Annotated in this window: 46 protein-coding genes (2 of these 46 only partly in view); 27 read left to right on the top strand and 19 right to left on the bottom strand. The window is 71.0% G+C overall.

The annotated features are described in order from the left end of the window. The 9 genes from AB0J02_RS14465 to lgt all read left to right on the top strand — a co-directional run. On the top strand, positions 1-481 hold the final stretch of the coding sequence (locus AB0J02_RS14465) for an anthranilate synthase component I (protein WP_363193969.1). The gene continues 1,016 nt to the left of window position 1, outside the view; the window shows 481 of its 1,497 coding nt (coding positions 1,017-1,497); the start codon falls outside the window, past its left edge; it ends in the stop codon at positions 479-481. Positions 482-530: 49 nt separating this feature from the next. Next, positions 531-1,181, top strand: coding sequence for a TIGR02234 family membrane protein (locus AB0J02_RS14470; protein ID WP_363193970.1), 651 nt, complete (start codon positions 531-533; stop codon positions 1,179-1,181). Positions 1,182-1,307: 126 nt separating this feature from the next. Continuing rightward, on the top strand, positions 1,308-1,559 hold the full coding sequence (locus tag AB0J02_RS14475) for an HGxxPAAW family protein (protein WP_363193971.1): 252 nt from the start codon (positions 1,308-1,310) through the stop codon (positions 1,557-1,559). A 106-nt stretch (positions 1,560-1,665) separates the two neighbouring features. Further along, on the top strand, positions 1,666-2,103 hold the full coding sequence (locus tag AB0J02_RS14480) for a DUF2752 domain-containing protein (RefSeq protein WP_363193972.1): 438 nt from the start codon (positions 1,666-1,668) through the stop codon (positions 2,101-2,103). Positions 2,104-2,233: 130 nt separating this feature from the next. Beyond that, a complete protein-coding gene (gene trpC, locus AB0J02_RS14485) occupies positions 2,234-3,043 on the top strand; it encodes an indole-3-glycerol phosphate synthase TrpC (RefSeq protein ID WP_363193973.1) in 810 nt (269 codons plus the stop codon). A 261-nt stretch (positions 3,044-3,304) separates the two neighbouring features. Then, entirely contained in the window at positions 3,305-4,594 is a 1,290-nt protein-coding gene (gene trpB, locus AB0J02_RS14490; protein WP_363193974.1) for a tryptophan synthase subunit beta, read from the top strand. Further along, positions 4,591-5,406 (top strand): tryptophan synthase subunit alpha, encoded by an 816-nt coding sequence (gene trpA, locus AB0J02_RS14495; RefSeq protein WP_363193975.1) that lies wholly within the window; start codon positions 4,591-4,593, stop codon positions 5,404-5,406. The genes trpB and trpA overlap by 4 nt, the downstream gene beginning before the upstream one ends. A 71-nt stretch (positions 5,407-5,477) precedes the next feature. Beyond that, positions 5,478-6,251 (top strand): thioredoxin domain-containing protein, encoded by a 774-nt coding sequence (locus AB0J02_RS14500; RefSeq protein WP_363193976.1) that lies wholly within the window; start codon positions 5,478-5,480, stop codon positions 6,249-6,251. Positions 6,252-6,358: 107 nt separating this feature from the next. Beyond that, entirely contained in the window at positions 6,359-7,342 is a 984-nt protein-coding gene (lgt, locus tag AB0J02_RS14505; protein WP_363193977.1) for a prolipoprotein diacylglyceryl transferase, read from the top strand. A 70-nt stretch (positions 7,343-7,412) separates the two neighbouring features. Here the strand turns inward: lgt and AB0J02_RS14510 are convergent, their stop codons facing one another. From AB0J02_RS14510 to AB0J02_RS14555, 10 genes are all read right to left on the bottom strand, one after another. Next, on the bottom strand, positions 7,413-8,252 hold the full coding sequence (locus tag AB0J02_RS14510) for a CoA ester lyase (RefSeq protein WP_363194246.1): 840 nt from the start codon (positions 8,250-8,252) through the stop codon (positions 7,413-7,415). 5 nt (positions 8,253-8,257) lie between these two features. Further along, entirely contained in the window at positions 8,258-9,469 is a 1,212-nt protein-coding gene (locus tag AB0J02_RS14515) for a CoA transferase (protein WP_363193978.1), read from the bottom strand. Beyond that, entirely contained in the window at positions 9,466-10,812 is a 1,347-nt protein-coding gene (locus AB0J02_RS14520) for an ADP-ribosylglycohydrolase family protein (protein ID WP_363193979.1), read from the bottom strand. The genes AB0J02_RS14515 and AB0J02_RS14520 overlap by 4 nt, the downstream gene beginning before the upstream one ends. A gap of 8 nt (positions 10,813-10,820) precedes the next feature. Further along, positions 10,821-11,987, bottom strand: coding sequence for an ADP-ribosylglycohydrolase family protein (locus AB0J02_RS14525; protein ID WP_363193980.1), 1,167 nt, complete (start codon positions 11,985-11,987; stop codon positions 10,821-10,823). Further along, a complete protein-coding gene (locus AB0J02_RS14530) occupies positions 11,984-13,195 on the bottom strand; it encodes an ADP-ribosylglycohydrolase family protein (RefSeq protein WP_363193981.1) in 1,212 nt (403 codons plus the stop codon). The genes AB0J02_RS14525 and AB0J02_RS14530 overlap by 4 nt, the downstream gene beginning before the upstream one ends. Before the next feature lie 337 nt (positions 13,196-13,532). Further along, positions 13,533-14,633 (bottom strand): ADP-ribosylglycohydrolase family protein, encoded by a 1,101-nt coding sequence (locus AB0J02_RS14535; protein ID WP_363193982.1) that lies wholly within the window; start codon positions 14,631-14,633, stop codon positions 13,533-13,535. 36 nt (positions 14,634-14,669) lie between these two features. Beyond that, entirely contained in the window at positions 14,670-15,980 is a 1,311-nt protein-coding gene (locus tag AB0J02_RS14540; RefSeq protein ID WP_363193983.1) for a sugar ABC transporter substrate-binding protein, read from the bottom strand. Further along, positions 15,980-16,828: a carbohydrate ABC transporter permease gene (locus AB0J02_RS14545; RefSeq protein ID WP_363193984.1), complete on the bottom strand. Its 849-nt coding sequence runs from the start codon at positions 16,826-16,828 to the stop codon at positions 15,980-15,982. Before AB0J02_RS14545 ends, AB0J02_RS14540 begins: the two co-directional genes overlap by 1 nt. Next, entirely contained in the window at positions 16,825-17,793 is a 969-nt protein-coding gene (locus AB0J02_RS14550; protein WP_363193985.1) for a sugar ABC transporter permease, read from the bottom strand. The genes AB0J02_RS14545 and AB0J02_RS14550 overlap by 4 nt, the downstream gene beginning before the upstream one ends. A gap of 19 nt (positions 17,794-17,812) precedes the next feature. Beyond that, a complete protein-coding gene (locus AB0J02_RS14555) occupies positions 17,813-18,850 on the bottom strand; it encodes a LacI family DNA-binding transcriptional regulator (protein ID WP_363193986.1) in 1,038 nt (345 codons plus the stop codon). A gap of 269 nt (positions 18,851-19,119) precedes the next feature. Here AB0J02_RS14555 and AB0J02_RS14560 point away from each other — a divergent pair, with 269 nt between their 5' ends. From AB0J02_RS14560 to AB0J02_RS14570, 3 genes are all read left to right on the top strand, one after another. Next, positions 19,120-19,851, top strand: a complete 732-nt coding sequence (locus AB0J02_RS14560; RefSeq protein ID WP_363193987.1) for a VIT1/CCC1 transporter family protein — start codon at positions 19,120-19,122, stop codon at positions 19,849-19,851. Positions 19,852-20,234: 383 nt separating this feature from the next. Then, positions 20,235-24,863 (top strand): glutamate synthase large subunit, encoded by a 4,629-nt coding sequence (gltB, locus tag AB0J02_RS14565; RefSeq protein ID WP_363193988.1) that lies wholly within the window; start codon positions 20,235-20,237, stop codon positions 24,861-24,863. After that, a complete protein-coding gene (locus AB0J02_RS14570; protein ID WP_363193989.1) occupies positions 24,856-26,319 on the top strand; it encodes a glutamate synthase subunit beta in 1,464 nt (487 codons plus the stop codon). The genes gltB and AB0J02_RS14570 overlap by 8 nt, the downstream gene beginning before the upstream one ends. Positions 26,320-26,433: 114 nt before the next feature. Here AB0J02_RS14570 and AB0J02_RS14575 read toward each other — a convergent pair whose 3' ends face one another. The 3 genes from AB0J02_RS14575 to AB0J02_RS14585 all read right to left on the bottom strand — a co-directional run bounded on the left by AB0J02_RS14575 (position 26,434) and on the right by AB0J02_RS14585 (position 29,650). Continuing rightward, on the bottom strand, positions 26,434-27,147 hold the full coding sequence (locus tag AB0J02_RS14575) for a calcium-binding protein (protein WP_363193990.1): 714 nt from the start codon (positions 27,145-27,147) through the stop codon (positions 26,434-26,436). Beyond that, a complete protein-coding gene (gene wecB / locus AB0J02_RS14580) occupies positions 27,144-28,307 on the bottom strand; it encodes a UDP-N-acetylglucosamine 2-epimerase (non-hydrolyzing) (RefSeq protein ID WP_363193991.1) in 1,164 nt (387 codons plus the stop codon). The genes AB0J02_RS14575 and wecB overlap by 4 nt, the downstream gene beginning before the upstream one ends. Positions 28,308-28,405: 98 nt before the next feature. Further along, complete coding sequence (locus AB0J02_RS14585; RefSeq protein ID WP_363193992.1) at positions 28,406-29,650, bottom strand: glycosyltransferase family 2 protein; 1,245 nt, start codon at positions 29,648-29,650, stop codon at positions 28,406-28,408. 447 nt (positions 29,651-30,097) lie between these two features. Between AB0J02_RS14585 and AB0J02_RS14590 the strand changes: the two genes are divergently transcribed. After that, the gene (locus tag AB0J02_RS14590) at positions 30,098-31,930 is read left to right on the top strand and encodes a polysaccharide deacetylase family protein (protein ID WP_363193993.1); all 1,833 of its coding nucleotides are present in this window, start codon (positions 30,098-30,100) and stop codon (positions 31,928-31,930) included. After that, positions 31,927-32,994 carry a hypothetical protein gene (locus tag AB0J02_RS14595; RefSeq protein ID WP_363193994.1) on the top strand — a complete coding sequence of 356 codons (1,068 nt, stop codon included), beginning with the start codon at positions 31,927-31,929 and terminating at the stop codon, positions 32,992-32,994. Before AB0J02_RS14590 ends, AB0J02_RS14595 begins: the two co-directional genes overlap by 4 nt. A gap of 58 nt (positions 32,995-33,052) precedes the next feature. On the opposite strand, the gene AB0J02_RS14600 is transcribed toward AB0J02_RS14595, so the two are convergent. Continuing rightward, the gene (locus tag AB0J02_RS14600; RefSeq protein WP_363193995.1) at positions 33,053-33,964 is read right to left on the bottom strand and encodes a chitosanase; all 912 of its coding nucleotides are present in this window, start codon (positions 33,962-33,964) and stop codon (positions 33,053-33,055) included. A 73-nt stretch (positions 33,965-34,037) separates the two neighbouring features. After that, positions 34,038-34,949 (bottom strand): rhomboid family intramembrane serine protease, encoded by a 912-nt coding sequence (locus tag AB0J02_RS14605; RefSeq protein WP_363193996.1) that lies wholly within the window; start codon positions 34,947-34,949, stop codon positions 34,038-34,040. 98 nt (positions 34,950-35,047) lie between these two features. Between AB0J02_RS14605 and AB0J02_RS14610 the strand changes: the two genes are divergently transcribed. From AB0J02_RS14610 to AB0J02_RS14635, 6 genes are all read left to right on the top strand, one after another. After that, positions 35,048-35,602 carry a HutD family protein gene (locus tag AB0J02_RS14610; protein WP_363193997.1) on the top strand — a complete coding sequence of 185 codons (555 nt, stop codon included), beginning with the start codon at positions 35,048-35,050 and terminating at the stop codon, positions 35,600-35,602. A 49-nt stretch (positions 35,603-35,651) separates the two neighbouring features. Further along, on the top strand, positions 35,652-36,257 hold the full coding sequence (locus tag AB0J02_RS14615) for a TetR/AcrR family transcriptional regulator (RefSeq protein WP_363193998.1): 606 nt from the start codon (positions 35,652-35,654) through the stop codon (positions 36,255-36,257). Positions 36,258-36,401: 144 nt separating this feature from the next. After that, positions 36,402-36,605 carry a cold-shock protein gene (locus AB0J02_RS14620; protein ID WP_005318814.1) on the top strand — a complete coding sequence of 68 codons (204 nt, stop codon included), beginning with the start codon at positions 36,402-36,404 and terminating at the stop codon, positions 36,603-36,605. A gap of 199 nt (positions 36,606-36,804) precedes the next feature. Next, a complete protein-coding gene (locus AB0J02_RS14625; protein ID WP_363194247.1) occupies positions 36,805-38,316 on the top strand; it encodes a DEAD/DEAH box helicase in 1,512 nt (503 codons plus the stop codon). Between the two features lie 237 nt (positions 38,317-38,553). Further along, complete coding sequence (locus tag AB0J02_RS14630) at positions 38,554-39,294, top strand: SDR family oxidoreductase (protein WP_363193999.1); 741 nt, start codon at positions 38,554-38,556, stop codon at positions 39,292-39,294. Between the two features lies 1 nt (position 39,295). Next, on the top strand, positions 39,296-40,237 hold the full coding sequence (locus AB0J02_RS14635) for an SDR family oxidoreductase (RefSeq protein ID WP_363194000.1): 942 nt from the start codon (positions 39,296-39,298) through the stop codon (positions 40,235-40,237). Between the two features lie 68 nt (positions 40,238-40,305). On the opposite strand, the gene AB0J02_RS14640 is transcribed toward AB0J02_RS14635, so the two are convergent. Continuing rightward, positions 40,306-41,211, bottom strand: a complete 906-nt coding sequence (locus tag AB0J02_RS14640; protein WP_363194001.1) for a hypothetical protein — start codon at positions 41,209-41,211, stop codon at positions 40,306-40,308. Positions 41,212-41,489: 278 nt separating this feature from the next. Between AB0J02_RS14640 and AB0J02_RS14645 the strand changes: the two genes are divergently transcribed. Beyond that, positions 41,490-44,564 carry an endo-alpha-N-acetylgalactosaminidase family protein gene (locus tag AB0J02_RS14645; protein ID WP_363194248.1) on the top strand — a complete coding sequence of 1,025 codons (3,075 nt, stop codon included), beginning with the start codon at positions 41,490-41,492 and terminating at the stop codon, positions 44,562-44,564. A gap of 101 nt (positions 44,565-44,665) precedes the next feature. Here the strand turns inward: AB0J02_RS14645 and AB0J02_RS14650 are convergent, their stop codons facing one another. Further along, positions 44,666-46,408, bottom strand: coding sequence for a beta-galactosidase family protein (locus AB0J02_RS14650; protein ID WP_363194002.1), 1,743 nt, complete (start codon positions 46,406-46,408; stop codon positions 44,666-44,668). Between the two features lie 156 nt (positions 46,409-46,564). Between AB0J02_RS14650 and AB0J02_RS14655 the strand changes: the two genes are divergently transcribed. The 5 genes from AB0J02_RS14655 (at position 46,565) to AB0J02_RS14675 (ending at position 53,563) form a co-directional block, all read left to right on the top strand. Further along, positions 46,565-47,452, top strand: coding sequence for an AraC family transcriptional regulator (locus AB0J02_RS14655; protein WP_363194003.1), 888 nt, complete (start codon positions 46,565-46,567; stop codon positions 47,450-47,452). 6 nt (positions 47,453-47,458) lie between these two features. After that, entirely contained in the window at positions 47,459-47,803 is a 345-nt protein-coding gene (locus AB0J02_RS14660; RefSeq protein WP_363194004.1) for a chorismate mutase, read from the top strand. 115 nt (positions 47,804-47,918) lie between these two features. Continuing rightward, complete coding sequence (pepN, locus tag AB0J02_RS14665; protein WP_363194005.1) at positions 47,919-50,513, top strand: aminopeptidase N; 2,595 nt, start codon at positions 47,919-47,921, stop codon at positions 50,511-50,513. 213 nt (positions 50,514-50,726) lie between these two features. After that, entirely contained in the window at positions 50,727-52,127 is a 1,401-nt protein-coding gene (locus AB0J02_RS14670; RefSeq protein WP_363194006.1) for an aminotransferase class V-fold PLP-dependent enzyme, read from the top strand. Beyond that, positions 52,124-53,563, top strand: a complete 1,440-nt coding sequence (locus AB0J02_RS14675; protein WP_363194007.1) for a SidA/IucD/PvdA family monooxygenase — start codon at positions 52,124-52,126, stop codon at positions 53,561-53,563. The genes AB0J02_RS14670 and AB0J02_RS14675 overlap by 4 nt, the downstream gene beginning before the upstream one ends. A gap of 8 nt (positions 53,564-53,571) precedes the next feature. Here the strand turns inward: AB0J02_RS14675 and AB0J02_RS14680 are convergent, their stop codons facing one another. After that, a complete protein-coding gene (locus AB0J02_RS14680; RefSeq protein ID WP_363194008.1) occupies positions 53,572-55,389 on the bottom strand; it encodes a 5'-nucleotidase C-terminal domain-containing protein in 1,818 nt (605 codons plus the stop codon). Between the two features lie 367 nt (positions 55,390-55,756). On the opposite strand from AB0J02_RS14680, the gene pyk reads away from it, so the two are divergent. Beyond that, positions 55,757-57,193: a pyruvate kinase gene (pyk, locus tag AB0J02_RS14685; RefSeq protein ID WP_363194009.1), complete on the top strand. Its 1,437-nt coding sequence runs from the start codon at positions 55,757-55,759 to the stop codon at positions 57,191-57,193. Positions 57,194-57,281: 88 nt separating this feature from the next. Here the strand turns inward: pyk and AB0J02_RS14690 are convergent, their stop codons facing one another. Further along, on the bottom strand, positions 57,282-57,671 hold the final stretch of the coding sequence (locus tag AB0J02_RS14690; RefSeq protein ID WP_363194010.1) for an alkyl sulfatase dimerization domain-containing protein. Its footprint extends 1,548 nt past the window's final position; only the last 390 of its 1,938 coding nucleotides appear in the window; its start codon lies off the right edge, out of view; it ends in the stop codon at positions 57,282-57,284.

Below are 57,671 nucleotides of genomic sequence, written 5' to 3' on the forward strand. Positions count from 1 at the left end.
CGTCGACCTCGGGCGCAACGACCTCGGCCGGGTCTGCGAACCCGGCTCCGTCGAGGTCGTCGACTTCATGTCCGTCGAGAAGTACTCCCACGTCATGCACATCGTCTCGACCGTGACCGGCCAGGTCGCCGGCGGCCGCACCGCCTTCGACGTCCTCACCGCCTGCTTCCCCGCCGGCACCCTCTCCGGCGCCCCCAAGCCCCGCGCGATGCAGATCATCGACGAACTGGAGCCGTCCCGGCGCGGCCTGTACGGCGGCTGCGTCGGCTACCTCGACTTCGCGGGCGACTCCGACACCGCCATCGCCATCCGCACCGCGCTGCTGCGCGGCGGCACGGCATACGTCCAGGCCGGCGCGGGCGTCGTCGCCGATTCGGACCCGGTCGCCGAGGACACCGAGTGCCGCAACAAGGCCGCCGCGGTGCTGCGCGCCGTGCACACCGCGAACCGCCTGGGCACCGCGGGCACCGGTGTGAAGTGACCCACGCCTCCCGCCCCCGGGGCACACACACCTGTACGGACAGGCGATAGTGGAGTACGTGACTGCCGTACCGCACCCCCGAACCGAAGCCGCCGAGACCGCCGGGCCGAGCAAGAACGGCCGGCGCAGTCTCGGCGTCGCCCTGCTCTTCGGTGCCGCGGGCGCCGCGGTCGCGCTGCTCGCCTCTCGGCAGGAGTGGTGCTCGGGCGTCGCCGCCGTCGCGGGCGGCAAGCTGCCGCTGACCGCCAAGGGCAGCGACGTCACCGGCGTCCCCGCCGCCCTCGCCATCGTGGGGCTCGCCGCCCTCGTCGCCGTGTTCGCGGTGCGCCGGGCGGGCCGCGTCCTGGTCGCCGCGCTGCTCGCGCTCAGCGGCGCGGGCGCCGTCGCCGCCGCCATGCTCGGGGCCGACGACAGCTCCGCGCTCGACGAGAAGGCCGCCTCCGCATCCGGCGACGCGTCGTCCACCATCGACGCCCTCAGCCACACCGCCTGGCCCTACGTCGCGGCCGGCGGCGGCGCCCTCCTGCTGATCGCCGGGATCCTCGCCGTCGTCTACGGCGCGGCCTGGCCCTCCATGGGCGGCCGCTACGAGCGCGACGGCGCCCCCCGCCCCCGCAGGCAGAAGGCCGTCGACCCGGACCGCCCCGATGAACTGTGGAAGGCCCTCGACCGCGGCGAGGACCCGACAGGCACCGCCTGACCCCGGGTTCGTTCCGTACACGCGCGTGCGGGACAATGAACACGTACGACTCAACGCGGTACGCCCTCTCGCCCCGAGCGAGCAGCGGGCACGGCCGCACAGGCCATAAGCAACGAGGAGCAAGCCATGGCGGACAGCAGCCACGGACACACCCCGGCCGCCTGGACCGGTGTCATCATCGCCTTCATCGGGTTCATCGTCGCGGGCGCCTTCATGGTGATGGTGCAGCCGGTCGGCTTCTGGGTCGGCATGGCGCTGCTCGTGATCGCCCCGATCGTCGGCGGCGCGATGAGCGCGGCCGGCCTCGGCAAGCCGAAGCGCGCCGAGCTGAAGCTGCCCGCCAGGACGACCGGGCACACCGCGGGCTCGGAGGCCTGACACCTTCTCGGTACGTGACAGGGGCGGGGCGGCGAGAAATTCGCCGCCCCGCCCCTTCGCGCGCGCCGGAGGGGCGGAGGGCGGGAGACCGGGGGAGAATCCTCGGGTGACCGTCGACCCGACCCACACCGCCCATGCCGCCCGCCCCGGCCCGTTGCGCCGGATCGCCGTCCCGCTGGGGATCCTCGGCGGCGTCGCCGCGGCCTTCGCCTACGTCGGCGCGGTCGACCCGAACGAGGCGGGCCACTACCCCGCCTGCCCGCTCCTGCGGGCCACCGGCGTCTACTGCCCAGGCTGTGGCGGCCTGCGCAGCGCCCACGCGCTCGTGCACGGCGACCTGAGCGGCGCGCTGGGAGCCAACGCCCTGGCCGTGGCCGGTTACGCCGTGTTCGCGGTCGTATGGGTGGTGTGGGCGGCGCGGGCGGCCCGCGGGCGGCCGCTCGGTCTCGGTCTCGGGCGCGCGCACCTCTGGGCGCTCGGAGCGGTCGTGCTGGCGTTCACTGTTGTCCGGAACCTGCCCCTCGGTGGCTTCCTGCACCCTTGATCAACAACGTTTGTCCAGGTAGTGGGACCGCGGAGAACCGGATGCGGAGCCTTCGCCCTCCTCCGGATACCATCGCAGTGACCACTCGGTTGCTCAGGGAACCGAACCGCAAGAAGGGAAGTCCGCTCGCGTGAGTGTGCTCGACGAGATCATCGACGGAGTCCGTGCCGATCTGGCGGAACGGCAGGCGCGGGTCAGCCTCGACGAGCTCAAGGAGCGCGCGGCGAAGGCTCCCGCGGCCAAGGACGGGGTCGCCGCCCTGCGCGGCGACGGTGTCAAGGTCATCTGCGAGGTCAAGCGGTCCAGCCCCTCCAAGGGCGCGCTCGCCGCGATCGCCGACCCGGCGGCCCTCGCCGCCGACTACGAGGCGGGCGGCGCGGCCGTCATCTCCGTCCTCACCGAGCAGCGGCGCTTCGGCGGCTCCCTCGCCGACCTCGAAGCGGTCCGCGCCAAGGTGGACATCCCGGTCCTGCGCAAGGACTTCATCGTCACCTCGTACCAGCTGTGGGAGGCCCGCGCGTACGGCGCCGACCTCGCCCTGCTGATCGTGGCCGCCCTGGACCAGCCCGCCCTGGAGTCCCTCATCGAGCGCGCCGAGTCCATCGGTCTCACGCCGCTCGTCGAGGCGCACGACGAGGACGAGGTGGAGCGGGCCGTCGACGCGGGCGCCAAGATCATCGGCATCAACACCCGCAACCTCAAGGACCTCACGGTCGACCGCGGCACCTTCGAGCGCGTCGCCCCGGACATCCCGGACCACATCGTCAAGGTCGCCGAGTCCGGCGTGCGCGGCCCGCACGACCTGATCGCGTACGCCAACGCCGGCGCGGACGCCGTCCTCGTGGGCGAGTCCCTGGTGACCGGCCGCGACCCGCGCTCCGCCGTCTCCGACCTGGTCGCCGCCGGCGCGCACCCCGCGCTGCGGCACGGACGGGGCTGACCCGGACCATGCCCATCGCCGCGCGTCTCGCCCCCGGTTGCCGCCCGCGCGGCTGCCGGGCGCCCGCGCGGCGCGTGCACGGCCGGCGGGTCCGCTACGTCATCGGCGACGAGCCGGGCCAAGTGAACGGCATGCGATGGCCGGCGCCCCGTTAGGGGCGCGGGCAACGGTTCGAGCGACCACGTACGGTCTGCCGCCATGTAACTACCTGTGCCCCCACGGCGATGAGTTCCTCAACCGATCCCACCGTGAGGTTTCCGCATGCCCAGCGAGTACTTCATTCCCGACCCCGAGGGTCAGATCCCCAGCGCCGAGGGGTACTTCGGCGCGTTCGGCGGCAAGTTCATCCCGGAGGCGCTGGTCGCCGCCGTCGACGAGGTCGCCGTCGAATACGACAAGGCCAAGAACGACCCCGAGTTCGCCCGCGAGCTCGACGACCTCCTCGTGCACTACACGGGCCGCCCCAGCAGCCTCACCGAGGTGCCGCGGTTCGCCGAGCACGCCGGCGGCGCCCGCGTCTTCCTCAAGCGCGAGGACCTCAACCACACCGGCTCGCACAAGATCAACAACGTGCTCGGTCAAGCCCTGCTCACCAGGCGCATGGGCAAGACCCGCGTCATCGCCGAGACCGGCGCGGGCCAGCACGGCGTCGCGACGGCCACGGCCTGCGCGCTCTTCGGCCTCGAATGCACCATCTACATGGGCGAGATCGACACCGAGCGCCAGGCCCTGAACGTGGCCCGCATGCGCATGCTGGGCGCCGAGGTCATCGCCGTGAAGTCCGGCAGCCGCACCCTCAAGGACGCCATCAACGAGGCGTTCCGCGACTGGGTCGCCAACGTCGACCGCACGCACTACCTCTTCGGCACGGTCGCCGGCCCGCACCCGTTCCCGGCGATGGTCCGCGACTTCCACCGTGTCATCGGCGTCGAGGCCCGTCGCCAGATCCTGGAGCGCGCGGGCCGCCTGCCCGACGCGGCGATCGCCTGCGTCGGCGGCGGCTCCAACGCCATCGGCCTCTTCCACGCCTTCATCCCGGACGCGGACGTCCGCCTCATCGGCTGCGAGCCCGCGGGCCACGGCGTCGAGACGGGCGAGCACGCGGCGACCCTGACCGCGGGCGAGCCGGGCATCCTGCACGGCTCCCGCTCCTACGTCCTCCAGGACGACGAGGGCCAGATCACCGAGCCGTACTCGATCTCGGCCGGCCTGGACTACCCGGGCATCGGCCCCGAGCACGCCTACCTCAAGGACAGCGGCCGCGGCGAGTACCGCGCCGTGACCGACGACGCCGCCATGCAGGCCCTGCGCCTGCTGTCGCGCACCGAGGGCATCATCCCGGCCATCGAGTCCGCGCACGCCCTCGCCGGCGCGCTGGAGGTCGGCAAGGAGCTCGGCAAGGACGGGCTGATCATCATCAACCTGTCCGGACGCGGCGACAAGGACATGGACACCGCCGCCCGGTACTTCGGTCTGTACGACGAGGGTGCCGACGCCGAAGTCGCGGCCGACGCCGCCGACACCGCCGAGATCGAGGGGGACGCCAAGTGAGCGGGAACATCCAACTGCTGTCCGACACCCTGACGGCGGCGAAGGCCGAGGGCCGCTCCGCCCTCATCGCCTACCTGCCCGCCGGGTTCCCGACGGTCGACGGCGGCATCGAGGCCATCAAGGCCGCCTTCGACGGCGGCGCCGACGTGGTCGAGGTGGGCCTGCCGCACTCCGACCCGGTGCTCGACGGGCCGGTCATCCAGACCGCCGACGACATCGCGCTGCGCGGTGGCGTGAAGATCAAGGACGTCATGCGCACGGTGCGCGAGACCCACGAGGCCACCGGCAAGCCGGTCCTCGTCATGACGTACTGGAACCCCATCGACCGCTACGGCATCGAGCGGTTCACCGCCGAACTCGCCGAGGCGGGCGGCGCCGGCTGCATTCTGCCCGACCTGCCGGTGCAGGAGTCGGCGACCTGGCGCGAGCACGCGGAGAAGCACGGTCTCGGGACCGTCTTCGTCGTCGCGCCCAGCAGCAAGGACGAGCGCCTCGCCACCATCACGGCGGCCGGTTCGGGCTTCGTCTACGCGGCCTCGCTGATGGGCGTCACCGGCACCCGCGAGTCCGTCGGCAACCAGGCCCAGGACCTCGTGCGCCGCACCAAGGCCACCACGGACCTGCCGGTCTGTGTCGGCCTCGGCGTCTCCGACGCCCGGCAGGCCAAGGAGGTCGCCACCTTCGCCGACGGCGTCATCGTCGGCTCGGCGTTCGTGAAGCGGATGCTGGACGCCGACGACGAGACCGCCGGTCTCGCGGCGGTCCGGGAGCTCGCCGCCGAACTCGCCGCGGGCGTACGGGGCAACGCATAGCCACATCACCCATATGGGTGGAAGTGGGCCGGGGAGGCACGCTCGTGCCTCCCCGGTTCGTTGGCGCGGGTGTGAGCGAGAAGAACCGAGAGGGAAAGCGCGCGGCCCGGGACCGGCTGGCCGAGGAGCGCGAGAAGCAGAGAGCCGCGGAGAAGCGGCGCCGAACGTTGATCGTGGGCGCCGCCGTCGTCTGCGTGCTCGGCCTGGCCGCCGTGATCGGGGTGGTCGCCGCGAATTCCGGTGACGACAGCTCCGGCTCCACGTCCGGCTCCGCGGCCGCGCCGAAGGGAGCCGCGGGCAAGGACGATCTGGCGATCCCCGTCGGCAAGGACAGCGCCAAGTCGACGCTCACGGTGTGGGAGGACTTCCGCTGCCCCGCCTGCAAGTCCTTCGAGGACGGGTTCCGCTCGACGATCCATGAGCTGACCGACGCCGGACAGCTGAAGGCCGAGTACCACACCGTCACGCTGATCGACTCGAACATGGGCGGCAGCGGCTCCCTGCACGCGGGCAACGCGGCGGCGTGCGCGCAGGACGCGGGCAAGTTCACCGAGTACCACGACGTGTTGTACGAGAACCAGCCGAAGGAGACCGACGACACCTTCGCGGACAACGGCAAGCTGATCGACCTGGCCGGGAAGGTCGACGGGCTCGTCACCGACTCCTTCAAGTCCTGTGTGAACGACGGCAAGCACGACGGCTGGATCCAGAAGTCCTACAAGGCGTTCCAGGACGCGGGCCACAGCGGCACCCCGACGGTGCTGCTCAACGGCAAGAACATCATGAACGACCAGACCATGACCCCGGCGAAGCTCAAGCAGATGGTGCAGGACGCCGACAAGTAGGCACGGCGAGCAGGCCCCGCAGCACGCCGTGCGGCCGGCCTTGTTATGGAGACGTAGCCGGGCTGCCGGACGAGTCCGCGGCCCGGCACGGTAGCGTCGACCCTGCCATGGAACTTGCCTACATTCCCAGTCCGTCGCAGGGCGTGGTCCACCTCGGACCCATCCCGCTGCGCGGCTACGCGTTCTGCATCATCATCGGCGTCTTCGTGGCCGTCTGGCTCGGCAACAGGCGCTGGATCGCCCGCGGCGGGCAGGCCGGCACGGTCGCCGACATCGCGGTCTGGGCAGTGCCGTTCGGCCTGGTCGGCGGGCGCCTCTATCACGTGATCACGGACTACGAGCTGTACTTCAGCGAGGGCCGCGACTGGGTGGACGCCTTCAAGATCTGGGAGGGCGGCCTCGGCATCTGGGGCGCCATCGCGCTCGGCGCCGTCGGTGCCTGGATCGGCTGCCGCCGCCGGGGCATCCCGCTCCCGGCCTGGGCCGACGCCCTCGCGCCCGGCATCGCCTTCGCGCAGGCCATCGGCCGCTGGGGCAACTGGTTCAACCAGGAGCTGTACGGCCGGGCCACCGATGTGCCGTGGGCGCTGAAGATCACGTCGGACACGGACGGGCGGGTGCCCGGCACCTACCACCCGACGTTCCTGTACGAGTCCCTGTGGTGCGTCGGCGTCGCGCTGCTCGTCATCTGGGCGGACCGTAAGTTCAAGCTCGGGCACGGGCGGGCGTTCGCGCTGTACGTGGCGTCGTACTGCGTGGGCCGGTTCTGGATCGAGTACATGCGCGTGGACGACGCGCACCACATCCTCGGCCTGCGCCTGAACAACTGGACGGCGCTCTTCGTCTTCGTCCTCGCCGTCGTCTACCTGGTGATCTCGGCGAAGGTGCGGCCGGGTCGCGAGGAGATCGTCGAACCGCGTGCGGTTGCCTCCGGCGATGCCGATGACAGCTCGGAGGACACCTCGGGTGACAGCTCGGCCGACGGTTCCGGTGACGCGGATGCTGTGACGCTGGACAAGTCCGCCGATGCCGATGCCGATGCCGATGTTGAGGCCGAGGCCAAGGATGAGGCTGGGGCCAAGAAGACCTGAGGGTTGATGGCTGTACGTCGATGAGGGCGCCGGACCGGATGGTTCGGCGCCCTCCGGCGTGAGCGGGGCGTCAGTGAGCGACCCGGCGCGGGCGCTCGGCCAGCGCCAAGATGCGCTGGGCCCCCGCCACCACCGCCGCGTCGACGAAGCGGCCGTCCGGGAGAGCCAGGGCGCCGGCATCCGTGGCCGCCGCCCGGACGATGTCGTGGGCCGCGGCCACCTCCGCCTCCGTCGGGCGGAACGCCTCCTCGATCACCGGGAGCTGGCGCGGGTGGATCGCGGTGCGGCCGAAGAAGCCGAGCGCGCGGCCCTCGGCGCAGGAGCGGGCCAGGCCCTCCATGTCGCGGATGTCCGGGTGGACCGACTGGGGCGGCGGCGGCAGCTGGGCGGCGCGGGCCGCCACCACCGCGCGGCCGCGCACCCACGCCAGACCGCCCGCGTCCGTGACGCCGAGGTCGGCCCGGAGATCCGCCTCACCGAGCGCGATGCCGTGCACGGCGGGGTGGGACGCGATGTCATAGGCGTGCTCGACGCCCAGCGCGGACTCCAACAGGGCGTACAGCGGCGGTACTTCCGGCATGCGGCCGGCCCAGTCGGCGACCCGGGCCAGGTCCGCCTCGTCGTCCACCTTCGGCAAACGCAGCGCGTCCAGGCCGGGCAGCGGGGTGAGGCGGCGTACCTCCCGCTCGGCGAGCGGACCGTCGAGCGCGTTCACCCGGACGTGCACCGGCACCTTGTGCTTGTCGGCGAGCAGCTCCGCGGTCGCGTCGAGCGCGTACGCCTTGCGGCTGGGGGCGACCGCGTCCTCCAGGTCGACCAGGACCACGTCGGCGCCCGAGCCGAGCGCCTTCGCGACCACGTCGGGCCGGTCCCCGGGGACGTACAGCCAGGTCAGGTGCACGCTGTTCATGCCGCTCATACCGCACCAGCCTCCCGCAGTGCGGCGATGTCCGCCTCCGAGAGGCCGAGGCCGCCGAGGATCTCGTCCGTGTCCGCGCCGTGCGGGCGGCCCGCCCACTTGATGGCGCCCGGCGTCTCGGAGAGGCGGAAGAGGACGTTCTGCATCTTGACCGTGCCGAGGTCCGGGTCGGGCAGTTCGGTGATGGTGTTCAGGGCCTTGTACTGCTCGTCCCGCATGACGTCGCGGACGTCGTAGATCGGGGCGATCGCCGCCTGCGCCTCCTCGAAGGCCGCCACCACCTCGTCGCGGGTGTGGGCCGCGATCCAGCCGCCGACCGCCGCGTCGAGTTCGTCCGCGTGCCCGGCGCGGCCCGAGCCCGTCGCGAACCACTCCTCGTCGATGTACTCCGGCCGGCCGACCAGACGCATCACGCGCTCCGCGATCGACTGGGCGGACGTCGACACCGCGACCCACTTGTCGTCGCCCGTGCGGTACGTGTTGCGGGGCGCGTTGTTCGTGGAGCGGTTGCCGGTGCGCGGCTGGACGTAGCCGAGCTGGTCGTACCAGGTGGCCTGCGGGCCGAGGATCGCCAGCATCGGCTCGATGATCGCCATGTCGACGATCTGCCCGCGGCCCGTGACGTCCCGGCCGCGCAGCGCCGCCATCACGGCGTACGAGGTGGCGAGCGCGGCGATCGAGTCGGCGAGGCCGAAGGGGGGAAGAGTGGGTGGGCCGTCCGGCTGGCCCGTGATCGCCGCGAAACCGCTCATCGCTTCCGCGAGCGTGCCGAAACCGGGGCGGTGCGCGTACGGGCCGAACTGGCCGAAGCCGGTGACACGGGCCAGGACCAGGCGCGGGTTGGCGGCGCTCAGCTCGTCCCAGCCGAGGTGCCACTTCTCCAGGGTGCCGGGGCGGAAGTTCTCGATGACGACGTCCGACTCGGCGACCAGATCGAGGAGCACCTCGCGGCCGCCGGAGGAGGAGAGGTCGAGCGTGAGGTTCTTCTTGTTGCGGCCCAGGAGTTTCCACCACAGGCCGATGCCGTCCTTGGACGGGCCGTGGCCCCGGGACGGATCGGGCTTGCGGGGATGCTCGACCTTGACGACCTCCGCGCCGAAGTCGCCGAGCATCGTGGCGCAGAGCGGGCCCGCGAAGAGGGTGGCCAGGTCGAGGACCCGGAGGCCCTTCAACGGGCCTTCCGCTGTGGACTCGTGATGGTTCGTCATGCGCCTGCCTCCAGAGTGAGCCGGGCCAGTTCGTCGAAGCCGATGCCGTCGAAGCCGGCGACCGTCGTGGCGAGGCGGTTCTTCAGCGGCGCCGTCCACTTCGCGCCGAGCGCCTCGGGGTGGCCGGCGAGCAGACCCGCGATCGAACCCGCCGTCGCGCCGTTGGAGTCGGTGTCCCAGCCGCCGGACACCGCGCGGCAGATGGAGCCCGCGAAGTCGCCGTCGGCGTGGGTGAGCGCCGCGGCCAGCAGGGCCGCGTTGGGAAGGACGTGCACCCAGTGGTGGGTCGCGTACGTGCTGTGCAGCTCGTCCACGACGGTGTCGAAGTCCGCGTGAGTGCGGGCCAGCTCCATGCCGAGGCGGACGGCCTGCGCGTACCGCGAGCCCGGTGGTACGACCGTGAGGCCCGTCCGGAGCGCTTCGTGGATGTCCTGTGCGCCCGAGGCCGCCGCGATGACCGCCGCCGTGAACATCTCCCCGTACACGCCGTTGGCCGTGTGCGTCAGCACGGCGTCCCGGTGCGCCAGCTCGGCGGCGCGAGCCGGATCCCCCGGGTTGGTCCAGCCGAAGACGTCCGCGCGGATCTGCGCGCCGATCCACTCCCGGAACGGATTGCGGTGCGAGGCGGTCGCGGGTGGTTCGATGCCGTCGAGGAGGTTGCGGTACGCGATGCGCTCCGCCGTGAAGGTGCGGCCCGCGGGCAGCTCGTCGAGCCACAGCCTCGCCACGTCCTCCGTGGTGAAGCCGGTGCCGTGCCGCTGGAGCAACAGCAGTTGCAGGAGCGGGTAGTTGAGGTCGTCGTCCTCGGGCATGCCGTCGATGTTCTCGGCCAGTGAGGTCGGTGCGCTGCGACGGTTCCAGGGGTAGGCGGCGGCGATCTCCGGGTCCAGGCCGATCTCCGTGAACCAGGTGTGCAGCGGCCAGTTGCCGGTGGACTTCGCGACGGCGCGGATGCCGGTGAGGGGCAGCTTCTCGACCGGCTTGCCCAGCAGACAGCCGGCCGCCCGCCCCAGCCATGCCGCGTGCAGCGCGTCGTATGACGCCGCCGGGTGCGCGGTGGTCCCGGCGTGCGGCCGGCTTGCCTTGATCGCGGTGAGATCAGTGGGCTCGTCCGCCCCGCGAGGAGAGGGCATGGCCGCCAGTTCGTCCAGCAGGTGTGCCGCCAGGTCGCGGAGTGCGGGGTCCCCGGGGGAGGGCGACGCGCCCGCCCGCTCCGGTGCCAGGTGGCCGCCCGCCGACACCCAGCGCCGTTCGACGCCCGACGCGTCGCGGCCGTCCTGTGCCGCCTGGCGCAGTTCGTGTCCGAGCAGGTCCTCGGGCTGTACCCAGGTCAGGCGCAGCATCGCGGTCCTCACAGTCCCGCGATCGACGCGAACGCGGACTCGTGGGCGCGGCGCCGCTCCAGGTCCCGCGCGTGCACCTCGCGGGTGACGCGGGCCAGGGCGGCCGCCGGGGCGTGCAGGTCCAGCTTGCTGGCCCGCGCGATCTCGGCGCTCCACTCCTTGGGCACCGCGCCCTCCCCGTACAGCGCGCCCACGATCGCGCCGCTCATCGTGGCGATCGAGTCGCAGTCCCGGCCGTAGTTGACCGAACCCAGCACCGTGTGGCGGAAGTCGCCGGCGCCGACGAGCAACATGCCGAGCGCGACCGGGAGTTCCTCGATCGCGTGCAGGCGGGAGGGGCGGCGGGCGCCGAGCGAGGGCTTGCGGTACTCCGGGCCCACCGTGTCGAAGGGAGTGACCGCTTCGCGCAGGGGGGCCAGGGCCTCCTCGAAGTCGTCGTAGCGCGCCGCCGTCTCGCAGACCGCCTCGATCGCCGCCTTCGTGCCGTCCTTGGCCAGCGACAGAGCCGCGTCCACCACGGTCGTGGGCGTCGCGCCCGGCGCGTACGCCGCCGCCACCGCCGCCGCGAAGACCCCCGCCGCCTCACGGCCGTACGAACTCTGGTGCGCGCCCGCCACGTCCAGCGCCTCGTTGTACGCCTTCAGCGGGTTGCCCGCGTTGACCGCGCCCACCGGCGCCATGTACATCGCCGCACCGCAGTTGACGATGTTGCCCACGCCCGCCTCGCGCGGGTCGATGTGGCCGTAGTGGATACGCGCCACGATCCACTTCTCGGCCAGGAAGATGCGCTGGAGGGGCAGCGCCTCCGCCTCCAGCTCCGGGATCCAGCGGGGTGTGGTGATCAGGTCCGGGACCAGGTGGTCGGCCACCGCGTACGCGTCCAGGTGGTCGCGGACCTTCTCGTACACGCGGATCAGCGCATGCGTCATCAAGGTGTCGTCCGTGACGTGGCCGTCGCCCTTGTGGTACGGGGCGATCGGGCGGGCCGTCTTCCAGTCGTCCTTGTGGAACGGCTCCACGATGCCGCGCACCCGGCCGCCGTGCCGCTCCGCGATCGCCTCCGGCGTCCAGCCCTCTACCGGGCCGCCGAGCGCGTCGCCCACGGCGGCGCCGACGAGGGCGCCCGTGGTGCGGTCCTCCAGGGACGGGGACGGGTGGGTGGGGGCGGTGCTCATGCCGAAGTTCCTTCCGCAGAGGGTGAGGTGGGGGTGTGCGTATGCGCGTGGGTGTGCTGGTGCGTCTGCTTGTGCGTGGCTGCCAGGCGTGCGGCCAGCTCGGTCAGGTCGGTGCCCGCCAAGTGGGGAAGCGCGCAGCCCGCCAGCGTGCGGCAGGCCTCGCGCCAGGTCCCCGGGAGCGCGTCCGCGCCGCCGATCGCCCCCGTGAGCGCGCCGGCCAGGGCGGGGGCCGAATCCGCCACGCGGGACAGGCAGGCGGTGGTCGGGACCGCCTCGATGACCGCGCCCGCGGCCGCCGTCGCCACGGCGAGTGCCACCGGGACCGTCTCCGCCGCCGCGATGCCGTAGCTGTAGACGTGGTCGACGATCTCGTGTTCCAGCACCGGGACCAGGGCGAACGCGTTGCCCGGGAGACCCGGTCGCGCCGCTGCCGTGGTGCGGCCCAGCTCCACCGCGCGGTGCGCGTTGCGGTGGATCTCGGTACCTTCGGGAAGCTGGGCGAGCGCCGCGTCCACACAGGCGTCGACCGCGGCGCCGCCGAGGGCCGTCGCCACCGCCGCCGCCATCGCACGGGCGCCATGCACGCCGTCGCCGTCCTGCGTGTACCGGGCGTCGAACTCGGCCAGATCCGCGGCGCGTTCGGGGTCTCCCGGGTGGACGACCGCCAGGACCGCGGCGCGTACGCAGGCCGCGTCGTCGAAGTAGTGCGGGTTGTCGTGGCCGGTCGCCGGCGGGCGGAGCCCCGCGGCCAGGTTGCCCAGTCCCGCGCGTACGGAGATGCGGGCGCGGAGCGGGATCTCGGCCGACTCGATCTCGTCGGCCCGGGCCGCCGCCGCGGCGATCTCGTCGGCGAGGGTGTTCCAGGCGAGGGCGAGTGCCGAGCGGACGCGGTGGTCCGGGGGGAGGTCGCTCAGGCCGTCGGCGTAGGCGTCGAGGACGGCGAGCGCGGTGAACGCGGCCCACTCGGCGTCGTCCGACGGGCCGAGGCGCAGGGGTTCGGGCGGTTGGTTCAGGGCGATCGGGACGGGGAGGGTCGTGGTGGCGTTCTGCTCCGCGAACGTGTCGAGTTCGCGGGTGAGGCGGCGGGTCCAGTCGGGGAGGCGGGCCGCGCGGTGCCGTCCCGACGGCCAGCCTGCCGCGTCTCCCGCGGCGATGCCGAGCAGGAGGCCCTCGATCCGGGACGTCGTGTCCGCCGGGGCGGTCGTCATGGGGTGGTCCGGCCTTTCGGTGGTGCGGTTTGTGCCGCCGTGTCGTGTCGTGGGGCGGGGCCGTGGCGGGGTACCTCCTCGGCCGGATCGGTCTCGTCGTTTCTTGTACGCCGTAGGCGGGTCGTCCGGCGCGGAGGTCCCGCGGTGTCCTGCGGGGGCACCCCGCCGCCTCCCCTCCCGTCGCATTGCGACCGCGAGTGCGTGGGGCGTCCGGTTCGGGTGCAGCGCCATCGGCTGTCGCCCCGCCCGGCTTGGGCACTCTGCCGCCCAGGGCGGCAGAGTGGGCAAGTCGGCCCCCCAGCGCCGGAGCGCCGTGCGGGCCAGGTCGAGGGAGACGTCACGCCACCGCCCCCTCGTGGTCCGGTGGGGGTGGTGTCAGGCGGTCCGCCACGTCCAGGATGTGGCGGCCCGCCATGGACGGGAGGCAACTGCCGCGGACCGGGCCGATCGCCGATGACCAGGGCGCCGGGATCGAGGCCTCGCCGCGCAGCGCGCCCGCCAGCGCCCCGGCCACCGCCGCCGTCGTATCCGCGTCGCGGCCCATGTTCACAGCTGTCAGGACGGACTCGCGGAAGTCGCCGCGAGCCACGGCGAACGCCCCGAACGCCAGGCCCACCGCCTCGGGCGCCAGGTCCGTCCACGGGTAGCCGCCGATGACGACGGCCTTGCGCACCGCCCGTTCCATCGAGAGCTGCGTGCCGTCCGGGTCACGGCGGGCCCGGCGAGCCGCCTGCACCGCGCGGTGCAGGGAACGGGCCGTCCAGGAGTCGTCCGGGATCACCGAGAGCGCCGCCTGGACGACCGCGTCCGGGTTGTGGCTCACCATGGCCGCGGCCACACCCGCGGCGACCGCCCGGCCGCCGTGGATCCCCTCGCCGTCGTGCGACACAGTGCCGTCGATCGAGACCAGCCGCGCCGCTTCGGCCGGGCGGCCCGCCGCGTACACGCCGAAGGGCGCCGCCCGCATCGCGAGGCCGTCGCTCCACGCGTGCCGGTGCTGCGCCGAGATGGGCGCCGCCAGGCCCCTGCGCAGGTTCTCCAGGGTGCCGCGCTCGCTGAATCCCGCGCCCTTGAACGGTCCCTCGTCCCGGTCCGCGATCCACGTGTGCCAGGCCGCCTCGACATCCGCGATGGTGAGCGCCGCCCCGTGCTCGGCGAGGAGCAGGCCGGAGAAGATCGCGTACTCGGTGTCGTCCGTCCCGGCCGGGTCGGCGGAGACGAAGCCCTCGATGCGGCCCCAGCGTTCGCGGATCTGGGACGGCTTCATGTTCTCGGCGGGCGCGCCGAGCGCGTCGCCGACGGCGAGGCCCAGGAGCGCCCCCCTGGCCCGGTCCCGCGGGGAGATCACGCCGGGCGGCGGGGGGTGCGGGACCGTGCGCAGCCTGCGGGGGGCCGCTGTGCCGTCCGCGGGGGGATCCGGGTCGACGCTGACGCTCATGGTGTGTTCGTGCTCTTTTCTGGGGTCGTGCTCGGTTCAGCGTTGGTAGCGGTCGAGGATGCGGTTGCCGTCGGACGCCAGGCGTTTGCGGAGTTCGTCGATGCCGAACGCGCCGTTGTAGTACTCCTGGTAGGCCGGAGTGGCGATCTTGTCCTTCCACTCCGCGTAGCCGCGCACCCCGAGGACGGGGGACGGGCGCAGGTCCGCCGCCATGTCGGCGCCGGTCCTCCACCCGTTCTTCGCGGTGGTCAGCGAAGGGTCCTCGAGCGCCTCGGTGCTCGTGGGCAACAGCCAGTCGCCGCGCGCCAGTTGCACCTGGTGCTCGGGCTGGGTGAGGTAGGCGATGAAGTCGGCCGCCGCCTGCTTGTGCTTGCTGTCCTGGGAGACCGAGAGGGTCTGGGGGGCCGTGCCCTGGGCCAGGCCGCCGGCGCCGGACGGCATGGGAAGCACCGTCCAGTCGAAGCCCTTGGGAGCCTGCTGCTGGACCTGCTGGCGGTACGAGAAGTTGAGCGGCAGCATCGCGTAGCGGCCCGCGAAGAAGCCGGGCAGCGTGTCCGAACCCGACATGCCGAGGCCCGACTTGGGCGCGGTGCGGTCCTTGTTGACCTGCCGGTTGATGAGCTGGGCGACGGCCGAGTCCGCGGTGTCGTAGCGGATCTCGTTCTTGCCGTCCTTGTCCTTGTAGAAGATCTTGCCGTCGGTGGAGAGGGAGAGGTTGACCGACTGGCTGACCGGCTCCTTCATCGACCACGCGACGCCGTAGGTGTCCTGCTTGCCGTCCTTGTTGGTGTCGCGCGTGAGTTTCTTGCTGATCGACTCGAACTCCGCCCACGTCCACGGGTGTTGGGCCGTGGGGATGCGGACGCCGGACCGCTTCAGCAGCTTGGTGTTCGCGATCAGTACGCGGGGTTCCTGGAGGAACGGGACGCCGTACGTCTTGTGCTCGTAGGTCGTCGTGTCCCAGGAGGCCCGGGGGATGTCCTTGCGCAAGGAAGCGGGGAGGTACTTCGTCAGGTCGGCCAGGTAGCCGCCGTTCGCGAAGTCCGTGAGGTCCGAGGCGTCGTCGTGGAAGATGTCCGGCGCCTCGCCGCCCTCGAAGGAGGTGAGGAGCTGGTCGTGGATGTTGTCCCAACTCCCCTGTACGTATTTGATTTTGACGTGCGTGTGGGTGTCGTTCCAGTGTTGGACGAGCGCCTTGTTGGCGTCGACCGACTCCTTCTGCCAGGCCAGGCTCAGGAATTCGAGGGTGACCTCACCGTTCTTGGTGTCTCCGTTGCCGCCGCAGCCGGACAGGAGGGACAGGCCGAGGGTGGCCGCGGCCGCCGCTGTGAGTCGTCGGGTGCGCATCAGCCCTTCACCGCCCCGCTGAGCATGCCGCCCACCAGCCTGCGCTGGAGCAGGCCGAAGAAGAGCAGGCTGGGGATCGTGGCCAGGACCGAGGCCGCCGCCAGCGGGCCCAGGTCCGCGACGCCCTCGGCGCCGAGGAAGCGGGTGAGGATGACCGACATCGTCTGGTTCTCCGGGGACTTGAGCAGCACGAGGGCGAAGAAGAACTCGTTCCAGGCCGTCACGAAGCTGAACATCAGCGTCGCCACCAGGCCGGGGGCGAGCAGCGGGAGGACCACGCTCGTGAGTGTGCGCAGCCGGCCCGCCCCGTCCATCGCCGCCGCCTCTTCCAGGGAGCGCGGCACCGACTTCACGTAGCCCTGGAGCATCCAGAGCGAGAAGGGCAGGTTCCAGACGACGTAGACGATGATCAGGCCGGGGATGCTGTCGATCATGTGCAGGTTCTTCAGGACCAGGAACAGCGGGATGATCACCAGCACGAACGGGAACATCTGGCTGACCAGGATCCAGACCGTGCCCGCCTGGCTCACCCGGGACTTGTAGCGGACCATCACGTACGCCGCCGGGACCGCGAGCGCCACCGAGATCACCGACGCGCTGACCGCGACGATGAGGCTGTTGAGGGCTGAGTGCAGGAGCGGCTGTGCGTCGAACGCCGCTCGGTAGTTGTCCAGGCTCGGGTGCTGGGGGAGCCATGTCGGGTTGATCGAGCCCAGTTCCTGGGGGGACTTGAACGACGTCGACAGGAGCCAGAGGAGGGGGAAGCCCAGGAAGACGAGGTAGCAGAGCAGGGCCAGGTACTGGCCGGCCCGGCCGGCGGCCCGGGGGAGTGCGGGGCTCACGCTCATGCTGTTCCCTCCGAGTCTTCCTTGAGCTTCTTGCGCAGGAACAGGGTGAGGAGGACCGCGATCACCGCGATCATGACGAGGCCCATCGCGGCGGCGTACCCGAACTGCCCGTACTTGAAGGCCTCTTCGTAGGCGAACAGCATCGGCAGGCGGGTCTGGCCGCCCGGGCCGCCCTGCGTGAGGACGTACACCAGGCCGAAGGAATTGAAGTTCCAGATGAAGTTCAGCGCCGTGACGGCGACGACCACCGGCTTGAGCGCGGGCCAGGTGACCGTGGTGAAGCGGCGCCACAGTCCCGCGCCGTCCAGCTGGGCGGCCTCGCGCAGCTCGTGCGGCACGTTCTGCAGGCCTGCCAGGAGGACGACCGTCGTCTGCGGCATGCCTGCCCATACGCCTACGACGATCACGGCGGGCAGTGCGTAGGAGAGGTCCGAGAGCCAGTCGACGTTCTCGTGGATCACGCCGAGTTGCGTGAGTGTCCTGTTCAGGATGCCCGCGTCCGAGTGGTAGACGAGGCGCCACATGATGCCCACCACCACCTCCGGCATCGCCCACGGTACGAGTGCGAGCGTCCGGGCCAGCCAGCGGAAACGCAGGTTCTCGTTGAGCAGCAGCGCGAGGCCCATGGCCAGCACGAACTGCAGCGCCGTGACGCACACCGCCCAGATCAGGCCGATGCGGAACGACTCCCAGAAGAGGCTGTCGTGGCGCAGGTCGAACAGGTTGTCCAGGCCGACGAACTGCGTGGGTGAGGTGCGGCCCGCCTGTGAGTCGGTGAACGCGAGCGAGATGCCGTACAGGAGCGGGCCCACGCTCAGTATCAGGATCGGGACCAGCGCGGGGAGCAGCAGGAACCACGCGCCCCGGTCCAGGCCGAGCGCCTTCTTGCGCTGGTCCGGGGTGCGGGGCGGCGGTGTGCCGCGACTGCCCGGGACGGCATTGTCCCGGGAGGCGGTGAGACTCATGGATCGAACCTCGCGACTCTCAACTGTCGGACGCCGCCCGGCCCGTGGAGGCGCGGACGACGAGGCGGGGAGGGGCGGTGGTGGTGTGCGGAGTGGGGGAGTCAGGGGTGCCGAGGCGCTCCAGGAGCAGTTCGGCGGCGCGTCGGCCACGCTCGGTGGAGCCGAGGTCGACGCTGGTCAGCGGGGGCCAGCCGGCCTGCGCGAGGACGCTGTCGTCCATGCCCGCGACGGCGACGTCCTCGGGTATGCGCAGGCCGCGGGCGTGCAGGGCGCGGGCGGCGCCGAGCGCCAGCTGGTCGTTGGCGCAGAAGACCGCGTCGGGGGCCCGGTCCAGGAGCGCGTCGGCGGCCTCGGCACCGGATTCGATGCCGAAGTCGGTGTGGACGACCAGCGCCGGGTCGTACCGGAGGCCGCGGTCGGCGAGCGCCGCGCGGTAGCCCTGGTGGCGGTTGTGGCCGGGGACCGTGTCGGCGGGGCCGTTGACGAAGGCGATGCGGCGGCGCCCGGTCTCGTACAGGTGGCGTACGGCGAGCGAGGCACCCGCGACGGAGTCGGCGCGCACGCTGTCCACGGGCACGTCGTCCGGCAGGGACCCGATGACCACGACGGGGCCGGCCGCGTTACGCAGCGCGGCGATGTGCTCGTCGGTGATCCGGATGGGGCAGATGATGAGGCCGTCGCTGGTGCGGTCGCCGAGGCTGCGCAGAACGGCCAGTTCGTCGTCGACGACGGCGTCCGTGGAGTGCAGGAGCAGCCGGTAGCCGGCCGCCTTCGCCACCGACTGGATGGCGCGGACCATCGCCACGTAGACCGGGTTGCCGATGTCGGGCATCGCGAAGGTGAGCTGCCGGGTGCGGCCGTCCTTGAGGGAGCGGGCCACCGCGTTCGGCACATAGCCGAGCTCCGCGGCGGCGCGCTCGACCCGCTCGACGGTGTCGCGGCGGGCGCCCAGACCGTTGAGGACGCGGGAGACGGAGGCGATCGAGACTCCCGCGCGGTCGGCGATGGAGACGATCGTCGGCTGGCCGCGCTGGGCTGAGGCCGCGACTTTTGGCACCGGTTTACCCCCTTGAGTCCAGTTTTTGTAAACGTTTCCGGCAGCTGGAAACGTTTACAGATGGTGCTGTCAGGCTTCCCGTTCCGTCAACGGAGGTATCGCGTGATCCATCTCACGGGTGAGTGGGGGAAGGTCCAGGTCGACGGCCGCGAGGTGCGTTGCGCAGGGCGCAAAAGCGCAGGTAAGTACGGCCTTCCTTGCTGGCGGGGGCCTTTCTTCGCGCGTACTTTCGGGTTCTGTACACGACTAGGGGAGCGGGGATCACGAGCATGTCCATCATCGAGACCGAGGCGGCACTCCACGACGCGCACCGGGACAACCACACCCACCGCGATGTCAACGGGGGCTGGCTGCGCCCGGCGGTCTTCGGCGCGATGGACGGTCTTGTCTCCAACTTCGCGCTGATGGCAGGTGTCGCGGGCGGCGCCGTCTCGCAGCAGACGGTGATCATCACCGGGCTGTCGGGGCTTGCCGCCGGCGCCTTCTCCATGGCGGCGGGCGAGTACACCTCCGTCGCCTCCCAGCGGGAGCTGGTCGAGGCCGAGCTCGACGTCGAGCGCCGCGAGCTGCGCAAGCACCCGGCCGACGAGGAACGGGAGCTCGCCGAGCTGTACGTGTCCCGTGGCGTCGAGCCCGAGCTGGCCACCGAGGTCGCGCGGCAGCTGTCCAAGGACCCCGAGCAGGCCCTGGAGATCCACGCGCGCGAGGAGCTCGGCATCGATCCCGGCGATCTGCCCTCGCCGATGGTCGCCGCTGTCTCGTCGTTCGGCTCGTTCGCGCTGGGCGCCCTGCTGCCCGTCCTGCCCTATCTGCTGGGGGCCGGTGACCTGTGGCCGGCCGTGGTGCTCGCGCTGATCGGACTCTTCGCGTGCGGCGCCGTGGTGGCGAGGGTGACGGCCAGGTCGTGGTGGTTCAGCGGCTTGCGGCAGTTGGCTCTGGGCGGTGCCGCGGCGGGTGTGACGTATCTCCTGGGCACTCTTTTCGGAACCGCAATAGGTTGACGGTTCGCAGGTCGCGGCCGGAAGATGGCTATACAGGGCCTTGCATAAGTAGTCGTTTCCAGACTGTTTCGACTACTTGACCACGGGGCATGAGCCGTAAGCGCTGTGGGCAATGAGGCCCGCGACGCGCACCGCCCGCCCGGCCCCCCGGTCATCGATCTGTCCGCCAGGGCCACCTTCCGCCGCCACCCGCGGTGTCCGCATGCTGGAACGAAGTATCCGGTTCCCGAGATTCGTTCCATCATGTAATCTGCACGAAATTTTGCAGCAGCATGAGCTTCACCAGCATTTCAGCAGTGCTTCAGCAGTACTTTTTCAGTAATCCGCAGAGGGCCAACGTCGTCCCTCGGCACGCAAATGCCACGACGACGACGGGAGAGCCGATGCGTACGCCGCGCCAGCCGTCCCAGCATTCCAACAACGGCCGGGACACCACGAACCGGTCGCACATGGATGCTCGCCCTGCCGCCCAGGGCATGTACGACCCGCGCAACGAGCACGACGCCTGCGGCGTCGGCTTCGTGGCCACGCTCACCGGCGAGGCGAGCCACGCGCTGGTCGAGCAGGCGCTCACGGTGCTGCGCAACCTGGAGCACCGCGGTGCCACCGGCTCCGAGCCCGATTCGGGTGACGGCGCGGGCATCCTGTCCCAGGTTCCGGACGCCTTCCTGCGCGAGGCGGTCGACTTCGACCTGCCCGAGGCCGGTACGTACGCCGTCGGCATCGCCTTCCTGCCGGAGGAGGACACCGAGTCCTTCGTCTCGCGGATCGGGACGATCGCCGCCGAAGAGGGCCTGACCGTCCTCGGCTGGCGCGAGGTCCCGGTCGCCCCGGGGCTGCTCGGCGCCACCGCCCGCTCGACGATGCCCGTCTTCCGGCAGCTCTTCGTCGCGGACCACACCAGCACCGGCATCGCCCTGGACCGCAAGGCGTTCGTGCTGCGCAAGCGTGCCGAGCGCGAGGCCGACGTGTACTTCCCGTCGCTCTCCGCCCGCACCATCGTCTACAAGGGCATGCTGACCACCGGCCAGCTGGAGCCCTTCTTCCCGGACCTGTCCGACCGCCGCTTCGCCTCCGCGATCGCGCTCGTGCACTCCCGGTTCTCCACGAACACGTTCCCGTCGTGGCCGCTGGCGCACCCGTACCGCTTCGTCGCGCACAACGGTGAGATCAACACCGTCAAGGGCAACCGCAACTGGATGCGCGCCCGAGAGTCCCAGCTCGCCTCCGAGCTGTTCGGCTCGGCCGGCAACGGCCAGGAGACGCTGGACCGGATCTTCCCGATCTGTACGCCGGACGCCTCGGACTCCGCGTCGTTCGACGAGGTCCTCGAACTCCTGCACCTCGGCGGCCGTTCGCTTCCGCACAGCGTCCTGATGATGATCCCGGAGGCGTGGGAGAACCACGACTCCATGAACGCCGACCGGCGCGCCTTCTACCAGTACCACTCCACGCTGATGGAGCCCTGGGACGGCCCGGCCTGCGTCACCTTCACCGACGGTGTCCAGGTGGGTGCCGTTCTCGACCGCAACGGCCTGCGCCCCGGCCGCTACTGGGTCACCGACGACGGCCTCGTCGTCCTCGGCTCCGAGGTCGGCGTCCTCGACATCGACCCCGCGAAGGTCGTCAAGAAGGGCCGGCTGCAGCCCGGCCGGATGTTCCTCGTCGACACCGCCGAGCACCGCATCATCGAGGACGACGAGATCAAGGCCGGCCTCGCCGCCGAGCAGCCGTACGGCGACTGGCTGGAGACCGGCGAGATCGAGCTCTCCGACCTGCCCGAGCGCGAGCACATCGTGCACACGCACGCCTCCGTCACGCGCCGCCAGCAGACCTTCGGCTACACCGAGGAAGAGCTGCGCATCCTCGTCGCGCCGATGGCCAGGACCGCCGCCGAGCCGATCGGCTCGATGGGCACGGACACCCCGATCGCGGCCCTCTCGGCCCGCCCGCGGCTCCTCTTCGACTACTTCACCCAGCTGTTCGCGCAGGTCACGAACCCTCCGCTGGACGCGATCCGCGAAGAGCTCGTCACCTCGCTGCGCTCCTCGCTCGGCCCCGCGGGCAACCTGCTCGAGCCCACGGCCGCCTCCTGCCGCTCGGTCACCCTGCCCTTCCCGGTGATCGACAACGACGAGCTGGCCAAGCTCATCCACATCAACGCCGACGGCGACATGCCCGGCATGAAGGCCGCGACGCTGTCCGGTCTCTACCGGGTGAGCGGCGGTGGCGACTCCCTCGCCGCCCGGATCGACGAGATCTGCACCGAGGCCGACGCCGCCATCGAGGCCGGCGCCCGCCTGATCGTGCTCTCCGACCGGCACTCCGACGCCGAGCACGCGCCGATCCCGTCGCTGCTGCTCACCGCGGCCGTCCACCACCACCTCATCCGTACGAAGCAGCGCACCCAGGTGGGTCTGCTCGTCGAGGCCGGTGACGTCCGTGAGGTCCACCACGTCGCGCTGCTGATCGGTTTCGGCGCCGCCGCCGTCAACCCGTACCTGGCGATGGAGTCGGTCGAGGACCTGGTCCGGGCCGGCACGTTCCTGGCGGGCGACGAGAACGGCGAGCCCGAAGAGGCCATCCGCAATCTCATCTACGCGCTCGGCAAGGGCGTTCTGAAGGTCATGTCCAAGATGGGCATCTCGACGGTCGCCTCCTACCGGGGCGCCCAGGTCTTCGAGGCCGTCGGCCTCGACGAGGCCTTCGTCGAGAAGTACTTCAACGGCACGGCCACCAAGATCGGCGGCGCAGGTCTGCACGTCATCGCCGAAGAGGTCGCCGCCCGCCACGCCAAGGCGTACCCGGTGACCGGCATCGCCCCGGCGCACCGCGCGCTCGACATCGGCGGCGAGTACCAGTGGCGCCGCGAGGGCGAGCCGCACCTGTTCGACCCGGAGACGGTCTTCCGCCTCCAGCACGCGACGCGCTCGCGCCGCTACGACATCTTCAAGAAGTACACGGGCCGCGTGAACGAGCAGTCCGAGCGCCTCATGACGCTGCGCGGCCTGTTCGGCTTCAAGTCCGAGGGCCGCGAGCCGATCTCGATCGACGAGGTCGAGCCGGTCTCCGAGATCGTCAAGCGGTTCTCGACCGGCGCCATGTCGTACGGCTCCATCTCGCGCGAGGCCCACGAGACCCTCGCCATCGCGATGAACCAGCTGGGCGGCAAGTCCAACACCGGTGAGGGCGGCGAGGACGCGGACCGCCTGTACGACCCGGCGCGCCGCTCCAGCATCAAGCAGGTCGCCTCCGGCCGCTTCGGTGTGACGAGCGAGTACCTCGTCAACGCCGACGACATCCAGATCAAGATGGCGCAGGGCGCCAAGCCCGGCGAGGGCGGCCAGCTGCCCGGCCACAAGGTCTACCCGTGGGTCGCGAAGACGCGTCACTCGACGCCGGGTGTCGGGCTCATCTCGCCGCCGCCGCACCACGACATCTACTCCATCGAGGACCTGGCCCAGCTGATCCACGACCTGAAGAACGCGAACCCGCAGGCGCGGATTCACGTGAAGCTGGTCTCCGAGGTCGGCGTCGGCACCGTCGCCGCGGGTGTCTCGAAGGCGCACGCGGACGTCGTCCTCATCTCCGGCCACGACGGTGGTACGGGTGCTTCGCCGCTCACCTCGCTCAAGCACGCGGGCGGTCCCTGGGAGCTCGGCCTCGCCGAGACCCAGCAGACCCTGCTGCTCAACGGCCTGCGCGACCGCATCGTCGTACAGACCGACGGCCAGCTGAAGACCGGCCGTGACGTGCTCATCGCCGCGCTGCTCGGCGCCGAGGAGTTCGGTTTCGCGACCGCGCCGCTCGTCGTCTCCGGCTGCGTCATGATGCGCGTCTGCCACCTGGACACCTGCCCGGTCGGCATCGCGACGCAGAACCCGACGCTGCGCGAGCGGTTCGCGGGCAAGCCCGAGTTCATCGTGAACTTCTTCGAGTTCATCGCCGAAGAGGTCCGCGAGCTGCTCGCCGAGATGGGCTTCCGCACCATCGAGGAGGCCGTCGGCCACGCCGAACTCCTCGACACCGAGCGGGCCGTGAGCCACTGGAAGGCGCAGGGTCTCGACCTGGAGCCGCTCTTCTACGTTCCCGAACTCCCCGACGGCGCCGTGCGCCACCAGCTGATCACGCAGGACCACGGCCTGGAGAAGGCGCTCGACAACGAGCTCATCAAGCTCGCCGCCGACGCCCTCGCCGCGGGCGACCAGACGGAGGCCCAGCCGGTCCGCGCCCAGGTCGCCATCCGCAACATCAACCGCACGGTCGGCACGATGCTCGGCCACGAGGTGACGAAGAAGTTCGGCGGGGCAGGACTGCCCGACGACACCATCGACATCACCTTCACCGGCTCCGCGGGCCAGTCGTTCGGCGCGTTCGTGCCGCGCGGCGTGACGCTGCGCCTGGAGGGCGACGCCAACGACTACGTCGGCAAGGGCCTGTCCGGCGGCCGCATCGTGGTCCGCCCGGACCGCGGCGCCGACCACCTCGCCGAGTACTCGACGATCGCCGGCAACACCATCGCGTACGGCGCGACGGGCGGCGAGCTGTTCCTGCGCGGCCGCACCGGCGAGCGCTTCTGCGTCCGCAACTCCGGTGCCACCGTCGTCTCGGAGGGCGTGGGCGACCACGGCTGCGAGTACATGACCGGCGGTCACGCGGTGGTCCTCGGCGAGACGGGCCGCAACTTCGCGGCCGGCATGTCGGGCGGCGTCGCGTACGTCATCGACCTGGACACCGACAACGTCAACGTCACCAGCCAGGGCGCGGTCGAGGCCCTGGACGACACCGACAAGCAGTGGCTGCACGACGTCGTGCGCCGCCACGCCGAGGAGACCGGCTCGACGGTCGCCGAGAAGCTGCTCGCCGAGTGGGCCGTGTCGGCGGAGCGCTTCAGCAAGATCATCCCCAGCACGTACAAGGCAGTGCTCGCCGCCAAGGACGCCGCCGAGCGAGCGGGTCTCTCCGAGACCGCGATCACCGAGAAGATGATGGAGGCGGCGACCAATGGCTGATCCCAAGGGCTTTCTCAACCACGGACGCGAAGTCGCCGAGACCCGTCCCGTCGCCGAGCGCGTGCGCGACTGGAACGAGGTCTACGTCCCCGGGTCGCTGCTGCCGATCATCAGCAAGCAGGCGTCGCGCTGCATGGACTGCGGCATCCCGTTCTGCCACAACGGCTGCCCGCTCGGGAACCTGATCCCCGAGTGGAACGACTTCGCGTACCGCGAGGACTGGTCGGCGGCGCAGGAGCGGCTGCACGCGACGAACAACTTCCCGGAGTTCACGGGCCGGCTTTGCCCCGCTCCGTGCGAGTCGGCGTGTGTGCTGGGCATCAACCAGCCGCCCGTCACCATCAAGAACGTCGAGGTCTCGATCATCGACCAGGCGTGGGACCGCGGCGACGTCGCGCCCCAGGCCCCGGAGCGGCTCTCCGGCAAGACCGTCGCGGTCATCGGCTCGGGCCCGGCGGGTCTCGCCGCCGCCCAGCAGCTGACGCGGGCCGGTCACACGGTCGTCGTCTACGAGCGCGCGGACCGCATCGGCGGCCTGCTCCGCTACGGCATCCCCGAGTTCAAGATGGAGAAGCGCCACATCAACCGCCGCATCGAGCAGATGCGCGCGGAGGGCACCAAGTTCCGTACGGGCGTGGAGATCGGCCGCGACATCGACGCCAAGAAGCTGCGCAAGCGGCACGACGCGGTGGTCATCGCCGCGGGCGCCACGATCTCCCGCGACCTGCCCGCCCCGGGCCGCGAACTGAACGGCGTCCACTTCGCGATGGAGTACCTGCCGCTCTCCAACAAGGTGCAGGAGGGCGACTTCGTGCAGCCCCCCATCACCGCCGAGGGCAAGCACGTCGTCGTCATCGGCGGCGGCGACACCGGCGCGGACTGCGTGGGCACCGCCCACCGCCAGGGCGCGGCCTCGGTCACGCAGCTGGAGATCATGCCGCGGCCGAACGACGACCGGGACCCGCTCGGCCAGCCGTGGCCGACGTTCCCGATGCTCTACAAGGTCACCTCCGCGCACGAGGAGGGCGGCGAGCGGGTCTACTCCGTCTCGACGACCCACTTCGAGGGCGACGAGGAGGGCAACGTCCAGGCGCTGCACCTCACCGAGGTCGAGTTCATCGACGGCAAGCTCACCCCGAAGCCCGGCACCGAGCGCAAGATCCCCGCGCAGCTGGTCACGCTCGCGATGGGCTTCACCGGCACGGACCAGGAGAACGGTCTCGTCTCCCAGTTCGGCCTGGACCTCGACGCCCGCGGCAACATCGAGCGCGACGCCGAGTTCCAGACCAACGTCCCCGGCGTCTTCGTCGCCGGCGACGCGGGCCGCGGCCAGTCCCTCATCGTCTGGGCCATCGCGGAGGGCCGCTCGGCCGCCCGCGGCGTGGACCGCTTCCTGACCGGCGTCTCGGAACTCCCGGCGCCCATCCGCCCGACGGACCGCTCCCTCATGGTGTGACGATCCGTCCCTGAACGTCCCGTACAACGGCGTACGGAACTGAGCGCGACGCCTGCCCCACTGTCCCCGACCGGACGACTGGGTGGGCGTCGCGGTGCGTCCGGGCCCCCTCGGTCAGCCCGAACTCGCCCTCAACTCCTCGAACGTGACCGCCGCGTCCTCGCTGTACGCCCCCACCCGGCCCGCGTTGTAGGGGCGTTCGGGATCCGTGAACGTCACCAGGGGCTGGTCGGCCACCGTCACCGTCATGGTCGCGCCGCGCTGTTCCACCCGTACATCGGACCAGTCGCCCACCGGGTATGCCTCGTGGCCCGTGGCGAGGAAGCGCTGGCCGCCCGGGTAGGCGGGGTCGCGCTTGCCGAGTTCCCAGCCGTTCGGCTTGAGGGTGATGTAGTAGAAGTGCTCCGGGTCGGTGTACGCCCAGACCAGCCAGGGGACTTCCCACGGGTTCGGGGTGGGTTCGCGCAGCTGTTTCTCGGTCCGCATCCGTGCCTCGTACCGCACGTCGGCGTACGAGGCGGTACTGACGACGAGGCCCGCGTGCGTGGTGCCCGGGTCCTCGGCGGGCCGCGGGGAGAGCGAGAGGGCGTCGTCGTCGCCGATGTTCGTGCCGTGACCGTTGAAGACCGAGAGCCAGCGGCCGTGTGTGGAGCCGTCCTGCCACGGCACGGGCGGCGGCTCGGGATCCTCGCGCCCGCACCGGCTCAGGCCCACCGCGAGGGCCGCGGTCAGCGCGAGCGCCACCGCCAGGCCGGTGAGCACGCGCCCCCTGCGCTCCCGCAGAACCGGCGGGATCCGAAAGCGGGAGCGCAGCGGTAACGGCGTCATGCGGTCGAGTATGGCCCCGACGCGGTCAGGCCCACGGGCACATCGGCCGCGAAGTCCTCGGCCAGTTGGGCCAGTACACGCAGGGCCGCCTTGCCGTCGCCGAACGGATTGCCCGCCCCCTTCATCCGCTGGTACTCCGCCGGATCGTCGAGGAGTCTCTCCGTCCAGGTCACCAGGGCTTGCGGGTCGGTGCCGATCAGCCGGGCCGCGCCGGCCTCGACCGCCTCGGGCCGCTCGGTGGTGGTGCGCAGGACGAGCGCCGGCTTGCCCAGGCTCGGTGCCTCCTCCTGGATGCCGCCGGAGTCGGTCAGGACCAGGTCGCAGTCGGCGAGCGTCGCCGCGAAGTCGAGGTAGCCGAGCGGCTCGACCAGCGAGATGCCCGGATGACCCGCCAGTTCGGGCAGCAGCGCGTCCCGCACGGCCGGGCTCTTGTGCAGCGGCAGCACGATCTCCACGTCGCCGCGGCCGGCGAGCCGGGTCAGCGCCCGGCCCATGTCCCGCATCCGCTCGCCCTGGTTCTCCCGGCGGTGCAGGGTGACCAGAATCCGCCGTGCGTCGGTGCGGAACGCGGAGGTACCGGTGCCCTGGTCGAGCACCCACAGCAGGTTGTCGACCACCGTGTTGCCGGTGGTGAACACCTGCTCAGCGGGGATCCCCTCGGCGGTCAGGTGCCGGGCCGCCGCCGCCGTCGGGGCGAAGTGCCAGCGCGCGATACGGCTGATGAGACTGCGGTTGAGCTCTTCCGGGAACGGGTTGTCGAGCACGCCGGTCCGCAGCCCGGCCTCGACATGAGCGACCGGAATCTTCTCGTAGAAGGCGGCCAGGGCCCCCGCGAGAGCGGTCGTGGTGTCGCCCTGCACCAGCACCAGGTCGGGCCGGTTCTCGCGCATGACCTGGCCCAGTTCCCGCACCAACCGGGCGGTGAGGTCGGAGAGTTGCTGCCTGGTACGCATGACATCCAGCGCGATGCGGGTGTCGACACCCAGCATGTCGAGCATCTGGTGCAGCATCTCGCGGTGCTGACCGGTGGTGACGACGACCGGCTCGAACTGTGCGCCGAGCGTCATCTCCCGTACCACCGGGGCCAGTTTGATGGCCTCCGGCCGCGTGCCGAGTACGAGCATGGCGCGTACGGGCACGGCTGACGGGTGAGTGGACATGCGAAGCCCCCCTTGGGCGGACGCGATCGCCACGGCGACCGTGTGAGGGTGTGGGTGAGTGGTCTGTGCGCGCTACGACACGGGCGACGGGACAGCCCTCAGGTGCGCGCGGTCTTGAGCCAGGCCCGCTGACCGGTGAGCATGCGCCAGAAGCCCCACCAGCCGGCCGCGAACCAGATGTAGCCGTAGAACACGAAGACGTGCGCGATGAGCACGGAACGGATGAGGCCGAGAGTGCGCTCACGCCTCGCGTACACGAACCCGTACGCGTAGGCGGCCGTGAACGAGAGCACGTACGGGCCGAGCAGCCACATGGGCGAGACGAGCGGGTGCCCGACGCGGAGCGAGGCCACGGTGGTGGCGCCCAGCGCGACGAGGAAGGACAGCGGCAACAGCGAGGTGAGCAGGATGAGCACCGGGCTGGAGAGGTGGTAGAGCAGGTCGAGCGCCGCCCGCGTCGGCACGTCCCGCAGGATGAGCGGCACGAGCCCGGCCGACTGCAAGTGGCCCTGGAACCACCGGGATCGCTGGCGGATCAGGCGCCGGAGGCTGAGCACCGCCTGCTGGGACACCGCGGCGGTGGTGCAGTGCTGATTGGTCCAGCCCTTGGCGATCAGCCGGACGCCGAGGTCGAGATCCTCGGTGAGGCTGTCGCTCCACGGGCCGTCGCCGTCCAGCGTGTCGAGCGCGGCCAGCCGCATGAACTGGCCGTTGCCGCCCATGCCGACGCTGCCGATGAAGCGGCGCGCGCTCTGGTAGACGTCGCCGTAGACGACGAACTCCATGTCCTGCATGCGGGCGAGCAGCCCGAGATGCCGGTTGTACATACGGACGCACACCTGCACCGCGCCCGTGCGCGGGTCGTCGAAGTACGGGTCGACGCACTGCACGACGTCCGAGTCGAGCCTGCCGTCCGCGTCGACCACGCAGACCACCACGTCCTCGGGGGCGTGCCCGGCCAGCAGCCCGGACTCCCTGAGGTGACGCACCCCGTCGTTGAGGGCGGCACCCTTGCCCTTCTGCGCGTCCGGCGGGTTGCGCCGGTGCAGCCGGACCAGGGCCGGGTCGGCGGCCAGCGCTATCTCCGAGGTGCGGTCGTCCGACCCGTCGTCGATGACGAGCGCCATGAAATTCCGGGCCGGCAGGGAAGTGATTCGCGCCAGGCTTTCCGAAAGTACTTTCTCCTCGTTGAGGCAGGCCAGTAGAAATACGTAGAATCGCTCTCTCCGCTTGTTGTCGGAATGGCGGATTCTGCGCCGTGAAAGCGTGAAGAGGGCCGTGTTGTAGCAGCCGGCCATCACGATCAACGTCACGCTCGACCAGAGCAGCACATCACTGATCATGGCTGCTCCCGGCCGTGGCCCGCACGATGCGTGTACGGCGGCGCAGTCGTATTCGAGCCAGCATTACCAGGCAGGCAGTAAGGCAATAGAGTAGAAATCCGGCCCCGGCCGCGGCCTGCAACCCCCTGGCCAGCGGCAGACCCGGCAGTGCTTCGGGCGCCGCGATCGCCCCTGCCAAGGGCAGCATTGCCCCCAGGGCGGGTCGTCCGTACATTGTCCCCCCATATTTAACTGCGCATCCCCAATGCGCAAAAGGAACGTAGCAGACGCGCGGCCGGGCCCAGAAGGGAACCCGAAAAGGAGACTTCGTGTCGTGCCGGAGCGTTCCATGGGCTTTCCGGACTTCCCCGTTCACCCCCTTGACATTCTTCTTGATCGCTCACAAGAATCGCTAATTCCTGTTCGTGAAAAGCTTTGCTGTTGATGGCAGAGTGGAGGGAAAGAACGGTGAGACCAGTGATACGACGGCCCAGACGCGGAATCTCGAAGTTCGCTTTTCTATTACTGCTCGCCGCCGCACTGCTGAGCGGCACATTCATGGCCGCCGGAGGGGCGGGCGCCGACGGTGGACGGCGATACGCGAACGAAACCGTCGCGAGCCGGCCGGGGGTGAGCGGAGTCGACCTCAAGGCCTGGGCGAAGGCTCAGGTCAGGGCCGACAAGGCCCGCCACAAGAAGCCCAACAAGAAACCGCGGGAGAAGCCGCGCGAGAGGACCACGGCCACAGCGCCCAGGGCCACACCGGCCCCCGCCGCGGCCGCCGCCTCCCCGACCACGCTCGTGCTCTACGACACGGCGGGCACCTACGGTCACCTGGGCGAGCTCTACGCCATGGCCGCCGCCAACCTCGCGGGCCACTTCGGTGAGGTGACGGCCAAACCCGTCAAGGAGTACACCGCCGGCCTCGCCGGGTCGTACGGAGCCGTGATCTACATCGGCTCGACGTACTACTGCTGCACCACCCCGGACGAGATCCCCACCGCCTTCTACCAGGACGTCTCCACCACGACCACGCCCGTGATCTGGATGGGCGCCAACATCTGGAACATGGCGAACGCGGTGGGCGTAGCGCGGTTCACGCAGACGTACGGGTGGGACCCGACGACGTCGTACTACGAGGACGGCGGTTCCGTAGGCACCGTGACGCAGGTGTCGTACAAGAATCAGACGCTCACGCGGAAGATTCCGGCGGGCCAGGACGGCGGCGTGCTGCGCCCCAACATCCTTACGGGCAGCGGCTATCCAGCGGTCACCAAGCTCGCGGAGGGCCTCGACAGCTCCAACGGGCACACCTTCGGGTGGGCCGTCCGGTCGTCGAACCTCACCTACATCGGCGAGATCCCCTTCGCCTACGTGTCCGAGAGCGACCGGGTCATCGTCATCGAGGACCTGCTCTTCGACGCGCTCGCGCCGACGACGCCCGAGCGGCACCGCGCACTGCTGCGCCTGGAGGACATCAGCCCCGACTCGGACCCGGCCGAGCTGCGGACGATGGCGGACTACCTGTACTCACAGAAGATCCCGTACGGCATCAACGTGATCCCCGTGTACCAGGACCCGAACGGCGCCTACAACAACGGTGTCGCGCAGACGGTCACGCTCTCCCAGCGGCCGGACCTCGTCAGCGCCCTGAAGTACATGCTGGCGCGCGGCGCGGTCCTGATGAACCACGGCTACACCCACCAGTACGGGACCGTCGCCAACCCCTACACCGGGGCCAGCGCCGACGACTTCGAGTTCTACCGGGCGCACGTCGACACGGCCGACAACGTGGTCTACGACGGCCCGGTCGCCGAGGACTCCACCGCCTGGACACAGGCGCGGGTGACCAGCGCGCTCGCCGAGTTCACCGCCGCCGGCCTGCCGAAGCCGACGCTGTGGACCACCCCGCACTACGCGGCCTCCGCCGCCGACTACAAGGTGTTCGGCTCCCGCTACGCCGCACGGCTCGAACGCTCGCTGTACTTCTCCGGAACGCTCGGCGCAAGCTCCGCCGGATCCAACGTCTTCATCGGACAGTTCTTCCCCTACACGGTGAAGGACGTCTACGGCACCAAGGTGCTGCCCGAGAACATCGGCAACTACGAGCCAGACCCCTACAACAACCACCCGCCGCGGCTGCCCGCCGACCTGATCTCGGCGGCCAGGGCCAACCTGGCCGTCCGCGACGGCGTCGCCAGCTTCTTCTACCACCCCTACTACCCGACCCAGCCGCTGAAGGACACGGTCGACGGCATCAAGGCCCTGGGCTACACCTTCGTCAGCCCGACGAGCCTGTGAGGACAACCGCCCTCAAGAGGAGGGCCCTCGCCGTCGCCACGGTGGCGGCCCTCCTCGCCGCCGGGGCGTGCACGACATCCGGCGGCGGGGGCACCGACGCCACCACCGCACCCTCCGAGGCCACCACCCCGGCGGACGGAGCCGTCCTGCGCGGCATCACCCTGCCCTCCTGGTACCGCAGCGACTACGACAGCCCGGCCGCCGAGCGCTACCTGCGCGGCATCCGCGCCACCGGCGCCCGCTGGATCACCCTCACCCCGACCTGGTACCAGCGGCGCCGCACCGACTCCGGCATGCACCCCACCGTGGAGAGCGCCGGCGACGGGAGTCTGCGCCACATCACCCGCCGGGCGCACGCCCTCGGACTCAAGGTGATGATCAAGCCGCATGTCGACCTGACCGGCGGCGGCGACCGCGCCGAGATCCGGCCCCGCGACCGCCACGCCTGGTTCACCGCGTACCGGCGCTTCATCACCCACTACGCGGAACTGGCCACGGACACCGGGGCCGAACAGTTCGCGGTCGGCACCGAACTCGCCGGCGTCTCCGGCGACCGCGCCGCCTGGCGGGACGTCATCGCGGCGGTCCGCGACCACTACGCCCGGCCGCTCACCTACGCCGCCAACTACGACGAGTACCAGAAGATCCACTTCTGGAAGGACCTCGACGTCATCGGCATCGACGCCTACTGGCCGCTGGCCGAGACCCCCACCGGGGACACCGCCCGGCTGCGCCGCGCCTGGGCGCCGATCCGCGAGCGCCTCGCCGCGTACGCGCAGGAGCAGGGCCGGCGCATCCTGTTCACCGAAGCCGGCTACGCCAGCCAGCGCGGCACCACGACGGCCCCGTACTCCTGGACCGTCAGCCGCGTCCCCGCCCCCGACGAACAGGCCGCCGCCTACCGGGCGTTGCTGGACACGTTCGACGGCCGGAGCTGGTGGGCCGGCGTCTGCTGGTGGATGTGGGACGACTGGCCCGACAGCGGCGAGACCCCGGAGCGGCTCGCCTATTCGCCGCGCGGCAAGCCCGCGGAGGAGGTGCTGCGCGAGAAATGGTCGGGCTGAGAGCCGGTCTCTGAGCCCCGGGGAGACGTTCGGCCGATCTGTTCGGGCGGTCTGCCTTTCAGGCGACGTGGAACGTCTCCCCGTACACCTTCCACGTCAGCGGCGTCTTCAGCGACAGGTTCCCGTCGTACAGGAACTGCCGCTGCGCGGTGTCGATACGGGTCGTGTCCCGGTCCGGGTTCTTCGCCTTCATCGCCTTGCGGCGGATGTCGAGGAAGATGTCGAGGTACGCCTTCTCGCTGCCGTCCTGCGACGGGGTGTCGGCCTGCTTCATGGCCAGCTCGCGCAGACCGTAGAAACCGCTCGGGCCCGTGCCGGGGCCGTGCAGGACCATCGCGTCGTAGTAGATGAACTGGCCGAGCGTGCCGAGGCCGTCGAGCTTCGCGAGCCGGACCGCCGGGTCGAAGTAGACGCGGTCGCGCTCCTCGTCCTGCGCCTTCCGGAAGGCCGCCACCTTCGCCTCCGCCTTCCAGGCCGCCGCGAAACCGGGGTCGAGCCCCTCGTGCGAATCGGTGCCGTCGACCTCGCGCAGGGCGGGGAGATAGCGGGCCAGGCCGTTGTCCGGGTGGCCCTTCGTGTATCGCTCGACCAGCGTGAGCAGGTCGTGGGTACCGGTGCAGAAGCCGATGATGCCCGCCGTGTAGCCCTGCCCGTCGTCGATGTCCTCGACGTAGCCGTACTGGCCGCGCCAGTCGAGCGTGGAGTTCTCGGCGCTGGCGACGATCTGCTGCGCGAGTTCCTTCTTGTCGGCGGCGGCGAGACCGGCCGGCAGATCCGCGATCAGCTCGTCGTCGGCCTTGCGCTCCGCGGCCGACTTGCCGTCCTCGAACGGCCGCGCGGCGGCGGACGCCGGTGTCCTGGGGGCGGCCGTGTCGTGGGCCCGGCCCTCGGGGGACAGGAAGAAGACCGCCGCCGTGGCCGCGGGGGCCAGGGCGAGGAACGAGAGGACCAGGCAGCCTGCGCGCTTCATGCGGGACAGAGTAAGCGGATGGATGTCCCAGCCCGCTATTTTTCGGCGCGACAGTCGTTCGGGCGTGCCCGGTCTACAGCGCCGCCACTTTCAGAGCGGCCAGCACCACCAGAACCACCACCAGCGCCCCGCACACCAGTCCCTGCACCAACCCCCTGCGCTCCCGCGGCGCGTACACCAGGCCGACCGTCAACAGGCCGCCCGTGACCAGCCCGCCCAGATGCCCCTGCCACGACGTGAACCCGGCGGAGATCAGCATCCACAGCAGGAAGTACGCCATGAACTGATTGACCTGGCGCATGTCCGCCCCGAGCCGCCGCGCGATCACCCAGTACGCGGCACCGAGCCCGAAGACCGCGCCGGACGCCCCGAGCGTCGGCGTCTGCGGCGCGATCAGCAGCACCAGGACCGAGCCGCCGAGCGCGGACACGAGATAGAGAGCCAGATAGCGGACCCGGCCCAGCTGGGCCTCGACGATCCGGCCGAGGTTCCACAGCGAGACCATGTTCAGCACGATGTGCAGAATCCCGAACACGCCCTCCGTGGGCGGCATATGGAGAAACGCACCGGTCAGCAGCCGGTACCACTCGCCCTCGGCCACCCCTTCGGCGTGAAAGCCCGCGGGGTGGTGCTCCTGGTAGACATAGCCCACGCCGTCCGGGCCGACCAGCCCCTGGCCGATCATCTGCAGCCGCTCGACGATGCCCGGACGGATCACCTCGCCGAGGTAGACGAGGACGTTCACGGCCATCAGCGCGTACGTCACCAGCGGCACGGCCGAGATCCGGCCACCGGCCACGGTGGTGGCCGTGCGCACCGACCGGCTGCCCTCGCGCACGCAGTCGGGGCACTGGAACCCGACGGACGCCTCGCGCATGCAGGCAGGACATATGGGCCGCTCGCAGCGGACGCAGCCGACATGTGTCTCGGTGTCGGCGTGGCGGTAACACGTGGGCGTCGTGGCGGACTGGGGGCTGGGTTCCACGGCCGGCTCCTGAGGTCATCAACGTAGGGCGGCGAACAACATAGCCACACTTCGCGCACCTGGTCGGCGCGGGTGCGCCCGGCGTACCCTCGGCGTCCATGATCGACCGCGTCGTACGCTCCCTGCCCGCCGCCGACCGCACCGCCGTCGCCTGGAAGAACGGCGGCGGCGTCACCCGCGAGATCACCGGATCGCCCGCGGGCGCGGGCATGGCCGACTTCCTGTGGCGGGTCAGCCTCGCCGAGGTGGCCGCCGACGGACCGTTCTCCGCGTTCCCCGGCGTCGGCCGGACGCTCACCATGGTCGAGGGCGACGGGATGGAACTGACCGTCGGCGGCGTCGAAACCCTCGTCAACACCCCGTATCAGCCAAGGGACTTCGCGGGAGACGTGGCCACCGACTGCCGGCTGCTCGGCGGGCCCGTCGTCAACTTCAACGTGATGTGGAGGCGCGACGGCCTCGCCGCGCCGCCGTCCGTCGCCGTCGTCCGCGGACGGCTGCCCCTCGCGCCGGGCACCGCGCTCGTCGTCGCCCTCGCCGAGGCGGGCGCGGAGGTGGCCGGGCGGACGCTCGGCCGCTTCGACGCCGTACTCGTCGAAGGTCCGGGGGAGCTGTACGCGAAGGGGCCCGTCGCCGTCGTCACCGGGGTGTGACACGGGACACGCCGGACCGGCCCGCGGACGCGTGGACCACAATGGGGGCGTGCCTACGAAGAAGAAGCCCCAGGCCGCCCCCGACGAGCGGCGCCGCGAGATCCTGGGGACCGCCGCCGAGGTCTTCGCCGCCCAGGGGTACAACGCCACCACCGTCCGCAAGATCGCCGACGAGGCGGGCATGCTCGCCGGCAGCCTCTACTACCACTTCGACTCCAAGGAATCGATGCTGGAGGAGATCCTGCGGACCTTCCTCGACGAGTTGTGGTCCGGCTACGACGCCGTGCTCGACGCGGAACTCGGCCCCCGGCAGACCCTGGAAGCCCTCGTCACCGAGTCCTTCCGGGAGATCGACCGGCACCGCGCCGCCGTCGCGATCTACCAGAAGGAGGCCGGGCAGCTCGCCGCGCAGCAGCGGTTCGAGTTCCTCGCCGAGTCCCAGCGCCGGTTCGAGGAGACGTGGCTCACGACCCTGGAGCGCGGGGTCGCTGACCAGGTGTTCCGTGCCGACCTCGACCTCCGCCTCACCTACCGGTTCGTACGCGACACCGTTTGGGTGGCCGCGTCCTGGTATCGCCCCGGCGGACAGCACCGTCCGGAGGAGATCGCCCGCCAGTATCTGGCCATGGTCCTCGACGGGATCGCGGAGCGGTGAGAAAGCATGCTAAGATCAGCAGCGTTGCAGTTTTGGTACCCATAGACTTTATGTGCGCCTGACGGGAATGTTCCTCAGGCGCATTATTGTTTTGCCGGGGCGTTCTCGGAATGGGGGGCTGCTACCTGTTTCAAGGAGAATTACATGGCCACCGGTACCGTGAAGTGGTTCAACTCGGAAAAGGGCTTCGGCTTCATCGAGCAGGACGGCGGCGGCGCTGATGTCTTCGCCCACTACTCGAACATCGCCACCTCGGGCTTCCGCGAGCTCCAGGAAGGCCAGAAGGTGACCTTCGACGTCACCCAGGGCCAGAAGGGCCCCCAGGCGGAGAACATCCTCCCCGCCTGATCCAGCATCACCGGGCCGGGGTCCGCACCATCACGGTGCGGGCCCCGGCTCATGCTGTCCCCGTCCCCGGAAGGCATGCCGCATGGCCAGCTCAGCCCGCCCGTCCAGCCGTCGCAGTCCCCGCCCCGCAGCAGCCGGAAAGCGGCGCGCCCCCGAGCAGCAGCGCAGGCAGCAGCCCACGCCGCCCCGCGAGTTCACCATGCCGGAGAACACCACTCCCGCGCTGCCCCCGGTCGACACCTTCGCCGAACTCGACATGCCCGCCGCTCTGTTGAAGACATTGAGCGCGCAGGGCGTCACCGCACCCTTCCCGATCCAGGCCGCGACGCTGCCCAACTCGCTCGCCGGACGGGACCTGCTCGGCCGCGGTCGCACCGGCTCGGGCAAGACCCTCGCTTTCGGACTTTCGCTGCTCGCCCGCACCGCCGGTGCCAAGGCCGAGCCGAAGACCCCGCTGGCCCTCGTCCTCGTCCCCACGCGCGAGCTCGCCCAGCAGGTCACCGACGCCCTCACCCCGTACGCCACCTCGCTCCACCTGCGCATGGCCACCGTCGTCGGCGGCATGTCGATCTCCCGGCAGGCCGGCCAGCTGCGCCGCGGTGCCGAGGTCGTCGTCGCCACCCCCGGGCGTCTCAAGGACCTCATCGAGCGTGGCGACTGTGCCCTCGGACAGGTCCGGATCACGGTCCTCGACGAGGCCGACCAGATGGCCGACATGGGCTTCATGCCGCAGGTCACCGCGCTGCTCAAGCAGGTCGCGCCGGGCGGTCAGACCATGCTCTTCTCGGCGACGCTCGACCGGAACGTGGACCGGCTCGTCAAGCAGTTCCTCACCGACCCCGTCGTGCACTCGGTCGACCCGTCCGCGGGCGCCGTCACGACGATGGAGCACCACGTCCTGCACGTCCTCGACGAGACCGACAAGAAGGCCGTCACCGCGCGCATCGCCGCCCGTGAAGGCCGCGTCATCCTCTTCGTGGACACCAAGCGCTCCGCCGACCGGCTCGCCAAGCGGCTCCTCGCCAGCGGCGTGTTCGCCGCGCCGCTGCACGGCGGCCGCAGCCAGCCGCAGCGCAACCGCACCCTTGAGCAGTTCAAGGACGGCCGGGTCACCGCGCTGGTCGCGACCAACGTCGCGGCGCGCGGCATCCACGTCGACGACCTCGACCTCGTCGTGAACGTCGACCCGCCCACCGAGCACAAGGACTACCTGCACCGCGGCGGCCGTACCGCCCGCGCGGGCGAGTCCGGCAGCGTCGTCACCCTCGTGCTCCCCGAGCAGAAGCGCGACGTGCAGCGGCTGATGCGGGACGCCAAGGTGCAGCCCCGTACGACCCAGGTCCGTTCCACGGACGAGGAGCTGGTGACGATCACCGGGGCGCGCGAGCCCTCCGGCGTGGCCGTGACCATCTCCGTCCCCGAGCAGGCCGCCCCGGCCGCCGCCGCGAAGCCGCGCCGTTCGCGCCGCTCCCGTGGCGCCGGCCCGGGCAACGGCGGCAGCGGCTCCGGCCGGGCCGCGAGCGGCGAGGGCCAGCGCTCCGCGCAGGGCGGTCAGCGTTCCGCGCAGGGCGGTCAGCGCTCGGCGCAGGGCGGTCAGCGTTCCGGGCAGGGTGCGGCCGGTGGCCGACGCCGCTCGGGCACCGGCGCGGCGAACGGTGCGGCGACCGGTGGAAACCGGCGCGGCCACGGCCCGCGCAAGGCCGCGGCCTAGGAGTACCCGCCCCGGGCCGACCCGGCTGTGGTCGTAGCCCTTGCAGTACGCGTCGTGTCGCGCCCCGTTCCGGTGTCTGGAAACCGGAACGGGGCGCTTCCGTTTTCGTGACCCGGCCCCGCCCATCCTGGTGGCCGCGGGCCTGGCGTTCCGCCGCCTTTCCACCTAACGTTTGTTTGGTGCGCGATCGAGTGCGGTCGCGCGCGACCATGCGGGCCGGGCGGCGTGGGGAGCGGGATGGATCTGAGCGGTCGGGTCGCCGTCGTCACGGGCGGCACCAGGGGCGTGGGTGCGGGCATCGCGGACGCCTTCGCGCGGGCCGGTGCGCGGGTGGTGGTCTGCGCCCGCCGGCCGCCCGAAGTCTCGCTGCACGGCTGCGAGTTCGTGCCGGTCGACCTGCGGGACGCGGCGGCCGTGGGGGAGCTGTTCGCGGGCCTCGGCCGGGTGGACGTACTCGTGAACAACGCGGGCGGCACCCCGTACCGGCTGCTCGGCGACACCGACGCCGAGCGGCACGCGCGCGTGATCGACCTCAACCTGACGGCCCCGCTGACCGCCTCGCTCGCCGCCCGCGAACAACTCGCGGCGGCCCGCGGCTCCATCGTGATGATCGGCAGCGTCAGCGGCACGCGCCCCTCGCCCGGCTCGGCGGCGTACGGGGCGGCGAAAGCGGGCCTGGCGAACCTGGCCCGGTCCATGGCCGTGGAATGGGCGCCGGACATCCGCGTCAACACGCTCGTGCTCGGCATGGTGCGCACGGAACTCTCCGCGCTGCACTACGGGGACGAGGAGGGCATCGCCGCGGTGGGCGCGACGGTACCGCTGGGCCGCCTCGCCGAGCCCCGCGAGATCGGCGAGGCCGCCGTGTTCCTGGCGTCGGACGCGGCGGCGTACATCACCGGGGCGAGCCTGCTCGTGCACGGCGGCGGGGAGCGCCCCGCGTTCCTGGAAGCCGCAACGGCCAACAAGGAGGCGTGAGATGACGCGGACGGACGCGGTACCGGCCGGCGGCGGGCTGTGCGCGGGGCGGGTGGTGGCCGTCACCGGGGCCGGTCGGGGCCTGGGCCGCGCACATGCCCTCGCCTACGCCGCCGAAGGCGCGAAGGTCATCGTGAACGACCTCGGGGTGGGCCTCGACGGCACGCCCGCGCCAGACACTCCGGCGGCTCAAGTGGTCGCGGAGATAAGGGAGTTCGGCGGTGAGGCGACGGCCCACGGGGGTGACATCGCCACCTCGGAGGGGGCCGCGTCGGTCGTCGCCGCGGCCGTCGACACGTTCGGGCGGCTCGACACGCTGGTGAACAACGCCGGGTTCCTGCGGGACCGGATGCTGGTGAACCAGGACGAGGAGGACTGGGACGCCGTGATGCGGGTCCACCTCAAGGGGCACTTCCTGCCGCTGAAGCATGCCGCGGCGTACTGGCGGGCGGAGGCGAAGGCGGGCCGTCCGGTGACGGCCAGAGTCATCAACACCTCTTCCGGCGCAGGCCTGTTGGGCTCCGTCGGGCAGGGCAACTACAGCGCGGCCAAGGCCGGGATCCTCGGCCTGACCCTGGTGGCCGCCGCGGAGCTGGCCCGGTACGGGGTGCAGGTCAACGCGATCGCGCCGGCCGCGCGGACCCGGATGACAGAGGCCACGTTCGCCGGGACGATGGCGGCCCCGGGGAACGGCGGGTTCGACGCGATGGCGCCGGAGAACGTGTCGCCGCTGGTGGTGTGGCTCGGATCCGGGGAGTCCTGCGACGGGGTGACCGGGCGGGTCTTCGAGGTGGAGGGCGGCCGGATCACGGTCATGGAGGGGTGGCGGCCCGGGCCGGCCGTCGACAAGGCGGAGCGGTGGACGCCGACGGGCGCGGGGGGCGCCGTGCGGGAACTGCTGGAGCGGGCCGCGGTACCCGGGAGTGTGTACGGGGCGCAGTGAGAGGCCGCGTGTCGGCGCCCCGGCCCCGGCTCCCGGGGCTCGCCACCCGCCCGACCTCTACGTACGTCCTACGTGTCGCACTCCACAACCGTGCGGCACAGCCCGCACCGCGCCCGTACCCGGCCGCGCACCGGCACCCGGATCCGCTGGTGGCACGTAGGGCAGGGGAACGCCACCCGCAGTCCGGACCGGCCCTGCGGTCCGTCCGCCGAGAACGAGTACGGGCCCGCGGGCGCGGGCCCCCGCGCGCCGTGGTCCTGCGCGTACCGGCGGTCCTTCGCATACCGGCGCTGGCCCGCCCAGCCCGCCGCGGTGAGCGGCGGCTGCTGCTCGTCGCGGCGGGCCTGCGCCAGGCCCTTGGTGTACGCCGTGTACGCCTGCGCACTGGTGAACCACGTCTCCGGCGCCTCGCCGAACACCAGCGACCGCTTCGCCAGCACGTACCCGAACTCCTCCGGTGTCAGATAGCCGAGCTTCTGCGACGTCGCCGCGTCCTCCCGGTACGCGTCGAGCAGCAGCCACCCCGCCCCGAGATACGTCGCGGCGGTGTCCGTGAGGATCTCGTTGTCCCGCGTCCCGGGGAACGACAGGTCGAGCCGGTGCAGGTACACATGCATGACCTCGTGCGCGAGGGCCGCCCCGATGTCCCGGCGATGCGTGCGGAACCGGTCGTTCAGCTCGATGAAGTACTCCGGCCCGGCAGCGAGTTCCACACTCGCCGCGTGTTCCATCTCCCGGAACCCGATGATCATGCGCGCGTCCGGCAGGTGGTAGTGCCGCACCAGCTCGCGCGCCACCCGCTGCGCGCCCAGGTGCAGATCGTCCTCGTCGCCGAAGGCCACGTCGGCCGGGGCCACGCTCGTCGCGAAGGTGTGCACCGTGTCGTACGAGAGACGCTTGTACAGCGCGGTGATCGCCGCCCGCACGGTCTCCAGATGCGGATAACCGTGTACCACCGGTCCGCCGTTCACCACGCGCGTACCCCCTGGGGCCGCCGGGCCGTCCTCCCCGGGGTCCGCCCCCGGACCCGGCGCATCCAGCGTACGGCCGTGCGCCCTGCGCGCCAGACCCACGACGCCGGGCTCGGCCGCCGCGCGCGTCCGGTCGCGTCCGTTAGTCCAACACCTGTCCCTCCTTTGTCCATGGGCGCCCCCGCCCCACGCGGCGCATCGTGATCGACACCCCGAACCGCCGTGAGAAGGAGTGCGCCGTGCCGCCCACAGGCCAGCCCCTGCCACCCGCAAACCAGTCGATGGACCACCAAGGCCTCACCCGCAGGGCCGTCGTCGCCGTCGGCGCCGCCACGGGCGCGACCCTGACGCTCGGCCTCACCGGCGCCGCCACCGCCAACGCGTCCGCCGCCGACGCGCCGGGCACCGCCGTGCTCCGCTCCAAGGGCCTCGACGTCCGCATCGCCACCGCCTTCCCGTCGGTCGTCTCCTACACCGACCGCGCCACCGGCGCCGTCCTGCACGCCCAGCCCGACCCGGTCACGACCGTGCTCGTCGACGGCGTCGAGCACACCCCGAAGGTGACGTCCACGATCGGCGCGGACCGTGCCGACTACCGGCTCACCCTCGGCGGCGCCACCACCATCGACGTACGGATCACCGTCGACGGCCACCGCGTCGACTGGCGCGTCACCCGTGTCAGCGACACGGCCGCCCTGCGCGTCGGGACCCTCCGGATTCCCGGACTCGCCCTGCTCTCCGTGCGCAGCGACCAGCCCGGCGCCGCCCTGCTCGCCGCGAAGGTGCAGCTCGACAAGGCCCTGAGCGGCGACACCCTCGTCACGCCGAAGGCCGACAGCGCGGCCGAGAAACCCACCGGCTGCGCCTACGCCGTCGTCGCCCACGACACGCTCGGCGGCGCCGTCGAGACCAACACCGTCTGGGACAAGCCGGACAGCGCCAGCAGTTGGGAGAACGGCCGGCTGTGGCGCGAGACGGTCAAGGGCGACGGATTCACCGCCGCCCGGCTCGCCCCCGGCCAGTGGACGCACCGCGCCGCCACCGCCCCCGTCGACGCCACCGAACCGCTCCCGTACGCCACGGTGATCGTCACCCGGGACCGGAACGGCGACGGAACCGTCGACTGGCAGGACGCGGCGATCGCCTTCCGGGACATCGCCGTCACCCCGCGCGGCGCCGACGAGCAGCACCTGCGGGTCGTCCCGCACATCCCGTTCAACTTCGCCTCACAGGCGACCAATCCGTTCCTGGCGACCCTCGACAACGTCAAGCGGATCTCTTTGGCCACCGACGGACTGCGCCAGTACACGCTCCTGAAGGGCTACCAGTCCGAGGGCCACGACTCCGCGCACCCCGACTACGCGGGCAACTACAACACGCGCGCGGGCGGCCTCGACGACCTCAACACCCTTGTGCGTGAAGGCACGAAGTGGAACAGCGACTTCGGCGTGCACGTGAACGCCACCGAGTCCTACCCCGTCGCGAACGCCTTCTCCGAGACCCTCGTCGACAAGACGGACGAGCAGTGGGACTGGCTCGACCAGAGCTACCGCATCGACCAGCGCCGCGACCTGGTCTCGGGCGACATCGTCAAGCGCTTCGCCGACCTGCGCCGGGACGCCGACCCCGCCCTGAACACCCTCTACATCGACGTGTTCCGCGAGTCCGGCTGGACCTCCGACCGCCTCCAGCGCACCTTCCGCGACCAGGGCTGGAACATCACCACCGAATGGGGCCACGGCTTCGAACGCTCCGCCCTGTGGTCGCACTGGGCCACCGAGACCGATTACGGCCCCGACACCTCACGCGGCATCAACTCCCGCCTGATCCGCTTCATCCGGCACCACCAGAAGGACGTCTTCGCCGACAAGTGGCCCACCCTCCTCGGCGTCGCCCGCATGGGCAACTTCGAGGGCTGGACCGGCAAGACCGACTGGACCGACTTCTACCGGCTCATCTGGACCCATTCGCTGCCCGCCAAGTACCTCCAGGCGCAGCCCATCACGACATGGGGCGAGCACGAGATCACGTTCGCCGGCGCCACCAAGACCAGTGTCAGCGACGCCACCGGCGCCCGCCGCATCACCACCGACGGCCGCCTCGTCTACGACGACGGCACCTACCTGCTGCCCTGGGAACCCCGCAAGGCCACCGACCCGGCGAAGCTGTACCACTACAACCCCGGCGGCGGGAGCAGCAGTTGGCAGCTCCCGCGCGCGTGGGCGGCGCTTTCCCGCATCGCCCTGTACCGGCTCACCGACCAGGGCCGCGTCTTCGTCGCCCACGTACGCGTCGCCGGCGGCAAGGTCACGATCGAGGCCGACGCCGACCGGCCCTACGTCCTGTACCGGCGCCGCACCGACCTGGACCGCGACCCCGGCTGGGGACAGGGCACCCCGCTGCACGACCCCGGCTTCCACTCCGGCTCCCTGAAGGGCTGGCAGGTCTCCGGGCCCGCGTCCGTCGAACTCAGCGACCTCGGCGACCACGAACTCGTCATCGCTCCCGGCGCCGCCGCCACCGTCGCCCAACGCCTGAGCAGGCTCGCCCCCGGCACCTACGCGGCCTCCGTCCAGGTCGAGGTCGGCGCCACGGCGGGCGAGCGCCGCAAGGCCTCCCTGGACGTGCGCACCGCCGACGGCGTCACCGCCACCAACTGGACGGACACCTCGACCGCCGTCAACTACGTCGCCGCCGACCGCAAGCACGACACCCGATTCCAGCGCATGTTCACGCACTTCACCGTCCCCGAGGGCGGCGGCCCCGTCACCCTCACTCTGCGCGCGGACGCCGGACAGGCACGCGTCCGCTTCGACAACGTCCGCATCGTGCGGGCCGAGCGGCCCGCCGCTCCACAAGGGGCCCTGGTCTTCGAGGACTTCGAGAACGTCCCGCAGGGCTGGGGCCCGTTCGTGAAGGGCGACGCGGGCGGCTCCACCGACCCGCGCACCCACATCGCCCAACGCCACGCCCCCTTCACCCAGCGCGGCTGGAACGGCAAGAAGATCGACGACGTCATCGACGGCACCCAGTCCTTGAAGTCGCGCGGCGAGAACACCGGCCTCGTCCACCGCACGGTCCCGCACACCGTCCGCTTCACCCCCGGCAAGCGGTATCGCGTCCGCTTGCGGTACGAGTGCGAGCTGGCCGGCCAGTACGCGTGGATCACCGGGGCCGACAGTCCGGCGGGGCATGAGCTGGACCGCAGGGACCTGCCTGTGGCCATCGAACCCGCCACGCTGGATTACGAGTTCACCGCGCCCGCGCAGGGGGACGCGTGGGTCGGGCTGCGCAAGGTGGGCGACAACGGGACCGCCGAGTTCACGTTGGACGCGTTCGAGGTGACCGCGCTCTAGCGGGCCCGCGCGCCTGCCGGCCGGGTCCTGCTGCGCGCAGGTCCTCGCGCCCCCGAGATGCGCACCGTGTGCGCCATCTCGGGGGCGCGGGGCTGTACCGGTCAGCGGAGCAGCACGCCCGGCCCACCCGCCCGATCCAGCTCCAGAACCCACACCTCGTTGACCCCTTCCCGCAGCACCGGACCCGGCACATACAACGAACCCTGCGGCCCCGCCGACCAGTAGCGGCCCAGGCAGAATCCGTTCACCCACGCGAACCCCCGCTCCCAGCCCGGGAGTTCGAGCACGGCGTCCCCGGGGCCGGACACCTCGAACGAACCCCGGTACAGCCCTCGCGACCCGTCGCCCGGCGCGGCGGACGGCAGAGAAGCCACCCGGTCCGGCGTGAACGCGTCGAGCCGCAGCCCTCGCGCCCGCACCCCGTGCAGGTACTGCCGCTCGTGCAGCAGCCCGCCCGTGATCCCCTTCGGCTCGCCAGTGCGCGGCCCGTAGTTGACCCGGCCCAGCGACTCCACCCACAGCTCCACGCGCGCGTGCCCCGCGACGGGCTCCGCGAGGGCAGGCTCCTCCTCCGTGAGCACCCCGGCCCGCTCCCCGTCGACGTACACGACCGCCAGGTCCCGCAGCCCGTTCGCCCGCAACGGATACGGCTGACGCGGCCCCGGCACGGTCACCGCGTACCGCACCAGGCCCCGGTCCACGTCCAGCTCCTCGAACGACGGCGGCACCGCATGCTCCGACTCCGGGCCGCCCAGCGCCTCCAGCACACCCTCCAACGGTGTGAACGCGGTCAGCTCGGCCGTCACAGGGCCGGACAGTGCCGCCGGCGGCCCCGGCACCTCCGGCAGCGGCTGCGTCGCGTACCGGCCGAGGACCTCCCGGAACAGCCAGAACTTCTCGGTGGGGCGGCCGAACTCGTCGATCGGCGCGTCATAGTCGTACGACGTGACATCCGGCTCCAGCGGCCCGTCGTGCAACTCCCCGCCCCGGTTCGCCCCCGCCCAGCCCCCGAAGCTCGTCCCGCCGTGCGCCATGTACAGATTCACCGACGCCCCGCATTCCAGGATCTCCCGCAGCGCCTGGGCCGCGTCCGCCGGATCCCGTACGACGTGCTCGGCGCCCCAGTGGTCGAACCAGCCGCACCAGAACTCCATGCACATCAGCGGCCCCTCGGGGCGGTGCCTGCGCAGCGTCGCGAACCCCTCGCGCGCGTGGGAGCCGAAGTTCGCCGTCGCGAGGACGCCCGGAATCGAGCCGCCGGTGAGCATGTGGTCCTCGGGCCCGTCCGAGGTGAACAGCGGTACTGTCACGCCGAGTTCGACAAGAAGGTCGGCAAGGGCCCGCAAGTAGAGAGCGTCCGAGCCGTAACTGCCGTATTCGTTCTCCACCTGCACCATGATCACCGGGCCGCCCCGGTCGATCTGCCGCTCCACGATGTACGGCAGCAGCACCCGGAACCAGCGCTCCACCGCCGCCGAGAACTCCGCATCCCTGGTACGGATCCGCGCCCCCAACGGACCCGTCACCCAGTGCGGCAGCCCCCCGTTCTCCCACTCGGCACACATGTAGGGCCCCGGCCGGGCGATCACCCACAGCCCCGCCTCGTGTGCCGCGTCCAGGAAGCGGCCCACCGCCGCCGCATCGCGCACCTCACCAGGACGTGGCTCGTGCAGATTCCACGGGATGTACGTCTCCACACAGTTCAGGCCCATCGCCTTCAGCATCCGCAACCGGTGCGCCCACTGCCCCTCGTGCACCCGGAAGTAGTGCAAGGCGCCCGACAACAGCCGCACCGGCCCGCCGTCCACCTCGAAGTCGTCCTCGCCCACCCTGAACTCGGCCATCACGTGCTCCTCCGTGCCTGATAGGCGCCTCACCTACCGGCCGCCACCTTCACCTCTGGCGGGCGACGGGGTCCATGGACAAAGATCGGCTGGTGTTGGACGCGGGACCGCACCCCCGACGCCACATTTCAGGACAAGCGCCATGGGAGGGGACACATGTCCACGTACCACACCTGGATGCGGTACTTCACACCCAGCCCGGTCCACCACCGACTCGGCCTCGTCTGCCTCGGCGTGGGGCTCCAGCACGGACTGCTGCCGACTGTCGGACCCCGCACCCTCGACCACCACGTGGCCGTCGTCGTCACCGCCGGAAGCGGCTGGTTCCAGGCCGCCGACGGCCGCCGGGCCCCCGTGACCGCACCCGCCCTCATCTGGCTCACCCCGGGCCGCCCCCACCACTACGGAGCCGACGCCGGCACCGGCTGGGACGAGTGCTTCGTCGACTTCACCGGACCCGCCACCACCACCTACACCGAACTCGGCTACATCGAGCCCGACCGGCCCCTCGTGCCCCTCTCCGACGCCGCCCCGGCCCGCGCCGCCGTCGGCCGCATCGCCCGCGCCGCCCGCCGCGGCAACCCCCTCCTGGAAGTGGAGACCGGCGCCGCCGTCCACGAACTCCTCGTCGCCCTGCGCCGCGCCCGCGCCGACATCGCCCCCGACGGCGACCCCGTACTCCAGGCCCTCGCCCGCGACGCCTTCCAGCCGCTGTCCGTCGCCGAACACGCCGCCCGGCACGGCATGACCCCCGCCGAACTGCGCACCGCCGTCCGCAGAGGCGCCGGCTGCAGCCCCAAGGACTACCTCCTCGGCATCCGCCTGGGCCGCGCCAAGGAACTCCTCGCCGCCACCGAACTCCCCGTCGCCGCCGTCGCCCGCCGCGTCGGCTACGACGACCCCGCCTACTTCTCCCGCCTCTTCACCCGCCGCGTCGGCACCGCACCCGTCCGCTTCCGCGAACAACAGGGCCGCGCCGTACCCGGCGGCTGGTCCGACACAATCCCCGACCCCGACGACCCGCCCATGCTCCACGTAGGCTGACCCGTCATGACCTCCAGCAAGCCACAGGCAGTCGATCCCGAGGTGCGCGCCGAACTCGGCCGGCTCCGCGACAGCATCGACAACATCGACGCCGCCGTCGTCCACATGCTCGCCGAACGCTTCAAATGCACGCAGCAGGTAGGACACCTCAAGGCCGAACACGAGCTGCCTCCGGCGGACCCGGCACGGGAGTCCCGCCAGATCGAACGCCTCCGCCAGCTCGCCGAGAACGCGAAACTGGACCCGGCGTTCGCGGAAAAGCTCCTGAACTTCATCATCAGCGAGGTCATCCGCCACCACGAACAGATCGCCGCGAAGGCAAGCCCCTCCGGAGGCGCCCCCCAGCACTAGGGCCCTGGCCGGGCAAGACCGAGGAGCAACAGGCCGCCGGGGGCAGGGCCCCGCGGCCTCGGCGCCCACCGGGCCGCACTGTCCCGAAGCCGACGGCATCCGGCAGCATAGATCCATGTCCGTACTGACGCGCGACGAAGCGCAAACCCGAGCCCGGCTGATCGACGTCCAGCGGTACACCGTCGACCTCGATCTGACCCGCGGCAGCCACACCTTCGACTCCCGAACCGTGATCCGGTTCACCGCGCGCGCCGCAGGCACCACCTTCGTCGAGCTCAAGCCCGCCGAACTGCGCTCCGTCACCCTCGACGGACACCCCCTCGACCCCGCCACCCTCGACGGCAACCGGCTGCCCCTCACCGGCCTCACCGAAGGCCCCCACGAGCTGCGCCTCGACACCGCCATGCGCTACTCGCACACCGGCGAGGGCATGCACCGCTTCACCGACCCCACCGACGGCGAGAGTTACGTCTACACGCAGCTGTTCATGGAAGACGTCCAGCGCGTCTTCGCCGCCTTCGACCAGCCCGACCTGAAGGCCCGCTTCGACCTCACCGTCACCGCCCCCGAAGGCTGGACCGTCCTCACCAACAGCGTCGTCGAGCACCTGGGGGAGGGCAGGTGGCAGGCCGCCACCACCCCGCCGCTCTCCACCTACCTCGTCGCCGTCGCCGCCGGACCCTGGCACTCCGTACGCACCGAACACCGCGGCCTCCCCTTCGGCCTGCACTGCCGCCGCTCCCTCGCGCCCCACCTCGACGCCGACGCCGACGAGATCCTCGACATCACACGCGCGTGCTTCGACCGCTACCACGAGAAGTTCGAGGAGCCCTACCCCTTCGACTCCTACGACCAGGCGTTCGTCCCCGAGTTCAACGCCGGCGCCATGGAGAACCCCGGACTCGTCACCTTCCGCGACGAGTACGTCTACCGCTCCGCCGTCACCGACACCGAACGCCAGACCCGCGCCATGGTCATCTCCCACGAAATGGCCCACATGTGGTTCGGCGACCTCGTCACCCTCCAATGGTGGGACGACATCTGGCTGAACGAGTCGTTCGCCGAGTACATGGGCTACCAGACCCTCACCGAAGCGACCCGCTTCACCGACACCTGGGTCGACTTCGGCGTCGCCCGCAAGTCCTGGGGCTACGACGCCGACCAGCGCCCCTCCACCCACCCCGTCGCCCCCGAAGCCGTCGAGGACACCGCCGCCGCCCTCCTCAACTTCGACGGGATCTCCTACGCCAAGGGCGCCAGCGCCCTGCGCCAACTCGTCACCTGGCTCGGCGAGAAGGACTTCCTCGCCGGCATCAACACCCACTTCAAGCGCCACAAGTTCGCCAACGCCACCCTCGCCGACTTCATCGACTCCCTCGCCTCCCACACCGACCGGGACGTGCACGCCTGGGCCGACGCATGGCTGCGCACCACCGGCGTCGACACCCTCACCGCCACCGTCACCACCGACGACACCGCATGGCACCTCGACCTGGGCAACCACGGCAGCCCCGGCGTGTGGACCGGCCCCGACCCGGCCGAGGACCGCGACGGCCTCACCCACCTGACCACCCTCGCCTCCCCGCCCGCGACCCGCCCGCACCGCATCACCATCGGCCTCTACGACGCGGACCCCGGCGACCCGCACCGACTGACCCCGCGCAGCCGCCTGGAGGCCGACATCGAAGCCACCGGCGGCGGCATCGGGTTCTCCTCCCACGGCCCCCGCCCCGCCCTCTTCGTCCTCAACGACGGCGACCTCACCTACGCCAAGATCCGCCTCGACCCCGCCTCCCAGGAAGCCGCCCTGCGCCACCTCTCCGGCGTCCCCGACCCCCTCACCCGCGCCGTCCTGTGGAACAGCCTGCGCGACATGGTCCGCGACGGCGAACTCGAACCCGCCGCCTACCTGGAGACCGTCGCCACCCACCTCCCCGCCGAGACCGACCTCGCCCTCGTCCAGGGCGTCCTCGCCTTCGCCCACGCCCAGGTCGCCGACCGCTTCAGCACCCCCGCCGAGCGGCCCGCCGCCCTCGCCCTCCTCACCACCCTGTGCGAGGACCTGCTGCGCCGCACCGAGAACGGCGACAACCCCGGCCTGCGCCTCACCGCCGCACGCCACTACATCGACACCGCCCAGCACGCCGACACCATCCGCGGCTGGCTCGACTCCGGCGCCGTCACCGGCGGTCCCGACCTCGACCCCGAACTGCGCTGGCGCATCCTCGGCCGCCTCAGCGTCCTCGGCGCCATCGACGACGCCGTCATCGACGCCGAACTCGCCCACGACCCCAGCGCCACCGGACAAGAGGGCGCCGCCCGCTGCCGCGCCGCCCTGCCCGACCCCCAGGCCAAAGAAGCCGCCTGGGCCGCCCTGTTCACCACCGACCCCGAACAGGAACTCTCCAACTACCTGTTCATCGCCACCGCCCAGGGCTTCTGGCAACCCGAACAGACGGACCTCCTGCGCCGCTACGTACCCCGCTACTTCACCGAAGCCACCGCCCTCGCCGCCCGCCGCGGCCCCGCCATCGCCGAGGCCGCCGGACGCCACGCGTTCCCCGCCCACGCCATCGACGAGGACGCCCTGCGCCTCGGCGAAAGGTGCCTGGCCGAAAGCAGCCCCACCCCGGCCCTGCGCCGCAAGCTCGCCGACCAACTCGACGACCTGTCACGGGCCTTGAAGGTCAGGGCGGCCCAGAACTCCTGAAGCGCAGGCCGGCGCCGCCGGAGCCGGCCCTGCCCGCCCCCCGGACCCGAACTCCCGCGGGCCCGGGGGAGTCCCTGCCCTATACACCATCAACACGCTCTCCCCGTACAGGAGTACCCCTTTCGGGTCGTCCTCCCCGATTTGCCAAGGGTGCCCTTCCCAAAGGTCCAAGACTGGTGCAGCCCCACCGGCCACGCACCCGAAGGACCCCGCATGAGCAGTACGCCGCCCCTCGCCGGAGGCATCCAGGGCCCCGACGCCCTGCGGCCACTGCTCACCACCGTCCTCGACGCCCTCCACGAAGGCGCCGCCCTCCGCGGCGGCCCCCTCCCCGCCGGCGGGCCCGACGCCGTCGCCGCCCGACTGCGCGACCGGGCCGGGACCGTACTGCCCGAGCACGGAACCGGCGCCGACGAAGCCCTGCGCACCCTCGTCACCGCCCTCACCGAAGGCGCCGCCGACCCCGCCGACCCTCTGTGCGCCGCTCACCTGCACTGCCCCCCGCTCGCCGTCGCCACCGCCGCCGACCTCGCCGCGAGCGCCCTCAACCCCTCCATGGACTCCTGGGACCAGGCCCCCGCCGCCTCCGCCCTCGAAGACCTCGTGACCGCGACCCTCGCCCGCGAGGTGTACGGCGAGGCCCACGACGGAAAGGCCCCCGCCGACGCCCTCGTCACCACCGGCGGTACCGAGGCCAACCAACTCGCCGTCCTCCTCGCCCGGGAGACCACCCGTCACCCCGGCCCCCTCCAACTCCTCGTCGGAGCCAACGCCCACCACAGCCTCGCCCGCGCCGCCTGGCTGCTCGGCCTGCCCGACCCCCTCACCGTGCCCGCCCCCACCGGCACCCTCGACCCCGCCGCCCTCGACGAAGCCCTCACCGACCTCCCCGGGCCCAAACTCGTCGCCGCCACCGCGGGCACCACCGACGCCGGCCTCATCGACCCGCTCCCCGAGATCGCCGACGTCTGCGAACGGCACGGCGCACGCCTGCACATCGACGCCGCCTACGGAGCGGGCCTCCTCCTCAGCACCCGCCACCGCGCCCGGCTCGACGGCCTCGCCCGCGCCCACACCGTCACCCTCGACCTGCACAAACTCGGCTGGCAGCCCGTCGCCGCGGGACTCCTCGCCGTACGCGACCCCGCCGACGTGAACGCCCTCACCTACCAGGCCGACTACCTCAACGCCGACGACGACACCGAAGCCGGCCTGCCCGACCTCCTCGGCCGCTCCCTGCGCACCACCCGCCGCCCCGACATCCTCAAGATCGCCGTCACCCTCAAAGCCCTCGGACGCACCGGACTCGGCGCCCTCACCGACCAGGTCATCGACGTCGCCCACCACCTGGCCCGCCTCGTCGACAGCCACCTCGGCTTCGAGCTGTACGACACCCCCACCCTCTCCACCGTCCTGTTCCGGCCCCGCGGCGCGAGCGACGAGACCATCGCCGCCATCCGCCGCGGCCTGCTCACCGAAGGCCGCGCCGTCCTCGGCCGGGCCCGCACCGACGACGGCACCCTCTGGCTCAAAGCCACGCTGCTCAACCCGCACACCGAACCGGGCGACCTCGCCGCCCTCCTGAAACTGGTGGAAGGACACACGACCCGATGAACGCCGTGCCAGCCGAGCGCGCCCCGCACCCCACCCCGCCCACCGAAGCACCCCGCGACCTCGTCGGCGTCGGCATCGGCCCCTTCAACCTCTCCCTCGCCGCGCTCGCCCACCCCCTCACCGAACTCGACACCGCCTTCTACGACCAGGGCCCCGCCTTCCACTGGCACCCCGGCCTGCTCATCGAGGGCGCCACCCTCCAAGTCCCCTTCCTCGCCGACCTGGTGACCCTCGCCGACCCCACCAGCCACTGGTCATTCCTCAACTACCTCAAAACCCAGCAGCGCCTCTTCCCCTTCTACTTCGCCGAGCAGTTCCACATCCAGCGCGCCGCCTACGACGCCTACTGCCGCTGGGTCAGCGAGAACCTCCCCGGCCTGCACTTCTCCCACCAGGTCGACGCCGTCCGCTGGAACAGCGAACGCGCCCTGTTCGAAGTCGACTACACCCGGCTCGACGCCGACGGAGAAGCCGAAGCCCTCGGCCGCACCTACACGAAGAACGTCGCACTCGGAGTCGGCACCGAGCCCCACGTCCCCGAGCCGCTCAGGCCCCTCGCCGACGCACCCACCGTGCCCGTCTTCCACTCCGCCGACTACCTCACCCACCGCGAGCGCCTGCTCGCCGCCGAGCACATCACCGTCATCGGCTCAGGACAGTCCGGCGCCGAAATCTTCCTCGACCTGCTCCGCGCCCGCCCCGCAGGCCACGAGAAACTCCACTGGCTCACCCGCACCGACGCCTTCGCGCCCATGGAGTACTCCAAACTCGGCCTCGAACACTTCACGCCCGACTACACCCGCTACTTCCACCAGCTCCCCGAAGACGAGCGCGACCACCTCGTCCCCGCCCAATGGCAGCTCCACAAGGGCATCGACGCCGACACCATCACCGCCATCCACGAAGAGCTCTACCGGCGCACCCTGAACGGCGGCTGGCCCGACGCCACCCTCACCCCCGGCGTCAGCGTCCGCACCGCGGGACGCGTCGCCACCACCAAAGTCGAACTCCACCTCGAACACCGGCGCCAGGGCTCCCGCTCCCGCCTCACCACCGACGCCGTCATCCTCGCCACCGGCTACAAGGAGCGCCCCCTCGGCCAGCTCCTCGCCGGACTCGACCCCTACCTCCGCCGCGACCGCGCCGAACGCCCGCGCATCGACGCACAGTTCCGCCTCGTCCTCGACGAATCCGTACGCGGAGCGGTCTACGTACAGAACGCCGAACGCCACACCCACGGCGTCGGCGCCCCCGACCTCGGCCTCGCCGCCTGGCGCAGCGCCACCATCCTCAACACCCTCACCGGCAAGGACCCCTACCCCCAGCCCGAACGCACCGCCTTCACCACCTTCGGCCTCACCGGACACGAAAACCGCGCCCCCCGGCCCGGACACCGGGCAGGAGAACGCGGTCAACTCATCGAACTCCAGGGATAGCCCCAGGGCTAGAACACCGGCGTCCCGTCCCGCGTCAGCCTCCAGTCCACCGACGCGAAATCGGCCGGGTCGAGGACGCCCTTCGCCGTCACCCACTCCGCGATCCGCGTCCGGATCTCCGTCGACTCCGACCACAGCTCCTGCGCCGCCGCCACATGCGGGAACGCGCCACCACCGTTGGCCCGGTAGTTGTTCACCGCGAACACGAACTGCGCCGCGTCGTCCAGCTCGGCACCGTCGAACTTCACGTTCTTGATCCGCGCACCCGGCGCCTGCGCGATGTCGATGTCGTACGTCAGCCCCGACACGTAGTCGTAGTTGTAGTCCGGACGGTCCCCGGCATTCGTCAGCTTCTCGACGTCCACCACCGCGCCCGCCGCCGTCTGCACGAAGTACTGCGCCGAGAACTCCAGGTACGCCCGCACCTGCGCACCGGTCAGCAACTTCGCCACCAGCGTGTTGTCGTACACGTACAGGCTCGACAGGTCGCGGATCGTGACCTCACCGGCCGGGATCTCCGACGTACGCGAGAATGGCGACGCCTGCGACAGCACCGGCAGCGACGCGTACTGCGTCGACTTCAGCGCCTCCGTCACCACATCCGCCTGCACCTTGTTGATCAGGTCGATGATCGGCGCGTCCTTGTAACGGGCATCCACCGTGGTCAGCGTCGTCGTCGCCTGCCCCACCACCTGGTTCACGTACTTCACGACGAGCGCGTGCTCGTCCTTCAGCAGCCGGGTGATCTTCGGGTCATCGGCCACCGAGTTCGAGTTCAGCAGCTTCGACGACACCGACGCCACCGTCCAACGGCCCTTCTCCCACTCCAGCTCGAAGTCGAAGAGAGCCAGCCGCTCCGCGAAGCACAGCGGCTCCGACAGCACGACCGGCTTGCCCGTCTTCTCGTTCTTCACCACCTGCTGCTCGATCTCCACGTGCGCGTGCCCGACCAGGATCGCGTCGATCCCCGGGACCTTCGCCGCCATGTTCGCCGCCGCGTTCTCCACATACGGCAGCTGATCGCCCCACGACGACGTGCCCGACGCCCCCGTGTGCGCCGACACGATCACCACGTCCGCACCCATCGAGCGCAGCTTCGGCACCCACAGCGCGGCCTGCTCCTCGATACCGGGGAACTTCAGCACGCCCTGCACATACGCCTTGTCCCAGATCGCGATCCCCGGGTTGGTCAGCCCCAGGATCGCCACCTTCACGTCCTTGCCGTGCGGCGTCCGCAGCTTCTTGATGACATACGGCGCGAACGCCGGCTTCTCCGTCTTCGCGTCCACCGCGTTCGCCCCGAGCAGCGGGAACTTCAGCTGCGACTCGAACTTGCGCAGCGTGTCGATGCCGTAGTTGAACTCGTGGTTGCCCAGCACCGCCGCGTCATAACCGATGGCGTTCATCGCCTGCGCCATCGGGTGCACCGGACCACCCTTCGCGGTGATCGGCTCCACGCGCGCGAAGTAGTACGTCAACGGCGTGCCCTGAATCGTGTCGCCCGCGTCGATCAGCAGCGTGTTGCCACGCCCCTTCTCCTCACGCACCTGCTTCACCAGCGTCGAGATCCGCGACAGACCCTGCGCGTTGCCCGCCGCGTCCGTGTACTCGGCGTCCTTGTAGTAATCCCAGTTGAACGCGTGACCGTGCAGGTCGGTCGTGCCCATGACGGTGAAGGAGTACCGCTTCTGCTTCCCGTGCCCATGTCCATGGCCGTGGCCCCGCTCCGCGGCCTCGGCGCCGGGCGCGGCCACGGCACCTGTCAGCGCCACCCCCACACCCGTCGCGGCGGACTGTCCCAGAAACTTCCTGCGGTTCAACGGCATCTCTGTACTCCTCGGGGCACCACTGGCTGAGAATCAACGCGGTCAACACACGTGTAACGCGCGTAGATTCTGGCGCAGAACACACCTCCCGCAACACCCCCCGCAGGTTTCGATCGGATGACCAGACGCTGTCGAAACCCGGTGGGACAGGGGGACCATGTCCCCCACACCACCCGAACCGACACGTATCGGCACGCCCCACGCGCCCCCGAGAGCCCACTAAAAGCGCCCCGATTCGCTCATCGGAGCAGCACCGCGCGCAAATTCAAAACTTAGCGGGTGTTTGTCAATAGCCCTTCATATGAACGTTGTTGGGTAGTCACCCCCGGCCAATTCCCTACCCACCGGTAAGCCCTAGGCTCGAACCATGCGCCGAGCAAAGATCGTCTGTACCCTGGGCCCCGCCACCGACTCGTACGAGCAGATCAAGGCACTCGTCGAAGCCGGAATGGACGTAGCCCGCTTCAACCTCAGCCACGGCACCTACGCCGAGCACGAGGAGCGCTACCAGCGCGTGCGAAAGGCCTCCGAGGAAACCGGCCGCAGCGTCGGAATCCTCGCCGACCTTCAAGGCCCGAAGATCCGACTCGGCCGCTTCATCGAAGGTCCCGTACTCCTTGAACGCGGCGACACGTTCACCATCACCGTCGAAGACGGCATCGAAGGGGACCGCCGGCGCTGCGGCACCACCTACAGCGGCCTCGCCGAAGACGTCACCCCCGGCGAACTCATCCTCGTCGACGACGGCAAGGTCAGCCTCGAAGTCACCGGAGTCGACGGCCCCCGCGTCCACACCGAGGTCGTCGAAGGCGGCATGGTCTCCGACCACAAAGGCCTCAACCTCCCCGGCGTAGCCGTCTCCGTCCCCGCACTCTCCGACAAGGACGAAGCAGACCTCCGCTGGGCCCTGCGCATCGGTGCCGACGTCATCGCCCTCTCCTTCGTACGCAGCGGACGCGACATCGAAGACGTCCACCGCATCATGAACGAAGAAGGCCGCCGCCTTCCCGTCATCGCCAAGGTGGAAAAGCCGCAAGCCGTCGACAACATCGACGACATCGTCGCCGCATTCGACGGCATCATGGTCGCCCGCGGCGACCTCGGCGTCGAAATGCCACTCGAACAAGTCCCGATCGTGCAGAAGCGCGCCATCAAACTCGCCAAGCGCAACGCGAAGCCCGTCATCGTCGCCACCCAAATGCTCGACTCGATGATCGACAATTCGCGCCCCACCAGGGCCGAGGCCAGCGACGTCGCCAACGCCGTCATCGACGGCACGGACGCCGTCATGCTCTCCGGCGAGACCAGCGTCGGCAAATACCCGATCGAGACCGTCAAGACCATGGGCCGCATCGTCGAAGCCGCCGAGGAGGACATCCTCGCCAACGGCCTCCCGCCCCTCACCGACCGCAACAAGCCCCGCACCCAGGGCGGCGCCGTCGCCCGCGCCGCGGCCGAGATGGGCGACTTCGTCGGCGCCAAGTTCCTGGTCGCCTTCACCCAGTCCGGCGACACCGTCAGGCGCCTCTCCCGCTACCGCTCCCCGATCCCGCTCCTCGCCTTCACCCCCGAGAAGGCCACCCGCTCCCAGCTCAACCTCACCTGGGGCGTCGAGACCTTCCTCGGCCCGCACGTCGACTCCACCGACGCCATGGTCGCCCAGGTCGACGAGGAACTCCTGAAGATCGGCCGCTGCCGGAAGGGCGACGTCGTCGTCATCACGGCCGGCTCCCCGCCCGGCGTCGCCGGCTCCACCAACCTCGTCCGCATCCACCACATCGGCGAGGACGACAGCCCCAAGTAGCAGTTCTTCATACGAAGTCGGGGCCGCACCCGGCGATCAAGGGTGCGGCCCCGATGCACGCCCCCGGCGATCCCGGCGGCGCCGGCGACTACGGCGTCACGATGGCGAACCCCGGATCCGGCTTGTCCACCACCACCAGGAGCTTCTGCAACAGCGACGCGTCGCCCGAGACCTCGATGTCGCCCAACCCCTTCCCACCCAGCAGCGCCAGCAACTGCGGCTTGGTCATGGTCAGCGTCACCCCCGCACCGCTGTCCGCCACCGCATCACTCTTGTACGTCAACACACCGTTCTGCAGGGTCAAGTGGTACACCGCCTTCAAGGCCGGGAAACTCCAGTCCATCCGGACCCGCAGATCCCACGCCTTCGGACCATTGATCCGAATCGCCACCGAGTCGATGAGCTGATCCACACTCAACGCCATCATCATCGTCGGACCGACCGTCGTGGACTCCGCCGGCTTCACCCCGTCCGTCAA

It is taken from the genome of Streptomyces sp. NPDC050264 (genome assembly GCF_040655895.1).
In the GTDB taxonomy this organism is placed as follows: Bacteria; Actinomycetota; Actinomycetes; order Streptomycetales; family Streptomycetaceae; genus Streptomyces.

Bases quoted from the DNA above. Each gene is read 5' to 3' on its own strand.
- AB0J02_RS14475 (WP_363193971.1), top strand. From the start codon at position 1,308: ATGGCGGACAGCAGCCACGGACACACCCCGGCCGCCTGGACCGGTGTC.
- trpB (WP_363193974.1), top strand. From the start codon at position 3,305: ATGCCCAGCGAGTACTTCATTCCCGACCCCGAGGGTCAGATCCCCAGC.
- lgt (WP_363193977.1), top strand. From the start codon at position 6,359: ATGGAACTTGCCTACATTCCCAGTCCGTCGCAGGGCGTGGTCCACCTC.
- AB0J02_RS14510 (WP_363194246.1), bottom strand. From the start codon at position 8,252: ATGAACAGCGTGCACCTGACCTGGCTGTACGTCCCCGGGGACCGGCCC.
- AB0J02_RS14515 (WP_363193978.1), bottom strand. From the start codon at position 9,469: ATGACGAACCATCACGAGTCCACAGCGGAAGGCCCGTTGAAGGGCCTC.
- AB0J02_RS14520 (WP_363193979.1), bottom strand. From the start codon at position 10,812: ATGCTGCGCCTGACCTGGGTACAGCCCGAGGACCTGCTCGGACACGAA.
- AB0J02_RS14525 (WP_363193980.1), bottom strand. From the start codon at position 11,987: ATGAGCACCGCCCCCACCCACCCGTCCCCGTCCCTGGAGGACCGCACC.
- AB0J02_RS14530 (WP_363193981.1), bottom strand. From the start codon at position 13,195: ATGACGACCGCCCCGGCGGACACGACGTCCCGGATCGAGGGCCTCCTG.
- AB0J02_RS14535 (WP_363193982.1), bottom strand. From the start codon at position 14,633: ATGAGCGTCAGCGTCGACCCGGATCCCCCCGCGGACGGCACAGCGGCC.
- AB0J02_RS14540 (WP_363193983.1), bottom strand. From the start codon at position 15,980: ATGCGCACCCGACGACTCACAGCGGCGGCCGCGGCCACCCTCGGCCTG.
- AB0J02_RS14545 (WP_363193984.1), bottom strand. From the start codon at position 16,828: ATGAGCGTGAGCCCCGCACTCCCCCGGGCCGCCGGCCGGGCCGGCCAG.
- AB0J02_RS14550 (WP_363193985.1), bottom strand. From the start codon at position 17,793: ATGAGTCTCACCGCCTCCCGGGACAATGCCGTCCCGGGCAGTCGCGGC.
- AB0J02_RS14560 (WP_363193987.1), top strand. From the start codon at position 19,120: ATGTCCATCATCGAGACCGAGGCGGCACTCCACGACGCGCACCGGGAC.
- gltB (WP_363193988.1), top strand. From the start codon at position 20,235: ATGCGTACGCCGCGCCAGCCGTCCCAGCATTCCAACAACGGCCGGGAC.
- AB0J02_RS14570 (WP_363193989.1), top strand. From the start codon at position 24,856: ATGGCTGATCCCAAGGGCTTTCTCAACCACGGACGCGAAGTCGCCGAG.
- AB0J02_RS14575 (WP_363193990.1), bottom strand. From the start codon at position 27,147: ATGACGCCGTTACCGCTGCGCTCCCGCTTTCGGATCCCGCCGGTTCTG.
- wecB (WP_363193991.1), bottom strand. From the start codon at position 28,307: ATGTCCACTCACCCGTCAGCCGTGCCCGTACGCGCCATGCTCGTACTC.
- AB0J02_RS14585 (WP_363193992.1), bottom strand. From the start codon at position 29,650: ATGATCAGTGATGTGCTGCTCTGGTCGAGCGTGACGTTGATCGTGATG.
- AB0J02_RS14600 (WP_363193995.1), bottom strand. From the start codon at position 33,964: ATGAAGCGCGCAGGCTGCCTGGTCCTCTCGTTCCTCGCCCTGGCCCCC.
- AB0J02_RS14610 (WP_363193997.1), top strand. From the start codon at position 35,048: ATGATCGACCGCGTCGTACGCTCCCTGCCCGCCGCCGACCGCACCGCC.
- AB0J02_RS14620 (WP_005318814.1), top strand. From the start codon at position 36,402: ATGGCCACCGGTACCGTGAAGTGGTTCAACTCGGAAAAGGGCTTCGGC.
- AB0J02_RS14625 (WP_363194247.1), top strand. From the start codon at position 36,805: ATGCCGGAGAACACCACTCCCGCGCTGCCCCCGGTCGACACCTTCGCC.
- AB0J02_RS14630 (WP_363193999.1), top strand. From the start codon at position 38,554: ATGGATCTGAGCGGTCGGGTCGCCGTCGTCACGGGCGGCACCAGGGGC.
- AB0J02_RS14635 (WP_363194000.1), top strand. From the start codon at position 39,296: ATGACGCGGACGGACGCGGTACCGGCCGGCGGCGGGCTGTGCGCGGGG.
- AB0J02_RS14645 (WP_363194248.1), top strand. From the start codon at position 41,490: ATGGACCACCAAGGCCTCACCCGCAGGGCCGTCGTCGCCGTCGGCGCC.
- AB0J02_RS14650 (WP_363194002.1), bottom strand. From the start codon at position 46,408: ATGGCCGAGTTCAGGGTGGGCGAGGACGACTTCGAGGTGGACGGCGGG.
- AB0J02_RS14655 (WP_363194003.1), top strand. From the start codon at position 46,565: ATGTCCACGTACCACACCTGGATGCGGTACTTCACACCCAGCCCGGTC.
- AB0J02_RS14660 (WP_363194004.1), top strand. From the start codon at position 47,459: ATGACCTCCAGCAAGCCACAGGCAGTCGATCCCGAGGTGCGCGCCGAA.
- pepN (WP_363194005.1), top strand. From the start codon at position 47,919: ATGTCCGTACTGACGCGCGACGAAGCGCAAACCCGAGCCCGGCTGATC.
- AB0J02_RS14670 (WP_363194006.1), top strand. From the start codon at position 50,727: ATGAGCAGTACGCCGCCCCTCGCCGGAGGCATCCAGGGCCCCGACGCC.
- AB0J02_RS14675 (WP_363194007.1), top strand. From the start codon at position 52,124: ATGAACGCCGTGCCAGCCGAGCGCGCCCCGCACCCCACCCCGCCCACC.
- AB0J02_RS14680 (WP_363194008.1), bottom strand. From the start codon at position 55,389: ATGCCGTTGAACCGCAGGAAGTTTCTGGGACAGTCCGCCGCGACGGGT.
- pyk (WP_363194009.1), top strand. From the start codon at position 55,757: ATGCGCCGAGCAAAGATCGTCTGTACCCTGGGCCCCGCCACCGACTCG.